Source organism: Paenibacillus sp. J22R3 (assembly GCF_056269305.1).
This window is the reverse complement of record NZ_JBWDNS010000003.1, coordinates 694,558-752,228: the sequence shown is the minus strand read 5'-3', so window position 1 is coordinate 752,228 and position 57,671 is coordinate 694,558. Positions and strand designations below refer to the sequence as shown.

The 57,671-nt window shown below is 50.9% G+C and carries 44 protein-coding genes (2 of these 44 only partly in view); 24 read left to right on the top strand and 20 right to left on the bottom strand.

Annotated features, from left to right (window positions below; genetic code table 11):
* From AC0YN4_RS18055 to AC0YN4_RS18020, 8 genes are all read left to right on the top strand, one after another.
* Positions 1-1,164 carry the 3' portion of a glycoside hydrolase family 140 protein gene (locus tag AC0YN4_RS18055; protein ID WP_475836369.1) on the top strand. Its footprint begins 129 nt before the window's first position, so only the last 1,164 of its 1,293 coding nucleotides appear in the window; its start codon lies off the left edge, out of view; the stop codon is at positions 1,162-1,164.
* A gap of 213 nt (positions 1,165-1,377) precedes the next feature.
* Positions 1,378-2,805 (top strand): glycoside hydrolase family 32 protein, encoded by a 1,428-nt coding sequence (locus AC0YN4_RS18050; RefSeq protein ID WP_475836368.1) that lies wholly within the window; start codon positions 1,378-1,380, stop codon positions 2,803-2,805.
* 140 nt (positions 2,806-2,945) lie between these two features.
* Positions 2,946-3,947 (top strand): ABC transporter permease, encoded by a 1,002-nt coding sequence (locus AC0YN4_RS18045; protein ID WP_475836367.1) that lies wholly within the window; start codon positions 2,946-2,948, stop codon positions 3,945-3,947.
* Positions 3,948-3,963: 16 nt separating this feature from the next.
* Positions 3,964-4,851 (top strand): carbohydrate ABC transporter permease, encoded by an 888-nt coding sequence (locus tag AC0YN4_RS18040; protein ID WP_475836366.1) that lies wholly within the window; start codon positions 3,964-3,966, stop codon positions 4,849-4,851.
* An 89-nt stretch (positions 4,852-4,940) separates the two neighbouring features.
* Positions 4,941-6,713 (top strand): extracellular solute-binding protein, encoded by a 1,773-nt coding sequence (locus tag AC0YN4_RS18035; RefSeq protein ID WP_475836365.1) that lies wholly within the window; start codon positions 4,941-4,943, stop codon positions 6,711-6,713.
* A gap of 86 nt (positions 6,714-6,799) precedes the next feature.
* Complete coding sequence (locus AC0YN4_RS18030; protein ID WP_475836364.1) at positions 6,800-8,410, top strand: response regulator; 1,611 nt, start codon at positions 6,800-6,802, stop codon at positions 8,408-8,410.
* Positions 8,388-10,205, top strand: coding sequence for a cache domain-containing sensor histidine kinase (locus AC0YN4_RS18025; protein ID WP_475784360.1), 1,818 nt, complete (start codon positions 8,388-8,390; stop codon positions 10,203-10,205). Before AC0YN4_RS18030 ends, AC0YN4_RS18025 begins: the two co-directional genes overlap by 23 nt.
* A gap of 165 nt (positions 10,206-10,370) precedes the next feature.
* Entirely contained in the window at positions 10,371-12,506 is a 2,136-nt protein-coding gene (locus AC0YN4_RS18020) for an ADP-ribosylglycohydrolase family protein (RefSeq protein ID WP_475836363.1), read from the top strand.
* A gap of 49 nt (positions 12,507-12,555) precedes the next feature.
* Here the strand turns inward: AC0YN4_RS18020 and AC0YN4_RS18015 are convergent, their stop codons facing one another.
* Together AC0YN4_RS18015 and AC0YN4_RS18010 are read right to left on the bottom strand one after the other, a co-directional pair.
* On the bottom strand, positions 12,556-13,788 hold the full coding sequence (locus AC0YN4_RS18015) for an NAD(P)/FAD-dependent oxidoreductase (protein WP_475836362.1): 1,233 nt from the start codon (positions 13,786-13,788) through the stop codon (positions 12,556-12,558).
* 20 nt (positions 13,789-13,808) lie between these two features.
* Positions 13,809-14,132 carry a MocE family 2Fe-2S type ferredoxin gene (locus tag AC0YN4_RS18010; RefSeq protein WP_475784357.1) on the bottom strand — a complete coding sequence of 108 codons (324 nt, stop codon included), beginning with the start codon at positions 14,130-14,132 and terminating at the stop codon, positions 13,809-13,811.
* A gap of 178 nt (positions 14,133-14,310) precedes the next feature.
* Here AC0YN4_RS18010 and AC0YN4_RS18005 point away from each other — a divergent pair, with 178 nt between their 5' ends.
* Positions 14,311-16,611, top strand: coding sequence for a glycoside hydrolase (locus AC0YN4_RS18005; RefSeq protein WP_475836361.1), 2,301 nt, complete (start codon positions 14,311-14,313; stop codon positions 16,609-16,611).
* Between the two features lie 479 nt (positions 16,612-17,090).
* Here the strand turns inward: AC0YN4_RS18005 and AC0YN4_RS18000 are convergent, their stop codons facing one another.
* A complete protein-coding gene (locus AC0YN4_RS18000; RefSeq protein ID WP_475836360.1) occupies positions 17,091-17,381 on the bottom strand; it encodes a hypothetical protein in 291 nt (96 codons plus the stop codon).
* Positions 17,382-17,627: 246 nt separating this feature from the next.
* Here AC0YN4_RS18000 and AC0YN4_RS17995 point away from each other — a divergent pair, with 246 nt between their 5' ends.
* From AC0YN4_RS17995 to AC0YN4_RS17980, 4 genes are all read left to right on the top strand, one after another.
* On the top strand, positions 17,628-17,999 hold the full coding sequence (locus AC0YN4_RS17995) for a VOC family protein (protein ID WP_475836359.1): 372 nt from the start codon (positions 17,628-17,630) through the stop codon (positions 17,997-17,999).
* A 22-nt stretch (positions 18,000-18,021) separates the two neighbouring features.
* Positions 18,022-18,798: a helix-turn-helix domain-containing protein gene (locus tag AC0YN4_RS17990; RefSeq protein WP_475784353.1), complete on the top strand. Its 777-nt coding sequence runs from the start codon at positions 18,022-18,024 to the stop codon at positions 18,796-18,798.
* Positions 18,799-18,934: 136 nt separating this feature from the next.
* Positions 18,935-19,768 (top strand): phytanoyl-CoA dioxygenase family protein, encoded by an 834-nt coding sequence (locus AC0YN4_RS17985; RefSeq protein ID WP_475836358.1) that lies wholly within the window; start codon positions 18,935-18,937, stop codon positions 19,766-19,768.
* A gap of 135 nt (positions 19,769-19,903) precedes the next feature.
* A complete protein-coding gene (locus AC0YN4_RS17980) occupies positions 19,904-20,164 on the top strand; it encodes a hypothetical protein (protein WP_475836357.1) in 261 nt (86 codons plus the stop codon).
* A gap of 196 nt (positions 20,165-20,360) precedes the next feature.
* On the opposite strand, the gene AC0YN4_RS17975 is transcribed toward AC0YN4_RS17980, so the two are convergent.
* Both AC0YN4_RS17975 and AC0YN4_RS17970 read right to left on the bottom strand, forming a co-directional pair.
* Positions 20,361-21,977 carry a response regulator gene (locus tag AC0YN4_RS17975; RefSeq protein ID WP_475836356.1) on the bottom strand — a complete coding sequence of 539 codons (1,617 nt, stop codon included), beginning with the start codon at positions 21,975-21,977 and terminating at the stop codon, positions 20,361-20,363.
* Positions 21,974-23,818: a sensor histidine kinase gene (locus AC0YN4_RS17970; protein ID WP_475782450.1), complete on the bottom strand. Its 1,845-nt coding sequence runs from the start codon at positions 23,816-23,818 to the stop codon at positions 21,974-21,976. Before AC0YN4_RS17970 ends, AC0YN4_RS17975 begins: the two co-directional genes overlap by 4 nt.
* 171 nt (positions 23,819-23,989) lie before the next feature.
* Between AC0YN4_RS17970 and AC0YN4_RS17965 the strand changes: the two genes are divergently transcribed.
* The 4 genes from AC0YN4_RS17965 (at position 23,990) to AC0YN4_RS17950 (ending at position 28,530) form a co-directional block, all read left to right on the top strand.
* A complete protein-coding gene (locus tag AC0YN4_RS17965) occupies positions 23,990-24,877 on the top strand; it encodes a carbohydrate ABC transporter permease (RefSeq protein ID WP_475782481.1) in 888 nt (295 codons plus the stop codon).
* A 2-nt stretch (positions 24,878-24,879) separates the two neighbouring features.
* Entirely contained in the window at positions 24,880-25,713 is an 834-nt protein-coding gene (locus AC0YN4_RS17960; RefSeq protein ID WP_475782449.1) for a carbohydrate ABC transporter permease, read from the top strand.
* Positions 25,714-25,836: 123 nt separating this feature from the next.
* Positions 25,837-27,174: an ABC transporter substrate-binding protein gene (locus AC0YN4_RS17955; RefSeq protein WP_475782448.1), complete on the top strand. Its 1,338-nt coding sequence runs from the start codon at positions 25,837-25,839 to the stop codon at positions 27,172-27,174.
* Between the two features lie 135 nt (positions 27,175-27,309).
* Positions 27,310-28,530, top strand: a complete 1,221-nt coding sequence (locus AC0YN4_RS17950) for a PQQ-dependent sugar dehydrogenase (protein WP_475782447.1) — start codon at positions 27,310-27,312, stop codon at positions 28,528-28,530.
* 129 nt (positions 28,531-28,659) lie between these two features.
* Here AC0YN4_RS17950 and AC0YN4_RS17945 read toward each other — a convergent pair whose 3' ends face one another.
* From AC0YN4_RS17945 to AC0YN4_RS17900, 10 genes are all read right to left on the bottom strand, one after another.
* Positions 28,660-29,271: a PadR family transcriptional regulator gene (locus tag AC0YN4_RS17945; protein ID WP_475782446.1), complete on the bottom strand. Its 612-nt coding sequence runs from the start codon at positions 29,269-29,271 to the stop codon at positions 28,660-28,662.
* Positions 29,272-29,274: 3 nt separating this feature from the next.
* Positions 29,275-30,882 (bottom strand): DHA2 family efflux MFS transporter permease subunit, encoded by a 1,608-nt coding sequence (locus tag AC0YN4_RS17940; protein WP_475836355.1) that lies wholly within the window; start codon positions 30,880-30,882, stop codon positions 29,275-29,277.
* 560 nt (positions 30,883-31,442) lie between these two features.
* Positions 31,443-31,667, bottom strand: a complete 225-nt coding sequence (locus tag AC0YN4_RS17935) for a hypothetical protein (RefSeq protein WP_475836354.1) — start codon at positions 31,665-31,667, stop codon at positions 31,443-31,445.
* Positions 31,668-31,789: 122 nt separating this feature from the next.
* Positions 31,790-32,782, bottom strand: coding sequence for a lipoate--protein ligase (locus AC0YN4_RS17930; RefSeq protein ID WP_475836353.1), 993 nt, complete (start codon positions 32,780-32,782; stop codon positions 31,790-31,792).
* A gap of 15 nt (positions 32,783-32,797) precedes the next feature.
* On the bottom strand, positions 32,798-33,598 hold the full coding sequence (locus tag AC0YN4_RS17925) for a helix-turn-helix domain-containing protein (protein WP_475836352.1): 801 nt from the start codon (positions 33,596-33,598) through the stop codon (positions 32,798-32,800).
* Between the two features lie 110 nt (positions 33,599-33,708).
* The gene (locus AC0YN4_RS17920; RefSeq protein WP_475836351.1) at positions 33,709-34,383 is read right to left on the bottom strand and encodes a C40 family peptidase; all 675 of its coding nucleotides are present in this window, start codon (positions 34,381-34,383) and stop codon (positions 33,709-33,711) included.
* 127 nt (positions 34,384-34,510) lie between these two features.
* Positions 34,511-35,251, bottom strand: coding sequence for a phytanoyl-CoA dioxygenase family protein (locus AC0YN4_RS17915; RefSeq protein WP_475782440.1), 741 nt, complete (start codon positions 35,249-35,251; stop codon positions 34,511-34,513).
* 95 nt (positions 35,252-35,346) lie between these two features.
* Positions 35,347-35,646 carry a Dabb family protein gene (locus AC0YN4_RS17910; RefSeq protein ID WP_475836350.1) on the bottom strand — a complete coding sequence of 100 codons (300 nt, stop codon included), beginning with the start codon at positions 35,644-35,646 and terminating at the stop codon, positions 35,347-35,349.
* A gap of 167 nt (positions 35,647-35,813) precedes the next feature.
* Positions 35,814-36,629, bottom strand: coding sequence for a phytanoyl-CoA dioxygenase family protein (locus AC0YN4_RS17905; protein WP_475836349.1), 816 nt, complete (start codon positions 36,627-36,629; stop codon positions 35,814-35,816).
* Positions 36,630-36,758: 129 nt separating this feature from the next.
* Positions 36,759-37,610, bottom strand: coding sequence for a helix-turn-helix domain-containing protein (locus AC0YN4_RS17900; RefSeq protein ID WP_475782437.1), 852 nt, complete (start codon positions 37,608-37,610; stop codon positions 36,759-36,761).
* Positions 37,611-37,899: 289 nt separating this feature from the next.
* Between AC0YN4_RS17900 and AC0YN4_RS17895 the strand changes: the two genes are divergently transcribed.
* Complete coding sequence (locus tag AC0YN4_RS17895) at positions 37,900-38,832, top strand: manganese-dependent inorganic pyrophosphatase (RefSeq protein WP_475782436.1); 933 nt, start codon at positions 37,900-37,902, stop codon at positions 38,830-38,832.
* A gap of 366 nt (positions 38,833-39,198) precedes the next feature.
* Here AC0YN4_RS17895 and AC0YN4_RS17890 read toward each other — a convergent pair whose 3' ends face one another.
* Both AC0YN4_RS17890 and AC0YN4_RS17885 read right to left on the bottom strand, forming a co-directional pair.
* Positions 39,199-41,946 carry an alpha-mannosidase gene (locus tag AC0YN4_RS17890; protein ID WP_475836348.1) on the bottom strand — a complete coding sequence of 916 codons (2,748 nt, stop codon included), beginning with the start codon at positions 41,944-41,946 and terminating at the stop codon, positions 39,199-39,201.
* A gap of 122 nt (positions 41,947-42,068) precedes the next feature.
* Positions 42,069-43,217: a LacI family DNA-binding transcriptional regulator gene (locus AC0YN4_RS17885; protein ID WP_475836347.1), complete on the bottom strand. Its 1,149-nt coding sequence runs from the start codon at positions 43,215-43,217 to the stop codon at positions 42,069-42,071.
* Between the two features lie 210 nt (positions 43,218-43,427).
* On the opposite strand from AC0YN4_RS17885, the gene AC0YN4_RS17880 reads away from it, so the two are divergent.
* Entirely contained in the window at positions 43,428-43,964 is a 537-nt protein-coding gene (locus AC0YN4_RS17880; RefSeq protein ID WP_475836346.1) for a nucleoside/nucleotide kinase family protein, read from the top strand.
* A gap of 380 nt (positions 43,965-44,344) precedes the next feature.
* Here the strand turns inward: AC0YN4_RS17880 and AC0YN4_RS17875 are convergent, their stop codons facing one another.
* A complete protein-coding gene (locus AC0YN4_RS17875; RefSeq protein ID WP_475836345.1) occupies positions 44,345-44,788 on the bottom strand; it encodes a cupredoxin domain-containing protein in 444 nt (147 codons plus the stop codon).
* A 191-nt stretch (positions 44,789-44,979) separates the two neighbouring features.
* On the opposite strand from AC0YN4_RS17875, the gene AC0YN4_RS17870 reads away from it, so the two are divergent.
* Both AC0YN4_RS17870 and AC0YN4_RS17865 read left to right on the top strand, forming a co-directional pair.
* Positions 44,980-46,248, top strand: a complete 1,269-nt coding sequence (locus AC0YN4_RS17870; RefSeq protein ID WP_475836344.1) for an alkaline phosphatase — start codon at positions 44,980-44,982, stop codon at positions 46,246-46,248.
* A 135-nt stretch (positions 46,249-46,383) separates the two neighbouring features.
* Positions 46,384-47,097 (top strand): phytanoyl-CoA dioxygenase family protein, encoded by a 714-nt coding sequence (locus AC0YN4_RS17865; protein WP_475782430.1) that lies wholly within the window; start codon positions 46,384-46,386, stop codon positions 47,095-47,097.
* A gap of 387 nt (positions 47,098-47,484) precedes the next feature.
* Here the strand turns inward: AC0YN4_RS17865 and spoVB are convergent, their stop codons facing one another.
* Positions 47,485-49,032 carry a stage V sporulation protein B gene (gene spoVB / locus AC0YN4_RS17860; protein WP_475836343.1) on the bottom strand — a complete coding sequence of 516 codons (1,548 nt, stop codon included), beginning with the start codon at positions 49,030-49,032 and terminating at the stop codon, positions 47,485-47,487.
* Between the two features lie 435 nt (positions 49,033-49,467).
* Positions 49,468-50,376, bottom strand: coding sequence for an amidoligase family protein (locus AC0YN4_RS17855; protein ID WP_475782428.1), 909 nt, complete (start codon positions 50,374-50,376; stop codon positions 49,468-49,470).
* Positions 50,377-50,660: 284 nt separating this feature from the next.
* Between AC0YN4_RS17855 and AC0YN4_RS17850 the strand changes: the two genes are divergently transcribed.
* The 3 genes from AC0YN4_RS17850 to AC0YN4_RS17840 all read left to right on the top strand — a co-directional run.
* Complete coding sequence (locus tag AC0YN4_RS17850) at positions 50,661-52,910, top strand: peptidase G2 autoproteolytic cleavage domain-containing protein (RefSeq protein ID WP_475836342.1); 2,250 nt, start codon at positions 50,661-50,663, stop codon at positions 52,908-52,910.
* A 113-nt stretch (positions 52,911-53,023) separates the two neighbouring features.
* Positions 53,024-53,728, top strand: a complete 705-nt coding sequence (locus tag AC0YN4_RS17845; RefSeq protein ID WP_475782426.1) for an ABC transporter ATP-binding protein — start codon at positions 53,024-53,026, stop codon at positions 53,726-53,728.
* Positions 53,722-57,671, top strand: partial view of an FtsX-like permease family protein gene (locus tag AC0YN4_RS17840; protein WP_475836341.1) — the 5' portion only. The gene runs 67 nt beyond the window's last position; 3,950 of the gene's 4,017 nt are visible here — the first part of the coding sequence; the start codon lies at positions 53,722-53,724; its stop codon lies off the right edge, out of view. The genes AC0YN4_RS17845 and AC0YN4_RS17840 overlap by 7 nt, the downstream gene beginning before the upstream one ends.

The following is a 57,671-nucleotide window of genomic DNA, read 5'->3' as shown; positions in this document are numbered from 1 at the left end:
TTGAGAGCTAGAGCGCAGCAGAAGTTTAACGTTGTGCAAATCGTTGCATTGGCGGAGTTTGAGGGTTTGACCGTCGATAACTTCTACGGACGTCGTCCGCTTAAGCAGAATGCTGACGGTCAGTATGATCCGACTTTGCCTGATCTTGACGGAGATGACAACTACTGGAACCATGTTGATTATGTTGTGGATCGTGCGGCGGAGTACGGCATCTACGTAGCGTTCCTGCCTACATGGGGCGATAAATATAATGTTGCTTGGGGCAAAGGGCCGGCCATCTTCAATGGTGATAATGCAAGAGTCTACGGACAGTGGCTGGGTGAGCGGTACAAGGATCGTTCGAACATCATTTGGGTATTGGGCGGTGACCGTCCACTGCAAACCATCGAGCATTTCGAAGTGAATAACGCGCTGGCAGCTGGCTTGCGTGAAGGGGATGGCGGACGCAATTTGATTACGTATCATCCATGCGGTGATTCGTCTTCTTCGCGCCATATGCATGATGCTTCATGGCTCGACTTTAATATGATTCAATCCGGTCATCATGAAATCATTCGCGTCAATTATAAGCATGTAAGTGCGGATTACAATAAGCTGCCGGTTAAGCCGACCTTCGATGCGGAGCCTTGTTATGAGGATCATCCGATCAATTTCAAAGCGGTTAACGGCTACTTCGATCAAGCGGATGTACGGATCGGGGCGTATTATGCGGTGTTCTCCGGTGGCTTGGGCCATACATATGGGCACCATTCCATCTGGTCCATGACAACGAAGCCGGAGCCCTATTTCATTATGAATTGGCGACAAGCGCTTCACCGACCAGGCGCGCAGCAGATGCAGCATGTACGGAACCTCATTGAATCCGTGTCCTTCTTTGACCGGGTGCCGGATCAAAGCTTGATTGCGGAGAACTATGAAGGCGCCAATTACATGGTTGCAACTCGCGGCGAGGATTACGGTTTCATCTACAGCCCGAACGGCCTGCCGTTCCGAGCAGCACTCGGCATTCTACAAGGAAGCCGCATCGAAGCATCCTGGTTCGATCCACGGACAGGGGAGTACAGCGCAATCGGCGAGTTCAATAACAGCGGCGAAGAAACGTTCACCCCGCCGATCAGCGGCAGAGGGAATGACTGGGTGCTGGTGTTGAAAATCGTGAAATAAGCATCCGACACTGCTATCCACGCTCCCTTTAATCCTAATTTATGAAGTGCCTGTCATTATGCCTCCTCGGCATAGTGACAGGCATTTTGTCGTTTCTCAGTAAATGGAACGGAATGCAGCATGAAAAACCGCTTTTTAATATATTCGAGTTCGAATGATGTGCTCTATGATGATGGTGTCTGTCTCACTATTGAAATAAGGAGCAAAGATAATATGAATCTCTATCGTCCGATCTATCATTTTTTGCCGCCGAGCAACTGGATGAACGATCCTAATGGCCTGCTTTATTATCAAGGAGAATATCATTTGTTCTATCAATACAATCCGAACGGCGATACTTGGGGAACCATTCATTGGGGTCATGCGAAGAGTAAGGATCTAGTCCATTGGGAACATCTTCCGATCGCGCTAACCCCTTCGATGCAACTAGGGGAAGAGCATTGTTTCTCGGGCTGCGCCGTGATCGGACCGGAAGGCGTTCCAACCTTGTTCTACACAAGCATTGGCAGCGGCGAGGAGCGGGGATACGAAGATGGCGCAGAGCAATGGATGGCTGCGAGCACGGACGGTATGATGACCTGGAACAAGTATCCGGGTAATCCGGTTCTCTCTAAGGACGTTCATGGTGAACTGAAGATCCGCGATTGGCGCGACCCCTACATTTGGAAACACGAGGAAAGCTGGCTGATGGTCATCGGTGGAAAACATGACGGCAAAGGCTGTGCCATGATCTATGGTTCGGATGATCTGAAGTCATGGAAGCTGCTGAACAAGCTGATGGAAGCTCAGCGCACAGAAGAGTATTTATGGGAGTGCCCAATATTCTTCCCGCTGGATGGCAAATATGTGTTGATCTATTCGCCTAAGGACGCCGTTCGCTATTATACGGGTACGTTAAACGACGACTTTACATTCACGCCTGAGCGGCATGGGATACTTGATCCCAGCGGTTGGGAAGGCTTCTATGCACCGAATGTGATGGAGGAAGGCGAGGGGCGAAAATTACTTTGGGCCTGGATGCCCGAATTTGCGCGTGGAGAATTCGAAGGGGCGAAGGGCTGGGCTGGAGCGCTAACCGTTCCCCGGGTACTGTCGCTGACAGAGGACGGCGCACTCCGCATGGAGCCGGTCAAGGAACTCGAGCAGCTGCGCGGAGAGCGCGAGAGCACAAGCGACCTGACGTTGAGCAGCGGCCAAACACGGACACTGAGGACGAGGGGGAGAGCGCTCGAGCTGCTTGCAGAAATCGAGTTGACGGATGCGGACTCAACTTTTGGATTCAAGCTGCTGCATGGGGAGCATGATGAAGAATCCACGCGCATTCTATTTGATCCAAGTCAGCAGCGTTTTACTATAGACCGCTCTCGTTCAAGCCTTTCACCTTCGACACATCGCATGGAGCTGCAGGGGAAGATCGATTGGCAGATCGGAGATACGGCCATCGTACATATTTTATTGGACCACTCCTTACTGGAGGTATTCGCCGGCTATGAATCCAGTATGTCTGCACGGATATATCCGTTATTGCCGGACAGCGATCGAATCAGCGTCTTTGCAGCAGGCAGCGGCAGCGTCACGTTCCGTTCGCTGCAGGTCTGGACGCTTCAATCCATATGGCCTGAGCAGCACGAACCCGGATAACGATCCGGGTTTTCTAATTCACCGGCATGACAGCTGTTTCACCTGAAAAAGAGCGTTTTCAAACATGAATGTCCGCTTATTTGGATATTTCCTGAGAGAGGCGTGAGCTATGATGAATACAAGAAATGAATCCGCTTTCAATGCAGCGAGGAAAGGCCAGAGAGGATGACCAGAATATGAATCATGTCCCGGGAGAGTTACTGCCGGCAGCTTCCCCTCCTATTCATCGAAGAACCCACATCTGGAGGAAGATCAAGAGGCAGAAGATATTGCTGCTCTTCAGTCTCCCATTTGCGATTTGGGCAGCCGTGTTCTGCTATGCACCGATATGGGGCTGGATCATGGCGTTCCAGGACTACAATCCCGGTAAAGGAGTGACGGGCAGTCCTTGGGTTGGCCTCAAGCATTTCCAAGCCTTCTTCCAAGAAGAAATGCTCTATATACTGCTTCGGAACACGATTGCGATCAGCGTCTTGAATATCGTGGTAGGTACGTTCGGAGCGGTTGCTCTTGCGCTGCTGCTGAATGAAGTGAAGGGCGTTTTCTTCAAGCGGACGGTTCAAACCGTATCGTATTTGCCCTATTTCATTTCGTATGTCGTTGTCGCCAACCTGTTCCTGACGCTGCTCTCACCTTCGGATGGGACAGTTAACCGCATTTTATTGAAGCTTGGTCTGATCGATAAGCCGATCTTCTTCTTCGCCGAGCCGCATCTGTTCTGGGTGCTCGTCGTACTCATCAACGTTTGGAAAAACATCGGCTGGGACGCGATTATCTACATTGCAGCGATGTCGTCCGTAGACACGGAATTGTACGACGCAGCCAGTGTGGATGGGGCGGGACGCTGGCGAAAAATGTGGCATATCACCTTGCCATGTATCCGTCCGACGATTGTGGTGCTGCTCGTGCTTAGCGCAAGCGGAATCTTGAATGCCGGCTTCGATCCATCCTACTTGCTCGGCAATCCGATGGTTCACGACTATTCGGAAGTCATTGATACGTACGTTTACCGCATGGGACTAGGTAATGCGATGTACTCCTACGCAACTGCGATCGGCCTATTCCGATTGCTGGTATCCCTGGTGCTCTTGTATCTCGTAAACCGAATGGCGAAGCGGCTCGGAGAGGACAACGTGCTATGAAAAGAGGGACAAGACGATGAAACAAAGATGGCATGATGTCGCGTTCGATGTTTTTAACATTAGCGCTCTCACGATATTGATGATTGTTACGTTGTATCCATTCCTGCATGTGCTTGCATTCTCTCTAAACGATGCCGTAGATTCCATGCGGGGAGGGCTGACGGTGTGGCCTCGTAAATTCACTTTTGCGAACTACGGCGTCATCTTCCGCTACGATGCATTAATCGATGCTTCCATCATGAGTGTGCTTAGAACCGTCGTCGGGACGGTAACCTCTGTCTTATGCACAGCCATGCTCGCTTACTCGTTATGTAAGAAGGATTTGATCGGGTACAAGTTTTTCAATTCGCTGTTCATTATGACCATGTTCCTCTACGGCGGCTTGATACCCACGTTTATTCTGTTTAAGACGATCCACATCTATAATTCGTTCTGGGTCTATATTATCCCGGGCTTGATCAGCGCCTTCAATATGATACTGCTTCGCACCAATTTCAAGGCCATTCCGGAATCGCTGATTGAATCCGCTTATATCGACGGAGCTAACGATATTTATGTATTCTTCCGAATCATCTTGCCGCTATCGACGCCGATTATCGCCACGATTGGACTGTTCGTTGCTGTCGGCCAATGGAACTCCTGGCAGGACACGCTGTTCTTCACAGTCAATGGCAAGCTGCAAACGCTTCAATACGTGCTCATGAAAATTTTAAATCAGACCGAAGCCGGCGCCATGATCAATCAGATGAAATCCAGCATGGCCCGCCGTGGGATGGTCAAAGTAACGCCAGAAGCGGTCAAGATGGCGATTACAATGGTCGCAACGGTGCCCATACTGTGCGTGTACCCCTTCATTCAGAAATATTTTGTCAAAGGTATGCTGCTCGGCTCCATCAAGGGTTAATCGGTTAGATCCGGGGCTGTTCGTCCTCCTAGAGGATTTGTAATAGCATAATAGTCAAAGAGAATTTACACTAATGGGGGAGGTTTCACATGAGACAAGCAAGAGTTCGGAAAGTATTTGGTATGATATTGAGCGCTTTGTTAGTCATTTCGGTAGTGGCCGGTTGCTCAGGCAATAACAACAATGCGACGAACGATTCTACGAAGCAGCCGTCGGAATCAAACGAAGCAAGCGGGGCGTCGGATACACAAGGAAACGCATCGGCGCAGACAGGAGATATGTCTGCATTGCCGGATGCTGAATTCAGCGTCATGCTTGGTTGGAACGTGCCGCAGCTTGCGTCTCAGGATGCGCCGGTCGTGAAACAGGTTTACGATAAAACGAAAGTTCGCCTGAACCTTGAATCGCCTCCGGCTAATGTAGATGAGAAGCTGAATATTATGCTGGCCAGCGGGGAGATGACGGACGCGATCGTCATTTCCAATCCATCCATGGCGCAGAAGTTCATCGACGCCGGATATGTCATTCCATTAGACGAATTGTTCGATAAATACGGCGGGCAAATCAAGGAGAATTTAAACTCGGTATGGGGCCAGCTGAAAAACGATGACGGAAAGATCTATAAAATCCCTTCGAGCTACATCCTTCCTGGTGCGGAAAGAATGCTTGAAACCGGTTATAGCTTTCAGTTTCTGACGAACGTCCTGGAGGCTAAAGGCTGGTACAAGCCGCAAACGTTCGATGAACTTACGGCGCTGCTCAAAGAAGTGAAGGAGAAGTACCCGCAGTATATTCCGATGTCTCTGGCGCTCGGAACAGAAAGCTTCTACACGAACATGATCAAAACCTTGGCAGGGGCCGAGGGCGTAAGGCTGTACAACGATTACGTCTGGACGCCTGACGATAAGCTGATTTACAAATATAAGGACGCCGGCATCCGCGATTCACTGAAGTGGCTAAACCAATTATATCAGCAAGGGTTGCTCGACGAGGAGTCTGCCGTTCAGAACATAGACGGGTTTAAGGCGAAGATGGCTTCTGAGAAAGTGTTCTCGTCCATCGGATCTTGGTTCGACAACATGTACGAAGCGAACAGTATCTTCACCCAAGACAAGAAGCCGTTTCGCTTCAAATACTTCCTGTTGAAAGGGAAACCGGAAGTAGCGAAGACGACTTACGACGCATACGGAGCAAACTACGATTCGGGCGTCTATATTTCGAGTAAAATGAAAGATCCGGAGCGGTTTATGCAGTTCGTGAATTACTTGAATACGCAGGAAGGCAACTTGCTGCAAAAAGGCGTCGTGAACTTTGACGGAGAAGATAAAGATGGCTATGATTACTTTATTACGGATGAAGACGGCAAAAAATATATTAAAAGCACGACTTTCCAAGTAAACGGATGGCAGAACGATGAGCTGTTTGCGTCGAAGCGCGGATTGAACAATTTCGGGTTTCTGACCTTTAGCACGGATATGAACGATCACCCAAGCTTCACGTACCAAATGTCGCGCAAGGAACTGGACTTCTCCATGTGGTGGGACGAAGAGACCAAGCGGGCCAACGAAGGTTATGGCGAGAAAGGGACGGATTGGATCGAGGAAGGAAGAAGCACGGGGTGGGACTACACGGATATCGCCGGACTTAACTTTAAACCGGAGAGCCCGGAGTATATTGCTACTACTAAAGTGAATCAGTTATCCTACAATTCGATCGTCAAGCTGATCCTGTCCGCGTCTGATGCAGATTTCGATAAAGGCTACGATGAGTTCTTGAAGAAAGCGGATGATATGGGCATCGGCAAAGCGGAAGCAGCGATGAACCAAATGTATCAGGACCGCAAAGCAGAGTGGCAGCAATAAGCAGATAAGTTTCGGAAAGGCTCCGGTTGCCACAACGGGAGCCTTTCCGAATTTCTAATGGGCAATTGGGGCAAGGAGGAATCATCATGATTAACTTGTTTATCGTAGACGACGAGGATATGGAACGGGAGGGTATCCGTTCGCTCTTTGATTGGAACCAGCTCGGTATCACGATCATTGGCGAGGCATGGAACGGGCAAGCTGCATTAGAGGCTCTTGCCGACGTGGAACCGGACATCGTGATTACAGATGTGCGAATGCCAGGCATGAACGGACTGGAGTTCGCGAGTAGGCTGAAGCAACACTATCCGAACGTCAAATTTATCTTCATTAGCGGGTATGAGGATTTCGATGCGGCAAGGAACGCAGTCGATGTGAGCGCGGTTGCTTATTTAATGAAACCCATCAATAAAGAGACCTTGATGGATACGATTGCCGGAGCGATAGGCCGGATTCAGGAAGAGAAACATCGCGAGAAAAAGGAGGTCCAGCTCAAGCATCAGGTGGAGGAAAGCCTGCCCTTGCTGCGAGAGCAGCTGCTGCGGGACATTCTGCTCGGCATCGAACGGATCAACGACGAACGGACGATGCAGCGGGCAGAGTCCTATGGGTTGTCGCTGCCTGGGATCCCTACGGCCGTCATGATCGTGAAAGCGGAGGAGCTTGGGGCAGACCGCGAGGAATCGGAGCACTTGAAGACGATTGCTGTCTATCGCGAGCTCAGCGGGTTGATCGGGGAGGAGACGAGCTTACCCGTCGTCATGACCCGAGAAGGCGAATATGTCGTGCTGATTCCTTGTTCTCCGATTCTTACGCAGGAAGACATGGAAGAGCATTTGGAGCAGACGGCCACGAGCTGGATCCAGCAGCTGCAGCGGTCAACGGGGATGACCCTTGCAATCGGCATCGCGCTGGCTGAGGATGGTATTCGCAGCTGCCCACGCTATTACCGAATGGCCAGGATGGCAGTCAGCCGCAAGTTTTATTCTGGCGCGCAAAATGTGCTGTGGCATGAGGACGACGAAGGCAGCAGGGATGAATATCCGATTGTCATTCATCGCTTGAAAGCTGAATTGGAGGAAGCGATTATAGCCTCCGATCCGGCTAGGATCGAACAAATTGTCGCGACCAGCTTACAAGGCAAATCGATGAAGAAGGAGCAAGCCTGGTTCGTTGCGATCGATCTTCTAAATACCGCTTTGCAAACGCTTGCGGAGAAGAAAGAGCTGATGAAAGCGGCGTTCGAGCAAGAGAAGGCGCCATGGGAGAAGTTGATGCTGATGGATACCATTGACTCACTATCAGCTTGGGTCGTCGCTTATATTCAAGGCATCGCCGAATTGATCAAGAATAATCAAGGCAACAGAAACGAACACATTGTACAGACGATCAAGCAGTGGGTGAAGAGCGAGTACATGACGGATGTAACGATCAATTCCATTGCAGGCCGAGTATTCCTGGCTCCGGGTTATGTCCGGAAACTATTTAAGAACCACACGGGCATGACGCTGAAGGAGTACATCGTGCAAACCCGAATGAAAAATGCGAGCGAGCTGCTTCGCCAACCCGAGCGTAAAGTAAATGAAGTCGCGCTTGCTGTCGGCTACGAGAACGTTTCCTACTTCTGCGCGGTATTCAAAAACTTTTACGGCATATCGCCGGGGGAATTCAAAGATGCGTATCAAATCCTGGCTTAATGATTTATCCAACCTTACCATAAACCGGATCAGGCTGAAGCCGAAATTAATCGCTGCCTATATGGTTGCCGCCTTCTTGCCGCTTCTGTTCATGGGCTTCTTTCTGGTGCATAAGGCGAATCAGATCATCGAAAATCAAACCAACCTTACCTACGGAATCTCGATGCAGCAGTTGATGTACAACATGGAAACCCGGCTTGCTTCGTATGAGGAGCTGTCTAATCATTTCTACTTTGATACCAATTTGAACCTGGATCTCCAGAAGGATTACAGCACAAGTTCGAACCTGGACAAATACGAGGTCGAGAACGATTTTATCGAGCGTGTAAAAGTATTGCTGAAATTCAAAAACGATGTACGAACTGTCGGTATTTATTTTCATAATGCGACCCTGTATAATGCCAAACCCTATTTGACCTATGCAGACGACAAAATCGCGAGTCAGCTTAATTTCCAGAGAGCCTCGGCATCCAAGTATAAAGGATATTGGGGGGAGCTGAAGTCCATACCCGATGGTAATTTGTATTGGGACGTGGAATTAAGACGCAACGCGCATAATACACGGGTATTCAGCTATAATCGGCCCTTGGAATTTTATACGGATCATCATTCAACAGGCTTACTGACGATTGAAATCAAGGAATCGGAGTTCTATCAGCTGCTATCCAAAGAGGGGAAGGACAAGGCGATCTACCTTGTGGAGCCCGATGGGAATATTATTACGTCCAATGATCGGACTAGCTTGGGCAACAGCCTGGAAGAGGACGTGCTGGGTGAAATAGGGAAGCAGGCTAGCGGGGACTTTCTGCTGCAGCGGAGTGGCGACCATTTCAAAGTGATGTACAGCGAATTGTCGAACGGCTGGAAAATGGTTTATATGATTCCGGTCAACCGTCTGCTGGAAGAAACGAAGAACATGCGAAATTACGGACTGCTGTTTATTCTTGCCAGCGCGGCCCTGTCCGTAGCGTTGCTTGTTCTTTTCTCGAATCTGATCCTCGGCCGTATGACCATTCTGCTCAAGCGCATCCAAAGAATGAGGAACGGAGAAATCGAGACGGGGCGGTTCGTGAGCGGGAAGGATGAAATCGCCGTTCTGGACCATAGCTTTAATCAAATGGCGGAACGCATGAAATATTTGATCGACGAAGTATACACGCTCTCGATAAAGAGAAAGGAAGCAGAATTGACGGCGCTCCAAAGCCAAATCAATCCGCATTTTCTATACAATACCTTGTCCACGGTCAGTTGGCTTGGTCGGAAGAACGGAAATGAAGATGTATGCGAGATCGTGGAAAGCTTGGCGAAGTTCTACCGCATTTCCCTGAGTAAGGGGAAGGATGTCATCACGATGCGGGAGGAATTCGAATGCATTAAAGCGTATATTGACATTCAGCGGTATCGGATGAAAAACCGCATCCGCTCGATCTATGCACTCGATGATGGCATTATGGATGCGACCGTACTGAAGCTGATTTTACAGCCAATCGTCGAGAATGCGATTCTGCACGGACTCAGTCATGAGAAGGAACAAATCTCGATTTTGATTAAGGGCGGATATAACGGGGGGGTCATCCAGCTTGAGGTGAGTGACGACGGAGTCGGCATGGAGCCGGAGGTAGTAGCGATGTTGCTGGATGAGAATGTACAGCTGAATCAGAAGGGAGGTTATGGCTTGCGCAACGTGAACGAACGGATTAAGCTGCAATTCGGACACGATTACGGCGTAGAGGTTAAGAGCAAGCCTGGTTCCGGTACATCGGTATTCATCCGATTGCCTTATCAAACGGAATAAAGGAACGTTTTCGAGCACAAATGTCCGATTATTATGATATTTCGAAGTAGGTGCCCTGATGTATGATGAGGACAATTCATCTAGCGTAGACAACACGGCTGGAATGGAAAATGATAGAACGGAGTGTGAAAGGGAATGATGGGGATTTCCGAAAGATCGGCTCTTGTGAATCATACGATACCTGAGGATTATTTGGAACGCGTATATGCGGGATGGGTAGGAAAAACAATCGGTGTCCGCCATGGCGGCAACGTCGAAGGCTGGTCATACGAGCAGCTGGAGCGTACGTTCGGCGAAATTACCGGTTATTTGCATCAATTCAGGAATTTCGCCGCTGACGACGACACGAACGGCCCGCTGTTCTTCCTGCGAGCGCTTGAGGATTATACGCATACGCCTGATATCACTGCCGAGCAGATGGGGCTGGCATGGCTCAATTACGCGCCTGACGGCCATGGATTCTATTGGTGGGGCGGATACGGCAAATCTACGGAGCATACCGCGTATCTGAACTTGAAGAACGGTATCATGGCACCGCGTTCCGGTTCTATGGCGTTAAATGGAAGCGCTGTCGCAGAGCAAATCGGCGGACAGATTTTTATCGACGCATGGGGACTGATCGCTCCGGGTAATCCGAGATTGGCGGCTCATTATGCGGAGAAAATTGCCAGTGTATCGCATGACGGCAATGGTATTTATGGAGGAATGTTCATTGCCGCCTGTATCGCAGCCGCATTCGTAGAGCGGGATATCGAAGCGATTATCGCAGCTGGCCTAGCCGTTATTCCTGAGGATTGCGAATATACCCGGATGACCAAAGACGTGATCGAGTTTTATCGCCGGAATCCGGACAATTGGCGGGACTGCTTCAAGTTCGTATTCGACAACTACGGTTATGACCGCTATCCCGGCGTATGCCACATTATTCCGAACTCCGCGGTCATCGTCCTATCCTTGCTATATTCCGGGGGCGATTACTCCAAGGCGATTAATATTTGCAACATGTGCGGATGGGATACCGATTGCAACGTCGGTAACGTAGGTACGATTATGGGCGTCATGGTCGGCCTGGACGGCATCGATCCATCGTGGCGCAAGCCAATCAACGATTTCCTATGCTGTTCCAGCGTTATCGGTTCCTTGAACGCGATCGATCTGCCGTGGTGCGCGCAATACGTTGCCGAGTTGGGCTATCGCATCGCAGGCACCGAGCCCTCGGACAAATGGAAGCCGATCTTAAGCGGCGCGCAATCGCAGTTCCATTTTGAATTTCCGGGATCTACGCATGCGTTCAGGACCGATTGGGACGACCGCAGCCATCATGTTACGAGCTTCGTGGAGAATACGACGGAAGCGGCGGCAAACGGAGAGCGCTCGCTCAAAGTTGTCTTCGATCGTTCCCACGGCGGACAAGGTTATCGAGCTTACCGACAAACCTATTACCGTCCTGAGGATTTCAACGACAGCCGTTATGATCCGTGCTTCTCGCCGAATCTTTACCCGGGGCAGTCGATTGAAGCGAAGGTCATGCTGCCTATCTCCGAGAAACGGCCGATTCAGGTGCGGCTGTACGTTCGCGATCGTAATGCCGACGTTCGCCATTACGGGGAGAAGACGACACTTACGCCAGGTGAGTGGACGCAGCTAGCCTACTCGATCCCGGCAATGGAAAATGTCTGTCTCCTTGAAGCGGGCATAGAGTGGATTCCCGAAGGAGGCTGGGGACCGTTGATCGCTTATGTGGACGACATGCACTTCGCCGGGAAGCCTGATTACACGATCGATTTTGCGCTGGAACGACTGGAGAAATGGACCGGTACGCATATTGAAGTGAGCCAGCTCACCTATCTGCGTGGCTTATGGACGTTGGATGAAGGTAAGCTATGCGGCAGCTATTATGGCGAGTCTGCCGAGAGTTATACGGGAGATCTGCAGTGGAAGGATTATCGGTTTGCGGCTTCGGTGATCCCGCAATCCGGCAGCGAGCATCGTATTCTCTTCCGTGTGCAAGGTGGCATTCGCTCTTATGCCGCAGGCTTCTCTGAAGGCGGCACTTTCCGTCTATATAAGAACGAGAACGGCTATCGAGAGCTCGCGAGCGTCGATTTCGACTGGGCATGCGGTCAGGAGTATGAGGTAGGGATCAGCGCGATTGGCGGTGACTTCGAAGTTACCGTTAACGGAGACACTGTGATTCGATACAAGGACGAAGCTGCACCTTACTTGAGCGGTATGGTAGGCTTCGCTAACGATAATGGGAGTCGTACGCAATATTCGACTTACAGGGTTAAGGGGCTTTAGAAGACAAAAGCGGCGGTGCAGGATATCATCCTGCACCGCCGCTTTTTCATTATTTCAACAGCGATTTCAGCTTCGTGCTCGCACTGGCGAGAATCGCCGGGTCGATGACGGCTTTGCGCTCGATGAGCATCTCCGCCAAGCGAATATCCTTGGCGATGCCGGGGCCGATGCCGCTGGCAGCTGCCAGTGTGCCGTCTTCCGCCAGATGGAAGAAGAAATGCACATTGTCGGCCGATTCGCGTTTGATCTTATTTGCGCTGCCGAAGTCGACAAGGCCTGCAACCTGCAACGACTCGTCGTATTGATCCGACCAGAACCACGGAATAGCCTCATACGGTGCATCAGCGCCGAGCATATTCTGCGCGGCATGGATACCTTGGTCCTGCGCATTGCGCCAGGATTCAAGGCGAACACGCGTGCCGCCGTACAGCGCAAGCGGGAAGGAGCAGCAGTCGCCGGCTGCGAAGATATCCGGGTCGCTTGTTGCAAGCTTCTCATTAGCACGGATGCCATTCTCGATCTCAAGGCCGCAGCCTTCAGCCAGAGCAATCTCAGGCACTGCTCCGATACCGATGATGAGGGCGTCGCAGCGAACCGTTTCTCCGTCGGCCATCTCGATAATCTGCGTGCCGTTATCGTTCGTGATGCGGCTGATTGCTGTACCGATCTTGAACGTAACGCCTGCTTCGCGATGTCTTGCTTCCACGACGTTCGCGATTTCTTCAGGTACGCCGCGCGTCAGAATACGCGGACCTACTTCAAGCAACGTAACGTCGCAGCCGCGCTCGCGAGCGCTCGCCGCAACTTCGAGTCCGATAAAGCCGCCGCCGACGATGACGATATGTTTGCCCGGGTGCAGCTGGGAACGAATTGCAAGCGCATCGGCGAATGTACGAAGGTACATGGCACCGGATGTATCGGAGCCTTCCATGTTCAGCTTACGCGGGCTTGCGCCTGTCGCAAGAAGCAGCTTCTCATAGGACAACACGCTGCCGTCTGCCAGCTGAATGCTGTGCGCAGCACGATCAATGCTAGTTACATGGCTGTCCGACAACAGCTGGATATTAAGCTCAGCGAGCTTAGCCTCGTCCAGCATGAATGTCGGTGCCGGTGTTTCATCTTCAAGCAGGACGCTCTTCGATAGCGGCGGACGCTCGTATGGCGTGCGGTTTTCTTTGCCGATCAGCGTAATGCTGCCTTCGTAACCTTGATTACGAAGCTCCATTGCCGCGTTTGCACCCGCTTCGCCGGCGCCGATAATAACCATTCCCCGTTGTGTCATATCTATTTAAGTCCCCTGTCTTAGTCGAGTTTAATGTAGACCTTGCCCGATTCCACTTGAACCGGATAGGTTTTGAGATCTTCACATACAGGAGCTTTCTTGCCTTGTCCCGTCGTATAGTCGAATCTGCCGTTATGTTTCGGACATTCAATGATATGTCCCATCACCAAACCGTCGGATAAGTGAACCTTCTCATGGGTGCAAAAGCCGTCGGTCGCGTAAAATTTCCCTTTATCAGAATGGTAGACAGCAAACGTCCGGTCTGCGTGATCGAAACGGATGACATCCTCCTCATCAATATCGTCAACTTCACAAACCTCAATCCAGCCTTCAATTGTACTCATGTGTTAACTTCCTCCTGTTCGTATGGGTGAAACGTTTCACCTTGTCATTCCATTATAAACATTGCTCCATCTGCTGTCTATTATACAGATCCTATATCTAATTATGTAAGGGTTTTCATATAAGTGTTTTAGGGGAGGACATTGTCCGACTGATAGTACCTTAAAGGAGGAATTCATAATGATTCGACAGGTTAAAAAGAGCGCGAGTATCGCCCTGCTGACGACGCTCGCAGTGAGCGTAATAGCAGTGCAGCCCGCCGCTGCAGCGACGACGGTGATCGTCGATCCCGGCATCCGATCATTGCCGTTCGGCGGGTGGGGCACCTCGCTTGCATGGTCGGCGAATTACACGGGCAATTGGACCAGCAAGGATACGCTGGCGGATTTGCTCTACAGCACCACGAACACGGATGCCAATCCGAGCACCATGTTCAACATCGCGCGTTACAACATTGGCGGTGGCAATGACCCTGCTTATGTCAGTTCCATGCGGGTCGGCGCAGCGGTGCCGGGATACAAAGCGACTTCGACCTCCTCTTATGACTGGACAGCAGATGCGAACCAGCGGTGGTGGCTGCAAGCGGCGAAGTCCAGAGTGCCGTCAGCCGATTTCAAGGCGGATGCCATCTCCTATTCGGCTCCGTACTGGATGACGAAGAGCGGGCAATCTACAGGGAACACGGATCCGAGCCAAGATAATCTGCAGACAGGATACGAAGCTCAGTTCGCGGATTATTTGACGGAGGTGGTGAAGCATTTTCGCGACTCATGGGGCATTACGTTTCGGACGCTGAATCCAATGAATGAAGCGAATTCCAACTACTGGGCAGCCGGCGGCAAGCAGGAGGGGATGAAGGTTTCGGCAGGCGCGAAGCAGGTTGCCCTTATTAACGCGACCAATTCGGCGCTTACTTCGAAGTCGCTAACAGGCACGACAATCAGCGGTCTCGATGAAACGAGCATCGCGATGTCCCACAGCTCACTGGACAGCCTCGATGCGACGGCAGCAGGTGCAATCACGCAGTTTAATACGCACACATACAGCGGCGGGGATCGCCAAGGGTTGTACCAGAAGGCTGCCGGCAACGGCCGCAGGCTGCAAATGTCCGAGGTGACCACTTCCTCCGGGACGCATGATCATAATTCGGTGTCCGCCTTCCTCGGTTTGGCTTCTGCCATCACGACCGACCTCAAGGACCTCGCTCCCCAAGAGTGGGTGTATTGGCAGGCGATTGAGTCGGAAGCGGAGTCTCTAGCGGGAAACGGGAACTGGGGGTTGATTCATTTTGCCTCAGACGGTACACAGAATTATTGGATTATGAAGAAGTTTCATGTGATGCGGCAGTACAGTAATTTCATTCGTCCAGGGTACAAAATCATTGCCAACAACGATGCCAAGACGATTACTGCGATCGATCCGGCAACCGGCAAAGTATCGATCATCGTCTACAATGACACGGCCTCGGCCGCCAGCTACACGTTTGATTTGAACAAATTCGGCACCGTGACCGGCTCCGTTCAAGCTTATCGCACATCATCGACGGAGAATCGCGCGACACTATCGACCCTTGCGTTGTCCGGCAAAACGTTCACGACCAGCTTACCCGCCAATTCAGTATCTACGTTTGTCGTCCAAACAACCGGAGGTATGAGCAACCTTGTACAGAATCCGAATTTTGAAGCCAGCGTCGCAGGCCAGAACATGCCGGGATGGATAACGTGGGGCGGCGACTATAAGGGCACGAATATTGATGCTGATTACACGCAAGCAGGCGGAATAAGCGGTGGCTCCTACGAGGCGGTCCATTGGAAAGCGGCAGCCTATACGGTTTACACTAGCCAAGATATTAGCTTACCGAACGGTACGTACACGCTCAAAGCGAATGTTAAATCAAGCGGCGGCCAGAGCCAGGCGAGAATGGTTGCTAAGAACTACGGTGGGGCGGAGCTGTCTGCGAACATCCCTACGACCTCCACTTATACGACCATCTCGATTCCTAGCGTACCGATCAGCAATGGCAGCGTGCAGATCGGCTTCTACTCCGTGGCGAATGGCGGAAATTGGATTGCCTTTGACAATGTGAGTCTAACGCCGGTGAACTTGGGGCTGAACAAGTCGATTTGGGGTTCGAGCCAGTGGGATGCGAACTATACCCCGGCCAAAGCTAACGATGGCGATTCGGCTGGAACGAGGTGGAACTCGGCTTCCGGAACAAGTGCGGGGGAATGGCTGCAGATTGATTTTGGCAGCAGTACGACGTTTAATACGGTGGTGCTCAAGGAATTCGATACGCGGATTACGAGCTTCAAGATTTCCTATTGGAATGGGTCTGCTTGGGTGGACAGCGCAACGGGGACAACGATTGGAGCAAGCAAGACGGTGACCTTCACGCCGGTAACGGGTACGAGCGTAAGGCTGTTGATTAACTCGGCCACCAATACGCCATCCATCTATGAGTTTGAGGTTTATAATCAGTAGCAAGCAAGTAGTAGGAAGGGGAGCACTGACCTCTTAAGGTTGGATGCTTCCTTTCTCTATGCGCGGAATTTCCATACCGTTCAACGATTCTATCTTCAAGGGATTAAGGTACATGCATGTTCAGCGCAGGGCCGCATGCCAACTCTAACGGTTGTGACAGTGGCTATTTGGCCCAAATGTACCCTTTTTATTTTCTAACGGTTGCCAGCGTGCTTATTTGATCGTTTCCCACTCGGAATCGACCCATTTGCTGCAAATAACGTCTGTCACAACCGTTAGCGTTTGAAACAGGCTATTTTTCATGAAATAGCCACTCTGACAACCGTTAAACTTTGGTTCATGTTGTATAGGCAAGATAGTGGCTGTCGAGACTTTCTCGGTAAGCCTGAGCAGTCCTGGTGGGCTGCCTTTATTTAGGTTGACTTCCCATCGCGGTCAGCTTAATAATCAAGGTACAGATGGAAATAACTAGGACAAGGTTAGTCCTTGGGCAGGTGCTGCTTGAGCGCAGCTTTTTTCGTGACCAGCTCTTTGGCTAGATCGGCTTGTTTGCGCGAGCTCGTCTTGATCTCTTCATTAAGCTTATTCTGGCGAGACAGCTTGCTGTTTAGATCACTGGCGGACTGACTTAGTTTCATGTCGCGCTGCAACTGCTTAATCTTCGCCTGCGCCTTATCCGCTTTGGCTTTCTCTTGCGGGATCTTGCTCTCTATTTCAGCAATTTCGCGTTGCAAACGATCGACAATTGCTTTGGTGAAATTAATGGACATGTAGGGCACCTCATACTCGTTTAGTGTAGCTAAGTCCTCATTTTACTATAGATGTTCCGGTTATGCGAGGAATGGAAGCCAAGGGTTGGAGGTGGTCGCGGAATGCAGGAGCTTGTCGGGCAATGCCAGCAATGTAAGAAGGAGATTTACTGCAAGGACGGATTTCTGGAAGGTTTGATTAGGGACGATGGGAAGTTGGTTTGCTTGGACTGTTCAAATCAGGAAGAGAAGGAGCGGTTATAGAACATGTCGATTCGGTTGAAAAGCACGTACCTGACGATTCCGGTCAGCAGCTTCGCCCAATCCACCCTGTGGTATGGTGAACATCTGGGATTTCGACTGGTGAAAGAGGATCCATTCTATATCGAATTAGTGAATGAGTCGGGTATTCGCATTCTATTCCAGCAAAATGACCACAATCTAAATTCGCATTTCGTTTACCCGGATGGCGCGCTTCAGTCCTCGTATGGGTTTATGGTAGAAGACGCGGAGGCTGCTTATCAAGCGTTTGTTGAGCGAGGCATCAAGGTCGGCCAGCTCTTCGATTATCAAGGCAAATCGTTCTCGTTCTATGATCCGGATGGCAATTTCATTGAAATATGGAGTCCAGAGCAATAACGGATGGAGGAGGCCATCAGCGTTGATCAAGCTTCATAGCTGTTATGCGAAGGATTTTCACGGGAAGTGGGAGATGGGCAAAAGCCCCACGCAGTTTCACATCCTGCTTGTCGTGACGAAGGGGAAAATCATCTACTACGTCGATGATGAGTCCGTCTTGCTGCAGAAGGGAGATGTTCTCTTCATGCCAGCCGGCACGGTTCGCGGGGGGATTTCGATGAGTGAAGAGCATCAGCGCTATGCCACGCATTTTACGCTGGATACTAATGATCGCATGCTGCTGCCGCTTCTCGCGGAGAATCGTTATTGCAAGACTACGATTAGCGGGTTTGAATATTTTAAACAACGGTTCATGTTATTGAAGCATCACTGGCTCATGAGAGGGCCGTATTCGGAACCGACCTGCTATGCGATTCTGCTGGAGCTGCTTAGCATTATCAATTATGAGCGCGACAAGTGGAAGCTTCCGGCGAAGAAGATTGAGATGACGGAAGATATCAAAACCTATCTGCTCGATCATTATAAGGAGTCGGTTTCGCTGGATGATTTGGCGCATTTGACGGGGAGGACGCCGAATCATGTCTCGCATCTGTTCAAGTCGGTCACGGGATTGTCGCCGATTGACTATTTGCATCATGTCCGGATCGTCAAGGCGAAGGAGTTGATGATTGATAAAATGATGTCGATCAGTGAAATCGCGGAGGAGACGGGATTTTGCGATCAGGCGTATTTTAACCGGGTGTTCAAGAAAGTGACGGGCTGCTCGCCTACGGCATTTATGAAGGGCAGGACGGGTTAGTAGCGGTGGGTGTGGTAGCGCTATCATGATAATCGTTGAATCGTCCAAAAGAAAGCGGGATCGTTACTCGAAAGCAGCCAGCAAACCATCTATGATTGAGACAGGTTGATTATCAATCATACGGAGGGGATTACGCGTGGATCCATCGTGCTTGCAGCATGCGTTGACCGAAGAAGAACGGAAACAGTTTAACGAATTGGGCTATCTGGTTGTCGAGAATGCGCTCTCGCCGGAGCAGGTTGCGGAGCTGACTACAGAATTTGACCGTATTTATGAAGATAAGCTGAGCGGCGGGCATGATCCGAAGACGGCATTGTTTTATCCAAATTTCATCCCGGATCACAGTTCGTTTCTTAATCTTGTGGATTACGATAAAGTGCTGCCCAAAGTATGGGATATCCTCGGCTGGAACATTTACTTGTACCATGCGCATATGATTGCGACTCCTCCGTCTGGGAAGCCGAAGAGTGATGCGACGTTCGGCTGGCACCAAGACAGCGGGCGCGTCAATATGGAGATGGAGTCGCATCCGCGTCCGCGTTTATCGCTGAAGGTCGCGTATTTCCTCTCCGATGTGTCGGAGCCGGATCGCGGCAACTTCTGGGTGGTGCCGGGCAGTCACCTGCAGGACAACTTGGAGATGCCGGCTGATCGGCAAGGCCAGCCGGAGGGCGCGATTCCGGTATGCGTGAAGCCGGGGTCGGCGGTCTTCTTCGATCGCCGCACGTGGCATGCCGGCTCGCCAAACTGGTCGGACTACACGCGCAAGGTGTTGTTCTACGGTTATGGCTATCGTTGGATTCGCACGAAGGACGACATGACCGTGCAGCATCTGTGGGAGAGCTCCGACCCCATCCGCCGCCAGCTGCTCGGCGCGAGCGTGAATTGCAACGGCCATTACAGTCCGACCGACGAGGATGTGCCGCTTCGAGGCTGGCTGAAGGAGCATCAGCCGGAGCTGGTGCGGTAATAGATGGGGTTGAAGGCTGCCTGGTGGCAGCCTTCTTTTATTTTCGATGTTGAGGCGGGCATGCTGATGTCTTGGAAACGCAACATGCCAGCGGAAAGTCGATTTTGTAACGTAGAGTTGCGCTAGGAGCAACAGATGTTCGGGAATTTCGGGTTTCCGGCAGAAGAAGCGCACGAGGAGGTCTACATGGCGAAGAATGCCGGGTTTTCGGTGAAAGAAGCGTACGAGGAGGTCTACATGAGCGAGAGTGCCGGGTATTCGGCGAAAGAAGCGCACGAGGAGGTCTACATGATCGAGGAAAGTCGGGTTTTCGGCGAAAGAAGCGCACGAGGAGGTCTACATGATCGAGGAAAGTCGGGTTTTCGGCGAAAGAAGCGCACGAGGAGGTCTACATGAGCGAGTAAAGTTGGGTTTCCGGTGAAAGAAGCGTACGAGGAGGTCTACATGAGCGAGAGTGCCGGGTTTTCGGCGAAAGAAGCGCACGAGGAGGTCTACATGAGCGAGAAAACCGGGTTTAAGGTGAAAGAAGCGCATGTAGAGAGATCTACATGCGCCGAGATACCTGGGGTTCCGCCGCCTCGCCGCCAACCCTCTATTCCATCCCATACTGCCGCTTGCGGAACTCGCTTGGCGTGCAGTCCATCAGCTTCTTGAACACTTTGCTGAAGTACTTCTCGTCCTGGAAGCCGGACATTTCGGCGACTTGGGTGATTTTCAGATGGGCGCTGGCCAGGAGGATCTTCGCTCGATTAATCCGGCATGCGGTGATGAAGTCCGAGACGTTCTGGTGCAGCTCCTGCTTGAATTTGCGAGATATGTATTCGCGGCTGAGGTGGAATTTGTCCGAGATGCTCTGCAGCGTCAAATCCTCGTGAGCGAACTTCTCGATATGGGCGGCGATGTCGCGAATCGTGCTGCCGCGCTCGCTGACCGCGTTCAGCCGGGCGCCGATCTCGCATGCTTCGCGGACAAAGGCTTCCTTCCATGCCGCGTATTGAAAAGCGCCGCCGGCATCGACAGGCACGGAGCTGCTATCCCCGGCATACGTGTTACCCACGCCTTCTACATTACGGCCGCCCTCCCAAATCGCAGCGGCGAGCTGGAATTCCCGCTGCCAGAGCAGCAGATTCTCCGGAGTAAGCCGGCTTCTCTGATCGAGAGCATCGAACCACAGCTGCAGCGCGCGGCGGATGTTATCCGGACTGCCGCTTTGCACGGCGTAACGCACACGCTCCTCATAGGAGCTGAAGAACAACGCAGGCTCCGCAACAGAAGCTGCGCCACCTTCAAAGCAGTGAATGCATTTCCCCGTCTGCAGCAGGTTACGCTGCATCAGTGCAGTCCGCGCTTGCCGGTAGGAAGCGGTAAGTCCGGACGGGAAGGCAACCTGCAGGCCAACGCCGATGGCAAGTCGCGCCTTCAATGCAACGAACAAGGCATCGTTGCACTCCACGAGCAGTCCGGGCACATCAACCGAGCCGTCCCAGAAGAGCAGAACGATTTCCTGCTCAGATCCGGCATGGTGGCGGAAAGCATGACCCGCGCCACGCTCACGCAGCATCTCGTTCACGATATTAGCGACTGCATAGGCGAAGAGATCCCGGCCGGAGGAGCCGAATTTATCCGCTACGGCCGGAGGAGTGGAGCTTAGCTCCACAACAGCAGTCCGAATCATCGTCTCGGAAGCTGCCATCCCAAACGGCTTCATCGCCAGCGCAAACTCCTGCGCGGAGCCGGTCCCTTTCATCAGCGCAGCCAACAGCTGCTCCGTATAGAGCGGCTTCAGCTGATTCAGCTCAATATCTTGCCCGCGCGCACGAGAGCGGCTCGCATCCTCACTGCGCCAGCTGCTTACCGCCCTCTCGACAGCACTTGTTAACTGTTCCGCATCGATAGGCTTCAATATATAGTCCATGCCCCCGAATTTCACGGCTGTACGGACAAAATCAAACGTATCATGCCCGCTGATGACGATGATTTTGCTCTCGGGCGCATGATCCGCCATCCACTCCATCAGCTTGTCGCCGCCCATCACCGGCATCATCATATCCGTAAATACAAGCGCTGGCCGCTCCGCTTGAATCATTGCCATTCCGGTCGTGCCATCATCGGCCTCCAGCACCGTTTCAATGCCAAATTGCTGCCATGGCACAAGCAGCCGGATCGCCTCGCGAACATGCCGTTCGTCATCTACAATGAGTGCTTTCATCCTGTGTGATCCTCCGATGCATGTGGAATGTGAAGCGTCACCGATAACCCGTGCGGGTGCAAATGCTGAATACTGAGCGCCGCATCCTGCTTAAAGTAAAGCCGCAGACGGAACAGTACGTTCCTCAGCCCAATCGCCAGCCCTTCTTCCTCCTCATTTTCCGTCTCATGATCCCGCATGAGAAGCCGATTAAGCTCCGCCATACGTCCAGCCGATATCCCTTTCCCATTGTCCGATACCACGATCGTGAGTGCCCCGTCATCGCCAAGTGAACTGGCAATAACGAGCTTCGCCGGCTGCTCCGACGGCAAGAAACCGTGCTTGAAGAAGTTCTCCACCAGCGGCTGCAAAATCATCTTAGGCAGTCTTATGCTGCGAGTTCGCTCGTCGATCATCAGAATGATATCGAGCGAGGAGTCGAAGCGCTCTTTTTGCAAATCTAGGTAAGCCTGCACGTAATCCAGCTCCCGGCTCAGCTCGACCCCAACATCTGCCATGTCCATTTGATAGCGCATCATCTTCCCAAGTGAGGTCACAAGCTGATATACTTTCATGTTGCCATGCTGCAACGCAACGGTCCCGACGGATTGCAGCGCATTATAGAGGAAGTGCGGGTTTACCTGGGCTTGCAGCGCTTTGAGCTGAATGGTTTTGTTGGCAAGCTCAAGCCGATATTCCTTCAAGATCAAATTGTTAATCGTCTGCATCATCGACCGGAATCGCTTGGCCAGCAGCCCGATTTCATCATTGCTCTGGATATCGATCTGGACGTTCAAATTACCGGAATCAATCTTGTTGACATAACCGATCAGCGCCAGCAGAGGCTTCGTGAAACGATAAGAGATAAGCAGCAGGGCAATGACCGCAATGGCCAGAAAAGCCGCGCCGACCCAGGTATTAATTAAAGCGGTTTCATTAGCAGTCGCGTACAGATGGCTGTTAGGCGTTTGCTTGATCAGGTACCAATTCATGTAGTTGGTCTTCACCTGCTGGTAGAAAATCATCCCGGAGAACGCATGCCCATCCCAGTCAAAATGCCCCGTCTTCGTAGAGGCACTCCGAACAGACTTAAACCATTCCGTATCCAGCCGCTTGCCGACTTGGGCTTCATCGGAGGAGATGAGGACGCCGCCATCGGCGTCAACCAGATAGTAATTCTCATGTCCGGCATCGTACAGCTGACGATTCAAATCACTCAGCACGCTCGTCTTCACATCAATCGTAAGTTCCGCCAACTGCACATCGCTAGGTGCCAAGAAGATCGGACGATGAAGGGTGAAGACTTGTTCTTCCTTCACAGGAGACTTGATAGACAGTCCATAATTGTGGCTTAAATGCGTCGGTTCGATGTAGGTTTTGGATGCCATCGCAATGGAACCGTTCTGATGCTTGCCGACTTTGATGTCGTCATTCCATAGTAGATAGCTCGTATTCTGACCTGCTACATAGAGTCTGATTTTGTAAAATTCCTGCACGCTTTGATAGATATTATAGAGATGATCCTTAAGCAAATTACGGTTCTGGATAACATCGCTAATTTGATTCGGGAACACTTCGTTCTCCATATTGTGCTCCAAAATATAGTAGAGCGAGCGGGGGACATTCATCGAATTGTAGACAGCAAGCGACTTCTGGTTGATATTGTTCATATAGTTGATGATATTCGTGCCGCCGAGCGCGAGCAGCCGGTTGTTCTTCGAAATGGCCTCTTTGGTTAACGAGGACTTCGTCTGGTGATACGAGATTGCGATGGAGGCTGCTATCGGCAGTATAGTCGCGATTAAGAAGAGCATCATCATCTTTTTGCGGATTGTCGTGTTTTTGAATAAGGTTGTGGTCAAGGATGCGCCTCCCGAATCGATGGCGTGGATTTTGGTATAAACATACGCTATGAAATGTGAGTTGGTCAATATATTCCACCATGAAGTTCACGATCGTCTGTCGATTGCGGTTATCGCAAGCCGCTATACTGAGGTACGAGGGTTAAGAAAGGGGACATCTGGGTGCAGAGCTTGAATCGCAAAATCAAATGGCATGAATGGCTGCAGCAAACCGTATTTGTCGGACCGGGACTTCTGATTTTTCTGCTTATCGTCGCGGTGCCGTTCTTTATGGGTTTCTATTATACGTTTACGGAGTGGGACGGGCTGGATCTGAACCATGCGAAATGGGTCGGCTTTGAGAATATTCATCGCATCTTCACGGATGATGATCGGTTCTGGACCGCTTTCTGGTTTACTGCGAGATTTACAATTGCAGCAGTGGCGCTGACCAATGTGATGGCGCTATTATTGGCCATGCTGCTTACGCGCAATCTGAAGAGCCGAAATGTGCTTCGCACGATCTTCTTCCTGCCGAATGTCATCGGCGGCTTGCTGCTTGGCTACATTTGGTACTTTATCTATGTTCGCGGATTCGCGGCTGTCGGGGAAGCGACGGGGCTGGAGTTCTTCAATCTTCCTTGGCTCGGTACGCCGACAACAGCATTCTGGGGCATTGTTAATGTGTTCGTGTGGCAGACAGCAGGCTACATGATGATTATCTACATAGCAGCGATTATTGGGATCCCGAGAGATTTGACGGAAGCAGCTCGTATTGATGGTGCCAGTCCGTGGCAGATTTTTCGCTCGATCACCATTCCGCTCATTATGCCGGCCATTACGATTTGTCTGTTCTTGACGACATCGAATGCATTCCGGATGTTCGATCTGAATTTGTCCTTGACTGCCGGCGGACCGGGATATGCCTCAGAGTCAATCGCACTCAACATTTACCGTGAGGCGCTGACGAATAATCGGTATGGACTGGGCACGGCCAAAGCGATGATCTTCTTCTTCGGAGTCGCGCTAATCACCGTCACACAGGTTTGGTTCACCAAGAAGAAAGAGGTGGAAGCGTAACGATGGAAGACAAACAACGATATACGCCACTTCTGTTCGCATTCGAGCTCTTATGCGTACTATTGGCGCTGCTTTTCCTGACGCCGTTCTATTTTCTAATCATAAACTCGTTCAAAAAGCTTGGCGCTATACTCTTGAATGCGGCAGAGCTGCCGACAAGCTGGGGTTTTGGTAATTTCAAGCGAGCATGGATCGCGATTGATTTTCCGGTCGTGTTCATGCACTCCGTTGTGATCACCGTTCTAAGTGTAGGCTGTCTGGTGATTGTAGCCAGTATGAGCGCTTACCGCTTGGTGCGAAAGCCGACAACGTTCAATAAGTTTCTGTTCACCGTCTATGTGGCGGCGATGATTATTCCGTTCCAATCGGTTATGCTGCCGCTGATGCGTATCACGTCGATGTTTGAACTGCGGGGGCATGTATACGGAATCGTCATTTGCTACATCGGTTTTGGGATTTCGCTCTCGATGTTTCTGTTCCATGGTTTTATCAAATCCGTGCCGCTTGAAATTGAAGAGGCTGCTGTCGTGGATGGTTGTTCGCCTTATGGCGTGTTCTGGCGCATCGTATTCCCGCTGCTGAAGCCAATTGCCGTTACGGTCATCATTCTGAACGTACTGTGGATTTGGAACGACTATTTGCTGCCGGTGCTCGTCATTAATGACAACTTCACCACGATCCCGCTGGCGGTGCAGAAATTCTTCGGACAGTATTTGCGCAAATGGGATCTGGCGATGGCGTCGCTGACACTTAGTACATTGCCGATCATTGCATTTTTCCTTTTTCTACAAAAACATATTATTCAAGGCATTACGGCAGGATCTGTTAAGGGGTAATATATTGATATTCCACTAAATTAATCAAAATATTACACTATCTAGTTCAATTTATTCGGTGTATTCGCAGAAATATGCACTCTATAATTGGAAATGTAACCAATACCATTTGGGAGGCCAATCATGAAGAAAAGATCGATATTCGCACTTACGCTTGCCACTGCACTTATCGCGAGTGGATGTTCCAGCAACAATAATAACGGGGGCAACAGCACAGACGGGGAGAACGCGAAAGCGACTAACAACACCGCTGCTGCAAACAATTCGGCGACTACAGAGACAACAAACACGCCGAAAGAACCGGTAACGATTAAAGTATTCCAATTCAAGGTTGAGATCGCAGCGGCGCTTGCGAAGATGGCAGAAGCCTATGAGAAAGAAACAGGCGTGAAGGTTGAAATCGAAACGCATGGCGGCGGCGAGGACTACAGCGCATTGCTGAAAGCTGAGCTCGCAGCAGGCGAAGAGCCGGAAATCATTACATCCAGCGGCTGGGCAGGTTTCGATCCTTATGTAGACCGTGCGGTTGATCTCTCGGGCGAGCCATGGGCGAAGGATCTTGTAGAAGCATCTCGTGCACAGATTTCGCGCGATGGCAAATTGCTCGGCATGCCAATGACGCTTGAAGCGTACGGCTTGACGTACAATAAAGACCTGTTTGCAAAAGCAGGAATCACAACGCTTCCGCAAACGCTTGATGAACTGGAAGCTGCTTGCAAGAAGCTTCAAGAGGCAGGCATTATTCCTTTCGCATTAACCAACGAGTGGTGGTCGCTCGGTATCCATACGTTTAATATCGCGAACGCAACGCAGGCTGATCCTGCCGCATTCATTGATGAAATCAAAGCAGGCACGAAAACATTCAAAGACGATCCGCTTACCAAACAATGGGTTCGCCTTGTAGACATCATGTTCGCAAACGGCCAGAAGGCTGCGCTGACAACGGATTACAACACGCAAGTGGCAGAGTTTGCTGCTGGTAAATACGCCATGATTCAGCATGGTAACTGGATCCAAGGTATGGCGGATGAAGTGAATCCGGATCTTAACCTTGGCATGATGCCGGTACCGCTGGAAGGCGCTCCGAACGTATTCACAGGCGTACCAAGCAACTGGGTTGTGAACAACAAATCCGCTCATCCGGACGAGGCCAAAGCATTCCTCAACTGGATGGCCACTTCGGAAACAGGCAAGAAGTTCGTAGCCACTGATTTCAAATTCATTCCGTCGATCACTTCGATTCCGGCTGATCCAGCTGCAATCGGCAAAATCGCGGCAGACTTCGCAACGTTCTCCCAAGAACATCCGGAGCAAGTGAAGGGCTGGCAGTGGGATCGTTTCCCAGACGGCATCACACAACAATTCGGTGCTGCAATGCAGGAATACATGGGCAAACGTATCAAAGCTGACGAGTTGCTTGGTAAGTTTGATAAAGCTGTAGCGGATATCGTGAAGAAATAAGGAGAATGGCTGAGCAGGGGTGACCTTGCTTGGCCATTTTTTTTGTTTGTGACGAGGGGACCGTTCAACTTGAATTGGTGTTTGCGGCTATGAGATGATCGGACTAGAAGAAAGCAGAGGAGGTTGATCAAGAGGATGATGATGAGGACATGGCCGAGAGGACTTTCTGCAGTTGTGTGGCTGCTCGGACTTTGTTTGCTGCTCACTGCTTGTAAAGGGAATGAAGAGTCGGTTGTGATGCCTTCTAATGAAAGTGGACATGCTTCTTCTTCTAATGAAGAGATGTCCGTTGCATTAAAGGCTGTTGTTCCGGAAGGGACGCTGGATAATCCGGTTGGGATGGTGAGTGAGCTCGGTGTAACGACCGCGCTGCGCAATCAAGTATTCGTCATTGAACAGCCGGGCCAAGTGGTGATGCTGGATCTTGCGAACCCCTCAAGCAAACCGCAAGTTGTGCTCGATATTCGGGATCGCGTGTACAGTGACGGCAATGAGCAGGGACTGCTGGGGTTAGCTTTTCACCCGAAGAAGCCTGGGATTGCGTTCGTGAATTACACGACGAAGACGCATACGGTTATCGCGCGTTTCGTGATGAGTGATCCGGAGCATCCGGAGATGCTGGATCCGGCGAGCGAAGTGATCATGTTGACGTATGAGCAGCCTTTCTCGAATCATAAAGGCGGGCAGCTTGCTTTTGGACCGGACGACGGGTACTTATATATTGCGGCAGGAGACGGGGGCAGCGGCGGCGATCCGCATGGCAACGGACAGAATAAGCAAAGCTTGCTCGGCAAGGTGCTGCGCATTGACGTGAATACCGGTGTTAACGGCAAGCATTACAGTATTCCGTTGGATAATCCTTTTGCAGGCGGTGGTGGAGCACCGGAAATCTACGCGCTTGGGCTGCGTAATCCATGGCGTTTCAGCTTCGATACCGCTACTGGTAAACTATGGGCGGCGGATGTCGGGCAGGATCAACTTGAGGAAATCAACCTCATCGAGAAAGGCGGCAACTATGGGTGGAACGTCATGGAGGGGGATCTCTGTTTCAAGCCTAAAGAAGGCTGTAAGAAGGAAGGGCTGATCGAGCCCATCTTCACCTATGGTCGCGACCAAGGAGTATCCATTACGGGTGGCTTCGTGTATCGTGGCAAGGCGCTGCCGGCGCTTGTCGGTTGGTATGTCTACGCGGATTATGCAATGGGCACGATCTGGGCGTTAAGGCAGAATGAAGATGGCAGTGTCGACAATAAAGTGTTGATCGAGACCGATCAGCTGATTACTTCGTTTGGCGTTGACGCAGACGGGGAGCTGTATATTTGCACGCAGAAGGGCAGTTTGCTGCGACTCGGCTAAGCAAGGTGAAACGGCTGTCGCCGTCCTCTTGGCGAGGCAGTGCGTATCTATTTCAAGAAAAAGCCGCTAGACAATGGGAGGGAACGGATTGAAGTTCCTGTCCCGCACTGTCTAGCGGCTTATTGATTGTTATTCTGTCGTAGGTAGCTGCTTATACTTGATGAAAGCTTCCCACTGAGCAGGTGTCAGCTTATGGCCTTCGAAGAGACTGCCCGAGCGTGCTTCCTCCAGCAGCGTTGTCAGCCACTTCTTCTCGGTCTCGCTGAAATCGATGAAGCCTTGAATCATCAGCGCGGAGCCGCGAGGCAGGAAGTTTCCTTTGAGCTGAAGTACCGCATGCATGCGCTCAATTCGCGATTGGCAGGCTTCCAGCTGTTTGACGATATTCTCCTCTACCTTCTTAGGTTCGCCGTGGCGAACGAACGCCATCGACAGAAACAGCGAATGCTGGGGGTAGGATATTTGTTGGAATTGTTTGTCGAGCAGCTCTTGGAATGCCTTTCGTCCGGAATCCGTAATGCGATAAATCGTCTTATCCGGTCGATTCTCCCCAGGTATCGAGACGACCTCAGCCGCCTCGATCAGTCCATCCTCGCGAAGCTGATCTACCGCGTAATAAAGCGATCCGTCGCGAAGTTTGAAGCATTCGTTCCAGTTGCGGTCTTTAATCGTCTGGCGAATTTCGTAGGGGTGGCGTTCATATTCCATGAGCAGCCCTAAGATTAAGAGCCTCATTGACATGGGTTATCCTCCGTGGAACGAAGGCGCTGGTTTGCCGTCGCCTTGGGGACCGTGTTGTCCTTCAGTGCCGGGTTTACCGGGTGCTCCTGGTTTACCTTGCGGTCCGGATTTGGATACTTCCAGCTTGGCGCGTCCCATCAAGATCGCGAAGATGAGTGCCAGTACCGGAAGGATAATCGTCCATTGGAAAATAAAGATGATGGAGTCGCCAAGCTTGCTGATCAGCTGTGATATGAGATCGGCAGGTAATCCCAATTGGGCTTGAATATCGAGATTAAGCAGCGCTTGACCGCCTTTGATCTGAGCAGCTACTTCCGGGTTAATATTCGGGATTTCTTTCACGCCGGATTGGAAGGCTGACTTCTGCATCGCGCCGAATACGGTAATGCCGAGCGCAGAGCCGATTGTCCGGAAGAACGTAATCAGGGACGAAGCTGAGCCTTTATATTGCGGTGGAACTGCATTCAGTGTCGAGATGTTGAGCAAGGAGAAGGAAACCCCGATGCCAAGACCGACGATAATCATAAACAAAGTAATGACGAGCCTGGATGTTTCTTGATCCATGACATAACCTAGTAGCAGCGTGCCTACTAACAGCGTTAGCGCAGATACGACCATGACGTCACGGTATCTGAGCTTGCTGACCACACGGCCGCCAACTTGGCTGCTGAGCACTACGCCAAGCATCATCGGCGTTAGTACGCTGCTCGTTTCTGTTGCTGTTTTGTGGAATACACCTTGAATGAAGAGTGGGATATACGTTGCAGCAGCGATCATAATGCCGCCGTAGAGCACGCTGATGGCCATGCTGCTGGTGACGACTTTGTTCTTGAATAGGGATAGTTTGATGATCGGATCCTTCGCAGAACGTTCGATAAACAAGAAGGCGATCAGCAATACGCCGGCAGCCACGAAGAGCGAAATGGTTTTCGCCGAATCCCATGCCCAGCCGTCCGACCCGCCAAGTTCGAGGCCGAACATCAGCGTAAGTACAAAACCTGTCAGCGAGATTGCGCCTAACCAGTCGATGATTTGTTTACGCGGATTGGATTGTTCGTGATAAGCCTGCGCGATGAAGATCACCGCTAGAATGCCGATAGGCACGTTGATGTAGAAAATCCAGCGCCAGCTAAGATTGTCGGTGATCAGACCGCCCATTACCGGACCGAAGACGCTGGATACGCCGAATACCGCGCCGAATAGACCCATCATTTTGCCGCGTTTCTCGGCTGGGAATAGATCGAAGATGATCGTGAAGACGATTGGCATCAGCGCGCCGCCGCCGATCCCTTGAATGGCGCGGTAGATGATGAGCTGCTCCATGTTCGTTGCGGTTCCGCAAAGGATGGAGCCGACCATGAACAGAATCAATCCGGCGAGGAAGAACCGTTTGCGTCCGTACATATCGGATAGCTTACCAAAGATCGGGGTCGATACGACCATCGCGATCATATAGGCAGAGTATACCCAGATGAATTTATCGAAGCCTCCGATCTTCTCGATAATCGTAGTCATTGCCGTCGATACGATCGTTTGATCGAGTGCAGCCATAAACAGACCGAGTAGCAGGCCGGCAATTACGAGTTTAACATTACTTCTTTTGGCGTCCACTGCGTTCATTCCCTTCCTTGTTGAGTAGTATGTACTCAAATTTGAATACTACTCATTTTATTATACTCAAATTTGAGTTTACAACAAGCAATAATTGGATGTGGGGGTTGTATTTATTTTGTGAAGGCGATAAGGGCTGAGAGTCGCATGCTGTGGGCCGCGCCCTTGGCATGGGCTGAGAGTTCGGGAACGCGACTCTCGGAGGTGAATCGAAGGGGAAGACGATGCTGAGCGTTCCTAAGTGGAACTCTCAGCTCCAAGCAAGAGCGAGATTACTGTCTATTCGGTGGTTGATCCACTCCGAATTGCGGTCATAAGAGGCATAACCGCTTACAGCCCGAGCAAGACCAACAAAAAAAATCTGAGAGTCGCAAAAGGCGACTCTCAGAGGCAAAAGCGCTAATAAAAAGTGCTGAGAGTCGGAAAAACCGTCTCTCAGCACCATCGCGGGACCTAACTCGCCATTGGCGAGAGCTAAGAGTTGCAAAAGGCGACTCTCAGAGGCAAAAAAGCCCGGCCGACTCGAACGCGCCACCGCGCGCCGCGCTATGGCTGCCGCGTCAGTCGTTCTCGACGACGCGGGCGACGGGGCCGGAGCAAGTGCGGCATTTGCCGGTTAGCAGCAGCGCACGTTTCTCCTCGCGGATGCTGTAGTCGACGATTTCGACGGCGCCGCTGCAATTCCCGCAGAATACGTTGCGAACGAGCTTGTCCCGAAACTGCTGCGGGATGGATTTCCATGCTTGCAATGCTTTAAGAGAAGTGACATTATCGGCCTTGTTCATGCGATTCCCCACTCCCATTCCATTCGAATTACTTGATCCAGTCAGTCGTCCAGTAAGCCAGTAAGCCAGTAAGCCATCCACTCACTCATCCAGTTAGCCAATAAGCCATCCAATCAGCTGAATCAGAACAACAATGCAAGCCATTCCTCTCGGTCAACCGGTCCGAAGCATAAGGTGAGATCAACATCCGCGAGCGCATCTGCAACATCTTGAGCCGTATACCTCACACCTGCGAGTCGATCTGTAACGAGGGATACCTCAGCAGTCCCGAAGAAATCGCCGAAGACAGATGCTTCGGTAATGACGCCTTCCTGCACATTGAGCCGAACGTCGAAGGTGCCGGCGGTTAAGCGTTTGACCTGCCGCACATTGAATGCCGGCGACCGGCCATAGTTCCAATCCCAGCTGCGGTAGCGTTCTTCCGCAAGCTGCTGCACAGCGGCGAGATCCGAGTCAGTCAGCTTGTACGCCGGAATTTCGGTGCTGCTGCCGAAGATCGACTCCAGCAGAAACTGCCGAAATTGTGCCATCGTGAGCGGCTCCAGCAGAAATTCCGTTATGTTCGCGACACGGCTCCGGACGGACTTGGTCGCTTTGGACTCGAACTTGGCGGGGTTGACGTTCAGCGCCGAAACGATGGAATCGACTTCGGAGTTGAACAGCAGCGTGCCGTGGCTGAACATTCGCCCTTTGGAGGCAAACTGTGCATTTCCGGAGATTTTGCGCTCACCGACCTGTAAATCATTACGCCCGCTCAGCTCCGCTTCTACGCCAAGCTTGCGCAGAGCTTCAACGACAGGCTCGGTAAACTTGCGGAAGTTATGAAAGGAACGCCCGTCATCCGAAGTGATAAAGCTGAAATTGAGATTGCCGAGATCATGATAGACCGCTCCGCCGCCGGATAAGCGACGCACGACATGAATGCCGTTCTCCTCCACGTAAGCGCCGTTTACCTCTTCGGCGGTATTTTGATTTTTGCCGATGATGATGGAAGGTTCATTAATGTAAAAGAGAAGATAATCTTCTCCGTTGCTGCCTAGATTACGCAGTGCGTACTCTTCAAGTGCGAGATTCCACGAGGGATCGTTGTTGTTGCCGTTATCGATAAATCGCATCGCATGTCCTCCATGTTAATTCGTCGTTCCCCACGCGGCTTTACGGATTTCCGAAGGCGTGCTGCCTGTCTGTTCCTTTACGAGCCGCGAGAGATGAAACGCAGTCTTGAACCCGCATCTTGATGCAATTTCTCCGATAGAAAGGCCGGATTGAGAGAGCAATTCGGTTGCCTTGAGCACACGGTATTGCCAGAGATAGCGGATCGGTGTCAGGTGTTGATGAACGTGAAACAGTCGGACCAAGTGCTCCGGAGATACACCGGCAGCTCCGGCGAGATCAGGAAGAGCGATTTCCTCTGTGTAGTGCTGCTGAATATAGATTAATGCTGCAATGATGCTGGGATGCAGCTCTTGCTGCTGCTTGGTTTGAGCGATTCTCGCGGCAAACAATTGAAAGGCGGAATATCCCAGACTTATCATGAGCTCGTCCTGCTTTAAATAATCATTTTGCAACGAAAGCAGCATATCGGTCACCGAATTGAGTGCCTCCGGAATTGGCATGCTAAAGGGCAGGCTGTCCAAATAATGGAGCTCAGCATCCGTAAGTGCAGAAACCGATAAGGTAACCCAGCGATGCCAAGACTCTTGCGACTCGGCAAAAGCAAAATATTCGTGATGCTGCGGTTTCAGCAGCACGACTTGTCCGGCTTTGACAGAATAGCGAGTGTCATCGATCGTCAGATCGAGCTCACCGGTATGAAGCAGCACCAGCTGAACATCTTGCTGAAGGCGAGGTCCATAAGTGCCTTTGGGCGGATAGACGATGGTGCCGGCGTAGGCGGATTTGATTTTGTCGTAAGGGAGTCCTGAGCTCATGCGAATCGTTCCTCCTTCCTTTCATTATAGCGCCCGAATTGCAAAACAGGAACATGGCGCAGCTCAAAAAAAGAACAGCCCGGCATGGCCGCCAGGCTGTCTTCAACATGCTAATAAACTCTTCTTGCGCCTGCGTAGCGCGGACCCCAGTAGGAGTTGTCCATCTGCTGCACATAGATTCCCTTCGAGGACAATGCGGAAATGAACGAACCGCCGCCCATGTAGAAACCGACATGATCCACCACTCCTGTTGACGGATTATGGAAGAAAACAAGATCCCCCGGCTGCAGCATCGACTTATTAACCGAGAAGCCTTGGCTGAACAGGTTCATAGAGGTTGTCCGCGTTTGCGAAACGCCGAATTTCGTAAACATATAATAGATAAAACCGGAGCAGTCAAAGCCGCTTGCCGGACTCGTTCCACCCCATACATAAGGAATGCCGAGGTAAGAGGATGTATCAGCGACGAGCTTTTGCTTCAAGATCGCATGACTAACGGCGTCTAGCGTCAACGGACCGGTAATGCCGTCAGCGATGAGACCATATTTACTTTGAAATGCAATGACAGCATCGCGAGTAACCGTGCCATAATAACCGGTTGCAGTAGGATAATTGAAAAACCCAAGCTTCTTCAGATCAGTCTGCAAATTCGTAACCACTCCGCTAGATGCACCGATCGAGTAAGTGACAGCGCTTGCATGAGTTTGTCCAGTGAAGGTCGTCGCTTGCGCGGCTCCTGCCAGAAGCATCAAGCTTATGGCCGCCAGTATGGTTTTCTTTCTCATGATTGTCCTCCAACTCTGTTTATGTATAGACCACCACTTCAGCATAACAGCATCTAATATGAGGGATAACCTGTGTTTTGCTGGAAAAAAGAAAAAGCCCGGCATCCAAAGCCGGGCTTTACTCGCATTAATAGAGCGGAAACTTCTTCTGCAAATCGCTGCGTGAAGTCGTCGCATCCTCGCGGATATAGTGGCATACATAAGAACGGCGCCAGCGGTCGGTGCTCCGATTGCGAGTAGAGGAATGGATGAGCAGTTCATGGAAGAATAGGATATCGCCTTTCTCCATAATGACCGGAACTTCCTGCTTGAGATCGATTCCTTCCGTCTCGTCGGTCCAAGGCTCATGCTCATCGATGTTCTTAACGGCACCGTGGGGAAGCAAACCGAGCTTATGCGACTTCGGAATGACCCATAGACAGCCGTTCTCCTCATCGACGCTCTCTTCCATCGCGATCCAAGCGGCAATCATCGTCATCGGATCGTTCTTGATATAATAGAAATCCTGATGTGCCGCTTGCCCTGGGGAACCCGGCTCCTTGTAGAAAAACATGCTTTGCACGCACACGGCTTCACGGCCCATGAGCTGAGCAAGCGTTCCACGCACGATCGGCAGCTTCATCATTTGGCGCGCGAATCCGTCATGCAGATGGGGGTTGAACAAACGAATCGAATATTTCTTGCTCTCTTCGCAAGCAGCCCACTCCGGCATCGGCTTCTCGTCGCGCAAATCATAAATATGTCCGTTAAAGGCGTCGATTAGGTCAGCTGAGCAGCCGCTCTTAATCAGCAAGAAGCCCTCTTCGTTAAATTGATCTATTTGGGCTTGTGTAATCGGCGTTGTTAAGCGTGGGACTACTTTGTTCATCGCTCTCATCCTCTCGCATTGATTAGCTCAAGCTTACTGCGAAGGAGAGGCGGCGACAATGGCTGGTATTATCAGATATATATCTGAAATTGATATTAGATGTGGTAGTCGACGACGACTACACTCTCAAGCAGACCGTCCAGCGATTTCACGAACGCTTGATGAACAGGATGCGGGCCGTAAGCGCGCAGTGCATCTTGGTTCTCGAACGTTACGCGAAGCCCTAGGGAGTAACCGTGGATATTGCCGGTTTCTTCTGTGATGTTTTGTCCGGCAGTGAGATCGACGATGCCCGGAATAGCGCCTTTGAATGCAAGCAGGCTGTTTACCAGCTCTTGTTCCTTCTCGGGTGTGACGGTGGCGTTCATTTTGAAAATAACGATATGCTCAAACATGGGATTCGCTCCTTTAATAGTTGATTGTACAGCAGGTGTTTCATTGGTGACTGTCCAAACAGAATTATAGCAGAATCGTTCGCGATAATGGAGAGCGGGGGATGATAGTGGCAGGCGGATGTATGAACCAAAACAAAAGAGTACCGGCAATCCGGTACCCTTGTTTATTAACCCATCATCATTTTGCTGCCGGAAGCAGCGGCGGCATCTTCTTCCTCGAAGGCTTTCGCATCGGTCATCCACGGCGTTACGCCTAGCAGCATTTTGCGCATATTCGAGACTGCACCGGCTTTGAGCTCTTCGGAAGGTTCGTAGCCAGGCCATGTGCGCAGGCAGGATTGGGCGTAGTTGTAAATGAGTGAGCGGCGAGTGACATCAGACAGATTGTTCAGCGCCGAGTGGTACGTATAGCCGTTGAAGATAACGGCTGTGCCGGCTTTGACGTTCATTCTGACATGGCCCGGGAGATCCTCTTGTTTCTCCACTTTAGGCAAATCTTCATCCTTCATGTGGATGCTGCCTGGCAAGAAAGCGAGGCAACCGCCGTCATACGGCACATCGGAGAGGAAGTAGAACACTTTGACCATGAAAGGTGCTTGCTTATCGCCAAAGAAAATCTTCGTAGTCGTGTCACGGTGCCAGTTGGTATGCGAAATCTTGCCGGGTGGTTTGAGAAGGGCATCGTTATCGATCATCACGAATTGATTGCCGATCATATCCCGCAAAATGTTCATCATCCGTTTATGTTCCAAAAGCCCGGCGAAGGTTTCACCATACTCAATGATGCCGCAAATCTGCTTCACATGGTTCAACTGGCCCGTAGCTGGGTTGACGCGACCATTGACTTCGAATTCATGGAAGGCTTGATCCATGTCTTCGTTAATGGAATCGACCTCTTGGCTGCTCAGAAAATCCTCAATCACCAGAAAACCGTCACGTTCCCACATCAATTGCTGTTCACTCGTTAATCCGTATAGGCTCATTCATAGACCCTCCTAGTCAGTAAACGCTTTAATTAACTTTAGTTTACGATATAGAGAGAAACGATTGAAGCTGGCGAATTGCCGATTAAACTCAATAAATTGCTGTTTTCAAGAATGGCCCAGCCACTATTAGAGGCGACGCAAGCTCCGGCGGAAATCACGCGGCGAATCATGCTGCACTTTCAGAAAAGCATGCAGGAAGGCATTATAGCTGGCAAATCCGCTTTGCTCGCTGATCTCCCCGATCGAGAGAGACGTGCTGATGAGCAAACGCTTCGCATGATGAACCTTCTTGAGCAGGACGTATTCCTTCGGCGTGACGCCGTATTGCTTCTTATATTGACGGATAAAATGATACAGGCTGAGATTGGCGATTTGTGCCAGCTGCGATACGTCTTCGACCTCCAGGTAGTTCGCATCCATGAATGCCCGTGCCCGCTGCAGCGGCTCCGGTTCGGTGCCGTGGTTTGTCAGCCAAGAACCTCCTAAGTCGCGCTGCTTCCGGAAAATCTCCATAAGCAGCTGATAGATATGCGCAGACAGAGGCATCTCATAGGCCGGATGCTGCTCTCTCATAAGAGCTGCGATCTGTTCGAGCAAACTGTGGATTTCATTGACTGAAGGAAGATTTTGCACGATGGAATAGGACGGTTCTCCGAACAGCTTCGGCCAGAAATGCTCCATGTCGATGCCGTCGAACACCAGATAATACATTTCAAAAGCGTTCTTCGCTTCCGTCTTATAAGCATGAGGCAGCCGCATGTCATGCACAACGCAGTCGCCTTCAACAATCTCAATCCACTGGTTGGCATGCTTAAAGGCGCCTTTGCCTTTGGTAATGAACAGAATTTCATAAGCCGGATAATAGTCGCGTGTATAGAGAAAATCCGATCGAGGTGCATCATAACCGCCGATTAATCCAAAGAACAGATGACTCCGCGCAAACTCGCTTGGCGTGCCGACAATTTCGAACGAATTCATAATGCCACAGTTCCTTTCGGACAAGCCAATAATAGGTTATCTTCATTATATCGCGATAGTATAGAATGCTGCATGCTGTTCTACGATGCTCTCTTCGAATTGGTGAACATGCGTCTTCGGGCGGACAAGGCACCTGAACTTTTTGACGAAATATAGAACTGTTATGAATTTGCCTGTAATGGAATAGGAATTCACGGCAATAAACGGTATAATACCGATTAGGGATTTATTCTTACCGGCGTTCTTATGGTCGCCAGCACCCAATAAACAGCGAATAAGGAGTATGAAGATGTCAAAAACATTGATTTTCGGACACAAAAACCCGGACACGGACACAATCTGTTCGGCAATTGCTTATGCAGACTTGAAAACAAAGCTTGGCCAAGAGGTTGAAGCGGTTCGTCTTGGCGAAGTGAACGGCGAAACGCAATACGCGCTGAATCAATTTAAAACGGCTGCGCCTCGTTTGGTTGAGACCGTTTCGAACGAAACAAGCAACGTTATTCTTGTTGACCACAATGAGCGTCAGCAAAGCGCTAGCGACATCGATAAAGTGCGCGTCCTTGAAGTTATCGACCACCACCGTATCGCTAATTTCGAGACTGCACACCCGCTCTACTACCGCTGCGAGCCTGTAGGCTGCACGGCGACCATCCTTAACAAAATGTACAAAGAAAACGGCATTGCGATCGACAGCAACATTGCAGGTTTGATGCTTTCGGCCATCATCTCCGATTCCTTGCTGTTCAAGTCGCCGACTTGCACGCCGGAAGACGTTGCAGCGGCACGCGAGCTTGCAGCTATCGCAGGCGTAACTCCTGAAACGTACGGCCTTGAAATGCTCAAAGCCGGCGCTGATCTCAGCGACAAAACAATCGCACAATTGATTTCGCTTGATGCGAAAGAATTCTCGATGGGCAGCTACAAAGTGGAAATCGCACAAGTTAACGCGGTTGACGTAAACGACGTATTGTCCCGCCAAGCAGAAGTCGAAGCGGCGCTGAACACAATCATCGCTGACAAAGGCCTTGACCTGTTCGTATTCGTCGTAACCGACATCTTGAACAACGATTCCGTTGCGCTGGCTCTTGGTAAACAAGCGGCAGCCGTTGAGCAAGCGTACAGCGTGAAGCTTGACGACAACAAAGCGGTTCTGAAGGGCGTAGTTTCCCGTAAATCGCAAATCGTTCCTGTGCTGACTGAAACACTTAGCAACCTGTAGGATATAAATGAACTAGGACATAAGGAAGAGGCCGATGAGCAATCATCGGCCTCTTTCTTATGTGTTGACCGAACATTGAGGGGCGAAATGTTGCCTAATAGGCAACATTTAAGAGGCAAACAGCCGCGCCATGATGAAATGCTGCGAATTCTGCAACATTTTCGTCTGATGGATGCCTCAAACCACCTCTCCATGGCGGAATGTTGCCTTCTAGGCAACATTTTTTAGTTACTGGCATGAAAACGAAGAAAATGCTGCCTTTCGGGTAACATTTTCTTCGAATGCACCATAGGATTCGCCGGTGACAGACTGCATAATCACTTCTTTTGTTCTAGCAGCGTGGCTGCTGCATCGACTGCCTGTCTATTACTCAGCACTCATCCCGATGCTAATGATCTTGTACCCTGGAACCGGCACGGAAGCGAAGCCGTCAGTCCCTAAGTCGCCCGCGGCATTTGCGTCTTCGAGAACAGTACTCTCGTACAGACGGCCGTGCGATTGCGAGCTGATCGTCAGCTCAGCCGATTCGCCGGAGAGGTTGTACCAGCGAGCAATCAGATCGCCGCGATCTTCGTTGATCTTCACGTTGGAGAGGGCGAGGCCCGATCCGGAAGCGTTCCATTGCAGCAGACTCCCCTGTGCGGGCAGCGCACCTTCATGCACATCCGTTTGGTTGACCTGCATCGGCACTTGGAAGCCGTAAGCTTGTTGATAGGCGGTGAATCGCGAATCCCCGCCACTATGAGGGAGGATCATCCACTCGGCGACATTCGGACCAATGCACTGCGCATCCGGCGTTAGGAATACGCCCCAATCACCAAGCTCGCCGGTTGATCGAAGGATCGTCACCGCAATCGTTCCGTCTCCGTCACGCAGCACTTCGTATTCATTAAGGCCTTTATTGGCGATGGTCAGGCCGCGTCCGTTCTCATGCACATCGACAAAAGCACTCTGATGCTGGCAATTGCTCGGATTCACCCACTCCTCAGTCGGGATTGTATCCCGTTCAGCGACCTCGAAGATGGAGTCGGCGTAGTGTTTCGCTGCCGTAACGCCAGATGGGAACAGTACGCGCAGACGCTGATCCTTCGCAGGATTATTGAATGCAGCTTGAACACGGACGCCTTCCTCGGAACGACTGAGACTTACCCGAGTCACAATCGTGATCGGCACTAGCTTCGCAGAGCGCTGCGCTTCCCGGTCTAGGAAAGGCACCATTGTAGCGATCTCATGTACCAGCCGCTCATCGGCTTGCTCCGGAATGTCGAACGTATGCGTAATTTCATACGTCGCCCGGTATGCTGTGTCTTCAACAAGCACAACTTGCGCCTCCAGCCCTTTGGTAGTTATGGCGGTGTCGCCTTCCGGCTGCTTGAATATATATTCGTTGCCGATGTCGCCGACATTCTCGTAAACACCAAGCCCTGCAAATGTCTCACCGGATCGTTTGTCCGTAATCGTCAGGCTGCCATCACCGACAATCGTAACGTGGAGGTAAGCATTCTCTATCGTGTTCTCCGCAACGACTAGCGATGATGACTGAGCCGATGTTGATGCCGATTGTGCCGCCGGGATCCACGCAAAGCTGGAATACCCCATCGCAGGAAGCGCTCCGGTCTCGAACGTTACAGCAATGACGCGGGCAAAATACGGCTGCCTAAACTTATCATCCGGCAGATCATAGCCGAATCGAACGCCAAGGTCCACGCTTGTGAAATCCAGCTTCTCGCCCAGATGGTTCACGAGATAGCCATCGGCCGTTGTGTGCTCTAGGACAAATTTGGAATTGTCCGATGGGCTCTCGTTCGGCTGAAAATAGCGGCGGCTAAGCTCCAGCTCCACCGTTACAACGCCGCTCTGCGCGTATCCGCTCGTACTGTATACAACGAATGGCGCACTGTCCGAGCTAATGGAAGAGAAGCTCGCCGTATCGATCTGTGCGCTCAAGTGAGCCAAGCTGTCAGCGATTACAGCAGCAGCGACTCCTTTGCTCTTCTCGAAGCGAGTTTTCATTTCATGGTAGACTTCATCCACGCTGCAGCCGCAGATACTGTCATGAGGGTGATTTTGCATCAACGTTTTCCATGCATAATTGAGCAGACCGTGCGGATAAGGGCGGCCATTCACATGGGCCATAGCAGCCAAGGGCTCAGCGATCTTCTCCAGCATCGTCTGATTCTCTTGGTTGAGCTGCTTAATATAAATACGTGATGAAGCCGTATTGACGAGAGAGTACCAGCCGTCAGTACGCTGACCGCGAAGCTCGCCTCTGATTGTGCTTAACGTCTCAGGCAGAGTAGACTGCACGGCGGCGACGTAATCATCGTAATTGGAATGAATGAAGTCATAGTCCGGATACAGCTCGCGAGCCGTCCGAAGTGCAGCAGATAAATTCGCTTGAGCAGGCTGGTGATCGCAGCCGTTCATGAGAAGCAGATGCGGCGTTGAAGCATACTTAGATGCATTTGCGATGGCATTGTCCCAGAACTTACGCGCCGCTGCCGGTTCCTCTGGGATTTCCATGCCGTTGTTGTACCAGTTGGCGAACAAGATGCCGAGCACCCGTGAGCCATCCGGTGATTCCCAGTGCAGCTCCGAGAATGGCGATTCGAGGTCCAATGCTTCCGACACGCTATTATTAAAGCCCGTGGCTTTCACGCCGCGGCCGAACACGGCTGTTGTGATGCCTGCTTGCTGCAGAATCTGAGCGGCCTGCCCCATGTTGCCGAAGGAGTCGGGGAAGTAGCCAAGCTTGGAAACAGGGCCATACGCTTTCGCATCACGATGTCCGATCTGCATGTTGCGAATATTGGCTTCGCTGCTGGTCAGAAACTCATCCTGCAGAATATACCAAGGGCCGGCAGAGAGCTTACCTTCTTGGACCAGCTCTATAAGCTTCTCGCGTTTCTCGGGATACACTTGCAGATAATCCTCGAGCACGATCGTCTGACCGTCGAGATAGAAACTGCGAAACTCGGGATCCTGATCCATAATTTCGAGCAAGCCATCCATGGTTTGAATGAGTTTGGCATGATGCGCCTCGTAAGGCATATACCATTCACGATCCCAGTGGGTGTGCGAAATAACATGTATAATTGCTTTTGGCGTCGGCATAGAAGGGCAGACCTCATTTCATTTGAATTATTAAAATATATTTTAATCATAAATCGAACACCGATTATTGTAAATCCGTATTTATTAAAATATATATAAAAAATCCCATGACCGCTCAAGCGTCATGGGAAGGTAGGTTTACCGGTCGATTGCCGCACAATCAGCTTCGTTCCGAGCACAAGCTTGGAGCGGCTGCGTTCCTGTGCCGGAGCTAAGACGAGCTTCGCCGCATCGCGGCCGATACTGTAGAAGTCCTGCTCGACAGTTGTGAGCGGCACTTCGAGATGTGCGGTGAAGGAGTGGTTATCGAAGCCGGTAACTGACAGCTGCTCCGGTACTGCGATTCCTCGTTGGAGCGCAGCCTTGAGCAGGCCTGTGGCGGTATAGTCATTCACGGCTACAGCAGCCGTAGGCGTAGGTGCAATGGCAAGCAGATGGTCAAGCAGCACATCATACGGATTGCCGGCAGTCTTGTTCACCTTCAGCGTCTCCAGGTTAATCAGCCATTCGGGCTGAGGCGGAATGCCTGCTTCAATGAGAGCATTGCAGTATCCTTTGTAGCGGTCGCTGACGGATACCGCTTCTTTCCACGATTGGCATACGAAGGCGAGCCGTGTATGACCAAGACGGAGGAGATGCGAAGCAAGGCTGTAGCCTGCTTCAATATTGTTGGAAACGACAAGCGGTGCTTCCAAGCCTTCAATGTTCCGATCAATGAGCGTAAACGGAATACCCTCGATAGCAAGATGGCTGAAGACATCGATGTTCTTATAGCTGGACACCGGATAAACGATGATGCCGCTGACGCGATCCTTGGCCAGCTTCTGAATAATGCTCCGCTCGACCGCATCGTCGTATTTGGAATTGTGGAACGTCACATACAGCCCTTGTGCAGCGCACTCTTCCTCAACACCGCGGAAGATTTCATAGCCGATCGTTTCGCTGAACGGCATTACGAGCGAGATGACGGGAATGGGCAGTATCGAGGCTATGGATACCGAACCTGCCGCTCCTCCTGATTCGGTAAGAGAGCCAGCCAGCGGTTGCGGCGTTCGATCCGTTACGAAGGTCCCTTTTTTCTTAATCCGCTTAATCAGTCCATCCGTTTCCAGTTGCCTCATGGCATGAGTGACGGTAATGGCACTCACGCCGAACTGTTCGGCGATTTCCGGCCCTGTCGGCAGTTTATCGCCTGCGCGCAATTCCTCCGAAGCAATGCGGTCCGTATAGTAGTCGATTAAGATTTGATAGCGGGGTCTATGCTCTTTCACGCTGATCCTCCAAACCGATCCGTCTCATTAATATATATTTTATTAGTATAATGCAAGTTGGAGGGCCAGTACAATAGAGGGCATGCATCTGGCATGGCAAGCGAGAAGGGATTGGAAGCCCATTCCAATTCGGGGCGGATGTGTTATGCTTGCAAGGTATGGGGAAAAATGTTCCATATAGGAGCATGAACACAATTCTGGAGGGCAATAATGGACGGAAAACCTTATGTAATAGCAATTGCTGCTGTTTCCGGGGGCGGGAAGACGACGTTGACCGAGCAGCTGCTTGAACGATTAGCGCATGCGCAGGCTTTATATTTTGACGACTATGACTTTGAGGACAGTCCGGAGGATATCTGTGATTGGGTGGAACGAGGAGCCGATTATAACGAATGGAATCTTACCTCACTACGGAAAGATATTGAGCTTTATCTGCAGGATGTTGAGCTTGAGTATCTATTGCTCGATTATCCGTTTGCCTATTTGAACAACGACATTCATGAATTCATTGATCTGACGATATTTATAGATACGCCACTTGATGTTGCGGCAGCCAGAAGGATATTGCGCGATTATGCGTATCGGTCGATGGATGATCTGCGACATGAGTTATCGAACTATCTATCCCGCGGCAGGGATGCTTACCTGGAGATGCTAAGAAGTGTCAAACCAAACTCGGACATCGTCATCGACGGTACGCAGAGTACCGCAGAAATGGTCGATCGCATTCTACATGCTCTACAATAACAATGGCTGCGCAGTGATGCGCAGCCATTCAGGTTGTCGAGAAACTCTCTGCGATGAGCGCATGCTTTGTCGCTTCCAGCTCTAACGGTTGTCACAGTGGTTATTGGGCATAAATTCGCCTATTTTATTTTCTAACGGTTGCCAGCGAGCTTATTTGAACGTTTTCCACTAGGAATAGCCCCATATGCTGTAAATAACGTCTGTCACAACCGTTAGCCTTTTAAAAAGCCTTATTTTTATGAAATAGCCACGCTGACAACCGTTAAACTTTATTCCCACCGAAACCGAGACTTCTCGGGCAGATTAAAGGCTTGAAACATTATTGTTCAATGGCTGCGCAGTGATGCGCAGCCATTGTTATTTGGTAAACCATCGAATCGTTAAGCTTCGTCAACAATCAGCTTGCCGACCATATCGCGATGACCTGAACCGCACATGACGGAGCAGTGGAATTCGAAGGTACCCGCATTCGCGGCATCAAATTCGCCTTCGCCATCACCTTTGATGTCTACATTGTAATCCGCGATCGAGAAACCATGACCGGCGTCGTCGCTGTGAAGCGTGATTTTGACATGATCGCCTTTCTTCACGTGAATTTCCTGCTGATCATATTCGAAATCCTTGGCCTCGAGCTTGATCTCTACTGTTGGTCCGCTTGCCGGATCTGCAGCCGCGTTCGTAGAAGGTTCATTCGTAGCCTTGCCTTCATTCTCGCCATTGTTGCTGTTGCCATTGCCGTTGTTGCCGTTGTTATTCCCGCAGGCGCTGACTAATGCTGCAATGAGTAGTAATGCTGCTGCAAGTATTGCGAATTTGGCTTTCATGTTTCTATCACTCCTCTACCAATATGGAATCATTACCCATCGTATCATAGTAATATGAAATGAATATGAAAATGATGGGTGAATTTCAAAGAATTGCTTGAACAGCTTAACAAGAAGTACACATCTAGAAAACATCCTCTTAATCTACTATTTGTAAACTCAAGTAGAAAAGATCATTAGGAGGTAGGAAAATGGTTTCGCACAAAAGAGTTGGATTGAAAAGCACACTTGCTGCAACAGCGGCAGCAGCGCTTGTTGTGACAAGCATCCTGGCTACACCGTCGACTGACAAGGCAGAGGCTGCTTCTTCGCAAACAAAGAATGTTATTCTGTTCGTCGGAGACGGCATGGGTACAGCACAGCGTAACGCGATCCGTTTGGCTACTGTCGGTGAAAAAGGCAGTTTGGCAATGGATGCTATGCCATTCGTAGGACTAATTCATACAAGCTCGACTGATCCGGTAACGGATTCAGCGGCATCTGCTACGGCCTATGCCAGTGGCGTAAAAACGTATAACGGCGCTATCGGAATGGATGCCGATAAGAAGTCGGTCAAAACGATCATGGAATATGCGAAGGATGCAGGTAAATCGACAGGTGTTGTTACAACGAGCCAAGTAACGGATGCTACCGGTGCAGCATTCGGCGCCCATGTTGAAGACCGCGCCAAGCAAAGCGATATCGCGCTGCAATATTTGACGAAGAGCAAGGTTGACGTGCTTCTCGGCGGCGGCGAAGATTTCTGGTACCCAGCCGGTGAGGCGGGTAAATTCAAGGACGAGCCTGCTGAAGATCCATCGGAGAAAAGCAAAGGCACACAAGGCAACCTGATTAATAAAGCAAAACAATTGGGCTACAGCTATGTGACGAACAAAACGGATATGCAAAAAGCGAAAGGCGGCAAGCTTCTTGGACTGTTCGCCAACGAGGAAATGTTCCAACAGCGTGCTGAGGGCGAAGGGGACATCTACAACCCGGTCGTTTCGCTTCCGGATATGACGAAGAAGGCGATTGAAACATTGTCCGCCAACAAAAAAGGTTTCTTCCTGATGGTAGAAGAAGAAGGCACGGATGAGTTCGCTCACCAAAACAATGCCAAAATGACGATTAAAGCAGGTCAACAGCTGGATCGCTCCGTGCAAATCGCGAAGGATTTTGCTAAGAAAAATCCGGATACACTTGTACTCGTGCTTGCTGACCATGAAACAGGCGGCTTCTCCATCGAAGCAGTCGATGACAAAGACGAGTCTGGCGATGACATCTCCAAGGAAGACGGTCCGTTCGCAATCGCTAACTCCAAGCAAAACTTTGTTGTAGACTGGACAACTTCCGGTCATACGGCAGTGGATGTTCCGGTAACTGTAATGGGCAAGAATGCGCAATTGTTCGCAGGCAGCTACGAGAACACGGAAATTTTCACTAAGCTGATGCAGGCGATGGGATATAAAGCACATAAATAAGCGTATGGTGATGGATGAAGAAGCTAGCTGCGGAAATCGCGGCTAGCTTCTTTGTTTGTATTGACAGGCAGGTTTGCGGGGATTCAGAATGGGAGTGTATCCTATAAATGAACAATCCTGGGAGGTAGGAAGCTAGTGCCAGAGATAACGGACTTTGTTTTGACCCCAGACATGATTGAACAATTTTATCGGGAAGGTTACTTCTATGCGCCGGGTTTGCTGTCAGCTCATGCGGTGGATGCCATCAATGCCGAGCATGTTGAATTCGCCAATCAACAGGGAGACGGCAAATGGAGGAGCCAAGCCATTATTAATGTGGAGCAAGAGAGGGACAGGTTTCCGGCGACGACTGATTTTCTGACGGACCCGGATATCGTGAGTGTCCTCGAAACGATACTTGGCGACAGAGTGCGAATTTGGATGGGCATGTACGCTGTTGTAGCACCGCATGGCAGTGGGCTTGAATGGCATCAAGATAATCAATACACGCACATCTTAGGGCATATGCTGAATGGGTTTATTGCGCTTGATCCGATCACGCAGGATAATGCAGGCTTGTGGCTTGCTCCCGGGTCGCATCGGCTGGGACGACAGCCGAACTTGAATGCGGAAGGCGGTCATAAGCGGGCCGCTGACCCGGAGAATGGCATCCCGTGTAAGCCGATGGCGCCGGGGGATGCGGTATTCTTTCATCGCGAAACGCTGCATCACAGCAAGCGCAATCATACGGATATTCCGCGTCGTGCCTACGCTTTCCAAGTGGCGGCGGCTAATTGCCGATATGCGGAAACCGGCAAGCTGCTTGAGGATCGCACTGTATTGTCCGGCTATCGCCACCGCCGATCATAGCGGTGAAAATATAGAAGCCGTCTCAACCGGTTGCCGGGAGCAACGGTTGAGACGGTTTTTTTGGTGTCCGGCGTATTAGAAGGGGCCGGCTATGTGGCGGGGCAAGGGCATCGCGGTACCAACTGAGAATTGTTGCAGAAAAGGCAACATTTCCCCTCCCTGACACGCTGATACAGCAGAATGCTGCAAAGAATGCAACATTTGCTAGGTAAATCCCTCCTGTACGGCACAACAAGGTTCATATGTTGCATTTTAAGCAACATTTTCACATAATGACTCAGAATTCATCGTAAATGTTGCCCGATATGCAACATTCCTACAAGGATAAATGTGGTGAACAGATGGCCGGAAGCATTCCGGAAGTGAGCAGTAGTCTAAGCGAGCTGATTACCGCGGTATCACGATGGATCGGCTTGCCTTGAGCAAAGCATCCATGGATAGGAGTGCGGCGAAGTAGATCAGCAGCGCGCAGAGGATGGAACCAACGGAGCTCCAGAGTTGCGGAAAGCCTTGGACGACAGTTAAATAGTCGAAGGCCCAACGGCCGCAAATCGCCATCAGCAACATGCAAATGCCGACCTTTAGATAAGGCCCAATGCTCATATAGATCCCGATTGAGCCGGATATCGAGAAGAAGTTCAGCAGGAATTGCATGATAATCCCGATACCGATGCCGAAGGTGACGCCGACAATGCCGAATTGGCTGCCGAACACGAAGATGGCAATGGCCTTGAACGATGTGGACACGATGTAGTTCCAGAGCGTAGCACTGGCGCGGCCTAGTCCGAGTAGGATCGCATGCAGGGGAGCGTCGAAGTAGTGAAGGAAGAAGATCGGCGCTAATATTTGGAGCAGTAATCCCGCTTCAGGCGCGCCATAGACAAGCGTCGTGAGCGGAGTTGCCCATACGAACAGGATTACGGTAGCCGGTGCACCGATAAGCAGTCCTAAGTTCAGCGCTTGATTCATCCGCTCATGCATAAGCCGATCATTCTTATTCGCTGCCGCTTCGCCGATTGCCGGAATGAGCGCGGTAGATAGGGATTGCGTAATAAAGCTAGGCATATAGAGCAGCGGAAAGGCGTAACCGGCCAGCATCCCGAATTGCTTCGTGGCTAGCGCCGTGCTTATTCCGGCCAGCGCGAGACTTGTGGCAATAAGCAGGGGCTGGAATGCACTATATACCGAATGCACGACGCCTTGACCGGTTGTCGGCAGGCCAATTTGAAGCAGCTCGGTGAGTGTTTTTCTGCCCTGTTTTAGATGACCGGCCCAAGTCTCGCCCGGCAGCTTCGCTTCACCGCGCATCTTATAGCTGACCACGAGGAAAGTGAGGCTGATGGCTTCGCTGATGACAGAGGCGGCCATCGCACCTGCCGCTGCATAGGCGACTCCGTAGGGCAGCAGCAAATGTACCATCGCGAGCACGCAAGCAATCTGCACCGAATACTCGAGCACGTCGGAAGCGGCGATAACCTTCATTCTTTGAACGCCTCGGAAGTATCCCTTCAGTACCGCAGATACTGCGACAATCGGCGCGATCGGCGTAATCGCCAGCATCGCATAGTAGGCGCGCTGGTCACTCAGCAGGATGGATGCGATCCAGTGCGAGCCAAGCAGGGAGAAGGTCGTTAGCGTTACACTTAAGAAGCCGGTCACGGCAAGTGAAACATGCAGGATACGCCTGACCTTCACTTTCTCATCGCGAGCATAAGCTTCCGCGACCAGCTTCGATATCGCAACAGGCAGGCCAAGTTCCGTAATCGTAATCACAAGAGGCACGAGAGGGTGTGCCATCATTAACAAGCCGATACCTTCGGCTCCCAGTGCGCGAGCGACAAACATGCCGCTGATAAAGCCAAGAATGCGGTTGATGAAAGCAGCGACAGATAAGGCCATCGTCCCCCTCATGAACGATTCCTTCTTTTGTGCCATGTTTCGTTCCTCCTGATCCTCGAATACTTAAATGTATTCATCATTCGGAAAAGCATGCGAACGAGCTGTGGCTGAGTGAGAAGTTGCATCGGTATGATACCCATGCCAAAAAGCCAGCCGCTGTGATCGCGGCTGGCTTCAGAGTGTCGAGAAACCCATGTTTTTATTTCCGAACTGCATAGGAGCTCTTCCAACCTGTAACGGTTGTGACAGTGGCTATTTGGCCCTAAAAGCCCGTTTTTATTTTCTAACGGTTGTAGGCGGGCTTATTTGGGCATTTTTCGATAGGAATCACCCACTTGGCATCGAATAACGATGCTCACAACCGTTAGAATTTTATAAGGTGTTTATTTCATGAAATAGCCACGCTGACAACCGTTAGAGAATCAGTAGGCAATCACAACTAAGGAATTGTCACCAATTCGTTACGCAGGCTCATTCTGTCAGCTTGCATTTTAGTCGCCAGCCGTCAGCTGGGGCATCCAAGACGTACTGCTGCAGCTTTCCATCGGGGTTCTCAATGACAACTAACAGCCCATCCGATACCGGCTGCAGGTTATGAATCTCACCGCCAGGCACAAGCTGCTGGGCAATCGGCTCTAGGAGAGGGATAAGCATATTTTCAAGCCAGATTCGTTCCTCATACCAGCGTGGTACAGGAATCGAAGGGGGATAGCCATCTGCCGGCGCATGGAGAGCAGCCGCGAATTGCCCCCGTTCAAGCGGCAGCTTCGTTCCGGCTCCGATTGCGGCTACGAATCGAAGGCATAGCTCAATCGTATGCAGCACTTCATCCACATGCACGCTGCCATTGGCGTAGCGGATTTCAACCGTACCGATATCAAACCAAGAGGCTACGTTGATCCCGCACCGGTGAGATTGCGGGCGGCCGGCGTTGTGTACGGCTAGGGCGGAAGGATCTAACGCGAATCGCTCACGCATCGCTGTCGTTACCGGCGGGCAGAAGAGCAGGCGATGCTCGCTCGTTTGCAGCAAAGCCTTCAGCGTATCCTGATAAACCAGTGCCGCATCTAGGAGTGGGAGCACCATTTGTTCTCCCCATGCTTCGATACCGACATGTACATGAAGTCCGCAACTCCAATTGGCAGTGGCGCCCTGCGCTTGAAGCCGGCTCAGCATGATGCGAATCTGATCCCGCTCCTCCCATAGAATCGGAGGGGGCTTCAGCTCACTTCCGGACTCGATTCCGGTTTCATCTATTTGATGCTCATTCAAAGACATTTCCCAGCCGGGCAGCAGCTCCAGCTCCGCTGGTTTACCGCCTATAAACTCTATTTCAACGCCGAACTTCAGTTGCTTCCAATCTACTGTTTGGGGCCACATTGCAATCTTCCTCTCGTTTGTATGATGAGTCTAACTTGTCATACTTCCGAAAGGAGAGGTGGACCTCGGGTTTACCGGGGAATTTTCAGTTTAGGCATTGTCAGCTCGCCTCCTGATTGATTTGGATATCGCTTACAATATTCGCCCTCTGCGAAAGACATTCCTCCTGGAATGGAAGCGAAGTGTCCAAGCTAGTTGGCGCATTCCACATAGATTAATAGATGAGAGGATTTTATCCATCTCGATGTTTAGCTAGTTTTTTCTATGGAAAAGGAGTGAATGCAGTGGCGGATTGTAATCAAAATCCAGTCGGTGAATGCTCAGAGGCGGAAGGTCGTGATACAACCGCGAACGGTATAGCTTCCCATGCTGAGGGGCTGCAAACAACCGCGAACGGGGATGCTTCGCATTCCGAAGGAAGCGGGACGACGGCAGGGGGAGGAGCAGCCCATGCGGAAGGCTATCAGACGCAAACGTTGGCGGATACCGCCCATGCGGAAGGAACGGCGACTTTCGCGAGCGGAGTTGCCTCCCATGCGGAAGGAAGTTCAACCGCAGCCAATGGAGATGCTGCCCATGCAGAGGGGTATCTGAGTGTAGCCAATGGTCTTGCTTCGCATGCGGAGGGAATATCATCGGTATCGAATGGTTCTGCATCTTATGCCGGAGGCAGGGAAACCACTTCGAATGGTGCAGCTTCCCATACAGAAGGTTATCAAACGACGGCTAATGCGGATACCTCCCACGCGGAGGGGTACCAATCTACAACGGCCGGCGATGCTTCGCACGCCGAAGGCTATCAGACCTTAACGTCTGCGTCTGCGGCTCATGCGGAAGGGTCTCAGACTGTAGCCGGCGGCGGTTCATCTCACGCGGAGGGCAGCAATACGCAAGCGCTTGCTTTGAATTCGCACGCGGAAGGGGAAGGAAATACGGCAAGCGGCCGGGCTTCCCACGTGGAAGGTGGAGGCTTGGATCTGTTAGGCAATCCCGCACCAAACCAAGCCATCGGATCTTCTTCGCATGCCGAAGGGATAGGTACTGAAGCAAGCGGAGACGGCTCCCATGCGGAAGGCGGGACCGTAGATGTTACGATTGCTCCCGGCCCTCGTGCGACGGCATCCTTTGCCCATGCTGAGGGGCAAACCACTGTCGCGAGCGGAACGGCCGCTCATGCGGAAGGGTTCCAAACGCTCGCCAGTGGACCCAGTGCGCATGCGGAAGGAGCCAACTCGACTGCCGGAGGGAGTTTCTCCCATGCCGAAGGGATAGGAACAAGTGCAAGCGGCGTTTATTCGCATGCGGAAGGCGCGGATTCGATTGCGAGCGGCCAGGCCTCCCATGCCGAAGGAGAGAGCAACACGGCAAGCGGCCGAGCTTCTCATGCGGAAGGTGGCGCGGTGGATTCACTTGGTAATTTTGCGCCAACCGTTGCATCGGGTGACAGCTCCCATACCGAAGGGGTAGGCACGATAGCGATCGGATTTGCTTCCCATGCGGAAGGCGGCACGAATGATGTGACTGTTGCTTTTGGACCTAGGGCTCTGGCAGCATTTTCGCACGCCGAAGGCCAAACAACCGTGGCCAGCGGAACGGCGGCTCATGCGGAGGGCTTTCAGACTACTGCGAGTGGCCCAGGGACACATGCGGAAGGCGCAAACACGAGTGCGAGCGGGCCGTTTTCCCATGCTGAGGGAATCGGCACAAGCGCGAATGGACCTTATTCGCATGTAGAAGGAGCCGATACGCTGGCAGGCGGTCAAGCATCGCATGCGGAAGGCTCCGCTACGAAAGCGTTTGCGGCGTCCTCTCATGCGGAAGGTGAAAATACGATTGTCGATATGTCTCATACCGGGGCACACATTATGGGCCAGAATGGGACAACCAGATTTCCGTTTTCATGGCACTTGGCCAACGGGCTAATGGTAGGGCCAACTTTGAACTCTGCCGTGATTGAAGGGCTGACCGGTAATTTGTATCTGGATGGTACAGTTAGCTCGCCGAACGCTGCCGATTATGCCGAGATGTTCGAAACGGCAGATGGGCTTGGAATTGATGTTGGTTATTTGGTTACGTTTGACGATCAGGCTTGTGATAAAATCCGCCGAGCAACGGCCTCGGACAGTTACATCCTAGGTGTAGTCAGCGGACGACCGGCAGTTCTCGCCGACTCCAGCGATTTGCGCTGGCATAAGCTGTTTGTCACGGATGAATGGGATCGCATTCAGTACCATGAGGTGGATGTGCCAGAAATGCTCGATGGTGCGGGCAATGTATTGAGACCTGCCGGTATCAAGACAGAGCCCATGCTGAACCCGGATTGGAACGAGGCGTTTGACTATGTGCCGCGCTCGCAGCGTCCGGAGTGGGTGGCTGTCGGCGTGGTCGGCAAACTGCTCGTTCGGGATGACGGCACATGCGTGCCCGGGGGCTACTGCATGTCGAACGACGAGGGAGAAGCAACGGCAGCCGCAGCGGGTTATCGCGTCATGAAGCGGACCGGGCCGAATCAGGTGCGGATATTTGTGAAGTAAGGGGAAGGAGCTGCGGATGGCGTGCAGCTCTTTTTTTCAGTCTATTTTTCTATTGATTTCATTTATGATACGATCAGAAAACAATATATTCCTATATTAGGTGGTGTCTGGTGATGGAAGTCATTCAGCTATTAGATATCGAGAAGGTTTATTCCGGCGACCGTATTGAGACACCGGTACTGAATCAAGTGCAGCTTTCTTTGAAGCGTAATGAATTCGCGGCTATCGTCGGCGCGTCCGGATCCGGAAAATCCACGCTGCTCAGCCTGATCAGTACGCTCGATCAACCGACCTCGGGACAAGTTATATTTGGCGACGTCAATGTTGCCGCATTAAAGGGAAACCGATTGGCCGACTTTCGATTCGAGCGAATCGGAATGGTATTTCAGCATTTTCATCTTCTGCCTACATTAACTGCGTTAGAGAACGTCATGTCGCCTTTTTTCGGCCGGAGAACGAAGATTGATTATACGAAGAAGTCTGCACAGCTTCTTGAACAGTTGGGTCTTGCAGGCAAACAAGATTCGCTTCCGTCACAGCTCTCCGGTGGAGAACAGCAGCGCGTTGCAATAGCACGAGCGCTGGTCAATGAGCCGGATTGGCTGCTTGCTGACGAGCCAACCGGAAACTTGGATTCTCGTAATGCGCAGCTATTCTATGATTTGCTGCATCAGCTGAAACGTGAATTTGGTTGCGGCATCGTGGCGGTTACACATGATATGCAGCTCGCACAGAAGGCGGATCGGTTGATTGAGATAAGAGATGGACGTGTCGTGGAAGATCGGAATCTCAGCGTAAATGGCGGCAGCACATGCTAAGGTTCATTTGGTCCAATTGGTGGCGCCATAAGGAACGATATCTCATCATGCTTGTTGGTGTGTTCATTGTTAGTGCAGGGCTTAGCTTTCTGTTTGGTCTGAATGAATCCAACAAAGGGACCGTCATGGAAACGCTGGAGAACAAATGGAAGGTTTCTTATGATATCCTTGTTCGTCCTCAGGGGACTCGGGCAACCGATGAAGTAAACCACATGTTTGAGCCTAATTTTCAAGATGGCATTAACGGTGGGATCAGTCGCAAACAGTTGCAGCAAATCAGAGCGATTCCGGGGGTTAGCATTGCAGCGCCGCTGGCTGTAATTGGGTATACGGAATATATGCTGCCGCTTAATCAATGGTATAAATTAAAGGAATACGGCATGTATCGCATGAAGGTTCAAACGACAACCGATAATGGTGTGCAACTTCAGACGTCAGTCCCGTTGTCCTCCTATGCTTACTACGGCCCCCTAGATGATCCGGAAGTCAAGCTGTTTACCTATGATACGACCTTGCTGGTAGGCATTGACCCCGTTGAAGAAGCCAAATTAGTAGGATTGAACAAGGCTGTTCTGGCGTCCTATACTTCCAGATATTTTGATGCTACGGATAGCAGCAAGATTTATGATTTTGATCAGATGTATGGTGGGAGTTATAGAGCCGTCGATGTTCCAATCCTGATGAGTAATCGGCCATTTACAGATAAGAAATATAAGTTTGTTTTTGAGAAACTGGACGTCCCTTATGAAACGGAAGCGCAGGTGGCGGAAGTATCAAAGAAAGTTAAAGCAAATGGCGGGTTAAAATTCCTGGAGCAATTAAAGTCGGTTTCATCTCAAAGCTATATCTATCAGGACACGCTGGAGGATGCTAATGCGAGGCAGGCAGAGAAGTTTATGATGTCGCAGTCAGACCCGGATATTCTCCCCCTCGCGCAGAAAGCGACTTCCCTTGTTTATAAAATAATGAAGAGTCCGTTCTCGAATCGATGGCCTTACACGTATCAGATACAAACATTCCCTGATGCGACACTGTCGTCTGCCGAGCGATTTCCGGACTACTATCGCCCGTATGAGCAAATTACCGATGCGCAGCATCCGGATGCTATATATGGACAAATATTGCGAGCGACATATATTGGGCTCTATGATCCTACCAAACTCCAGGTATCTAAAGATCTGGAGCAACTGTTTCCAATGGATACATACAGAGCACCGTCAGCAAAGTTTGTTTTCGATTCTGAAGGTCGCCCAGCAAATCCGCAATCGACCATTAAACCGGTCAACAATCCGCTCGGCTTCTTGACGAGTCCACCTACAATGCTGACAACGCTCGATGCTGCTTCGTTGATAACAGGTGACAAACCGATCTCTGTCATTCGAATCAAGGCAGCGGGAGTCAATGAGGTTTCAGATGCCAATCAAGCCAAGCTGGCGCAGATTGCCGCAGCCATCGAAGATCAAACCGGGTTACAAACCGATATTATGATGGGGTCTTCGCCGCAGCCGGTTTTGATTCAAGTTCCAGCAAGCGGAACACAGAGCGCAATCGGTTGGATGGAGCAGATGTGGATTAAACTCGGCGCCGCGCTCACGATAGTAAGTGAGGTTAAATTGGGTTTCTCAGGCATGCTACTGCTGGTAATCGGAGTAGCGATGATTTATGTTGCAGCTACGAATATGGTTTCCTTTCTCGTTAGGAAGAAACAATTTGCTATTATGCTGTCAATCGGGTGGAGAAAATCGAACCTGCGACGCTTACTCCTTGTAGAATCTTTGTTGATCGGAGTTTTTGTTGCGCTGGTGACGTGGACAATTGAAGCGTATTTCATTTTTGCCAGAGGATCGGAACTCTCCTTGTCTCGATTTCTGTTAATTGGGGGCTGCGGGTTCGTTATCTATTTGCTTGGCGTCATTGCACCACTCCTACAAGTGGGTCGTATCAAGCCTATGGAAGCTTTGCGCTCAGGTGAGTACATCGCTTCTACTCGAAGAATTACGCCGGTTCGCCATCTGTTTCAGTTGGCTGCGGCTCATTTTCACGGTAAATTGAAGCGGAATTGGTTATCGGTGATTTCGATGGCGGTTCCGACGATGTTATTGATGTTTTTCGTGTTTGTGACGATACGGCTGAAAGGTGTGTTCTATACTTCATGGCTTGGCCAATATGCCGCTGCAGAGATTGGGAGCATGCACTACATTGCGATTGGCATTTGCTTATTAATCGCTGTGCTCACCACGGCGGAAATCGTCTGGCAAAATGTGTGCGAACGAAAGCCGGAAATTGCGCTGCTAAAAGCGTTGGGTTGGCGAAATCGTTCTATTCGTCAGCTTGTCTGGTACGAGGGGATGATAGCCGGAATTTTGGCTGGTTTATTGGCTTATGTATTAGGTGTTCTTTTCATCGCGTTGTTGTATCACAAGGTGCCGGTTGATGAGCTGTGGTATCTGCTTGTGGTTGGCGTGGTTCCTGTACTCACTGGTATATTAGGCTCTATCCTTCCTGCGGAGATGGCGGTAGCCCTTTCCCCGATAGTAGGAATGAATGGTAGTTATACGACAGCTAAGCAGACGGAAGAGCGCATGAAGAAGATTATTATAGTGGCGGCAATGGTTACACTGCTCGTTGCTGCATCAGCTATCGGACGTTTAGTCATGCTAGATCTGGGCAGAGAGGCACAATCAGTAGATGCAAACGCCGTTGCGTCGGCAGCTCCTCATGCTGATGTAGAAGTCGGCAAGCTAGCTGGTTATACGCCTAAGTTCGTGAAGAACGGGAGCAGGGCTTCTTATGATCTGCAACTGCGGATGAATGATCAAGCGGAATTCAGTGTTGAGGCGGCTATTGAGGTAAACAACCAATCGCTTGAAGATTGGGACAAGCTTGTGTTCTATATGATTCCCAATGTGTTTACCAACAAGGATGACCCACGATTGTACCAGGCATCTGCGCGATTTGAAATCAGCAGTGTTGCTGTCGAAGGAGAGAGTACTTCCTTTACTCTTGAAGGGGACAAGCTGAGTGTTCCGTTAATGAAGCCCTTATTGCCTTCAGATCATGCAAAGGTCGAAGTGACCTATTCATTTCAAGTACCGGAGCATGGAATTCGTTACACGAAGTCTGGTGCGAGCTACTATTTAGCACAGTGGTATCCCATGCTGGCGACGTATGAGGGTGGTTGGAATAAGCAGCCTTATACGCCAAAAAGCGAATCTTACCTTACCGGGTTTAGTGACTTCACGCTTCACTATGAGCTTCCAAGCGGTTACGAGGTAATCAGCTCTTCTGATGAAGATGCGACGATCCCTTCAAATTCGGGCGACGTTCATCTCTCCCATGCGAAAGAACTGATGGTAACGGTATCGAAGGAATTAACGTCGGTGGCGACAAGGGTGAATGACGTCGACATTCGCGTATGGGGTAAATGGAAGGAGCAAGCGGAAGAGGCACTTCCCACTATCGCAAAAGCATTCCAGTACTTCGAGCAGCATATCGGCCATTATCCGTACAAACAGCTTGACGTTGCGATAGATAATGTATCCTCAATGGAGTACCCGGGGATTGTGACGGTGGATGGCGATTCGGCAAAGGAAAAACATACGTTGGTGCATGAGTTAGCCCATCAATGGTTTTACAATGTGGTAAGCAACGATCCTTATGTCGACGGATGGTTGGATGAGGGTATGGCGGAGCTTAGCACAGCCTACTATTTGGATGATTTCTCGTTTGATGAGCAGTTCTATAAATCAGGTGGGGTATTCTCGAACTTACCGCTTTCCGCGTACGAGTCAAATGATGTCATCCAGTCGATGTATGCACAGCCGGCCATAGAAATGCGAGAGTTGTTTGATCGATATGGCGGCAAGGATGCAGGTATGGCTTTCTTGCACGCTTATTATGAGAAGTATCAGAATCAGCAAGTGGATACGAAAGAGTTCGTGAG

What these genes read in the sequence shown, in the direction of transcription:
- AC0YN4_RS18045 (WP_475836367.1), top strand. Translation starts at nt 2,946, where the DNA reads ATGCAGCGAGGAAAGGCCAGAGAGGATGACCAGAATATGAATCATGTC.
- AC0YN4_RS17910 (WP_475836350.1), bottom strand. Translation starts at nt 35,646, where the DNA reads ATGTTTGAGCATATCGTTATTTTCAAAATGAACGCCACCGTCACACCC.
- AC0YN4_RS18005 (WP_475836361.1), top strand. Translation starts at nt 14,311, where the DNA reads ATGATTCGACAGGTTAAAAAGAGCGCGAGTATCGCCCTGCTGACGACG.
- AC0YN4_RS18050 (WP_475836368.1), top strand. Translation starts at nt 1,378, where the DNA reads ATGAATCTCTATCGTCCGATCTATCATTTTTTGCCGCCGAGCAACTGG.
- AC0YN4_RS17875 (WP_475836345.1), bottom strand. Translation starts at nt 44,788, where the DNA reads ATGAAAGCCAAATTCGCAATACTTGCAGCAGCATTACTACTCATTGCA.
- AC0YN4_RS17900 (WP_475782437.1), bottom strand. Translation starts at nt 37,610, where the DNA reads ATGAATTCGTTCGAAATTGTCGGCACGCCAAGCGAGTTTGCGCGGAGT.
- AC0YN4_RS17905 (WP_475836349.1), bottom strand. Translation starts at nt 36,629, where the DNA reads ATGAGCCTATACGGATTAACGAGTGAACAGCAATTGATGTGGGAACGT.
- spoVB (WP_475836343.1), bottom strand. Translation starts at nt 49,032, where the DNA reads ATGGCACAAAAGAAGGAATCGTTCATGAGGGGGACGATGGCCTTATCT.
- AC0YN4_RS18015 (WP_475836362.1), bottom strand. Translation starts at nt 13,788, where the DNA reads ATGACACAACGGGGAATGGTTATTATCGGCGCCGGCGAAGCGGGTGCA.
- AC0YN4_RS17980 (WP_475836357.1), top strand. Translation starts at nt 19,904, where the DNA reads ATGTTCGGGAATTTCGGGTTTCCGGCAGAAGAAGCGCACGAGGAGGTC.
- AC0YN4_RS18010 (WP_475784357.1), bottom strand. Translation starts at nt 14,132, where the DNA reads ATGAGTACAATTGAAGGCTGGATTGAGGTTTGTGAAGTTGACGATATT.
- AC0YN4_RS17880 (WP_475836346.1), top strand. Translation starts at nt 43,428, where the DNA reads ATGGACGGAAAACCTTATGTAATAGCAATTGCTGCTGTTTCCGGGGGC.
- AC0YN4_RS17960 (WP_475782449.1), top strand. Translation starts at nt 24,880, where the DNA reads ATGGAAGACAAACAACGATATACGCCACTTCTGTTCGCATTCGAGCTC.
- AC0YN4_RS17975 (WP_475836356.1), bottom strand. Translation starts at nt 21,977, where the DNA reads ATGAAAGCACTCATTGTAGATGACGAACGGCATGTTCGCGAGGCGATC.
- AC0YN4_RS18040 (WP_475836366.1), top strand. Translation starts at nt 3,964, where the DNA reads ATGAAACAAAGATGGCATGATGTCGCGTTCGATGTTTTTAACATTAGC.
- AC0YN4_RS18030 (WP_475836364.1), top strand. Translation starts at nt 6,800, where the DNA reads ATGATTAACTTGTTTATCGTAGACGACGAGGATATGGAACGGGAGGGT.
- AC0YN4_RS17915 (WP_475782440.1), bottom strand. Translation starts at nt 35,251, where the DNA reads ATGAACAAAGTAGTCCCACGCTTAACAACGCCGATTACACAAGCCCAA.
- AC0YN4_RS17930 (WP_475836353.1), bottom strand. Translation starts at nt 32,782, where the DNA reads ATGCGATTTATCGATAACGGCAACAACAACGATCCCTCGTGGAATCTC.
- AC0YN4_RS17925 (WP_475836352.1), bottom strand. Translation starts at nt 33,598, where the DNA reads ATGAGCTCAGGACTCCCTTACGACAAAATCAAATCCGCCTACGCCGGC.
- AC0YN4_RS17945 (WP_475782446.1), bottom strand. Translation starts at nt 29,271, where the DNA reads ATGTCAATGAGGCTCTTAATCTTAGGGCTGCTCATGGAATATGAACGC.
- AC0YN4_RS17935 (WP_475836354.1), bottom strand. Translation starts at nt 31,667, where the DNA reads ATGAACAAGGCCGATAATGTCACTTCTCTTAAAGCATTGCAAGCATGG.
- AC0YN4_RS17845 (WP_475782426.1), top strand. Translation starts at nt 53,024, where the DNA reads ATGGAAGTCATTCAGCTATTAGATATCGAGAAGGTTTATTCCGGCGAC.
- AC0YN4_RS18035 (WP_475836365.1), top strand. Translation starts at nt 4,941, where the DNA reads ATGAGACAAGCAAGAGTTCGGAAAGTATTTGGTATGATATTGAGCGCT.
- AC0YN4_RS17950 (WP_475782447.1), top strand. Translation starts at nt 27,310, where the DNA reads ATGATGATGAGGACATGGCCGAGAGGACTTTCTGCAGTTGTGTGGCTG.
- AC0YN4_RS17995 (WP_475836359.1), top strand. Translation starts at nt 17,628, where the DNA reads ATGTCGATTCGGTTGAAAAGCACGTACCTGACGATTCCGGTCAGCAGC.
- AC0YN4_RS17855 (WP_475782428.1), bottom strand. Translation starts at nt 50,376, where the DNA reads ATGTGGCCCCAAACAGTAGATTGGAAGCAACTGAAGTTCGGCGTTGAA.
- AC0YN4_RS17890 (WP_475836348.1), bottom strand. Translation starts at nt 41,946, where the DNA reads ATGCCGACGCCAAAAGCAATTATACATGTTATTTCGCACACCCACTGG.
- AC0YN4_RS18025 (WP_475784360.1), top strand. Translation starts at nt 8,388, where the DNA reads ATGCGTATCAAATCCTGGCTTAATGATTTATCCAACCTTACCATAAAC.
- AC0YN4_RS17920 (WP_475836351.1), bottom strand. Translation starts at nt 34,383, where the DNA reads ATGAGAAAGAAAACCATACTGGCGGCCATAAGCTTGATGCTTCTGGCA.
- AC0YN4_RS17955 (WP_475782448.1), top strand. Translation starts at nt 25,837, where the DNA reads ATGAAGAAAAGATCGATATTCGCACTTACGCTTGCCACTGCACTTATC.
- AC0YN4_RS17870 (WP_475836344.1), top strand. Translation starts at nt 44,980, where the DNA reads ATGGTTTCGCACAAAAGAGTTGGATTGAAAAGCACACTTGCTGCAACA.
- AC0YN4_RS18000 (WP_475836360.1), bottom strand. Translation starts at nt 17,381, where the DNA reads ATGTCCATTAATTTCACCAAAGCAATTGTCGATCGTTTGCAACGCGAA.
- AC0YN4_RS17895 (WP_475782436.1), top strand. Translation starts at nt 37,900, where the DNA reads ATGTCAAAAACATTGATTTTCGGACACAAAAACCCGGACACGGACACA.